General features: G+C 59.2%; 50 protein-coding genes and 1 pseudogene (2 of these 51 only partly in view). 29 read left to right on the top strand and 22 right to left on the bottom strand.

Translation table 11 applies throughout. The features are described from left to right. The 5 genes in view from ACZYSM_RS01235 to ACZYSM_RS01255 are tightly spaced (each overlapping or abutting the next) and all read left to right on the top strand, a layout consistent with a single transcriptional unit that may run on beyond the window. Nucleotides 1–304, top strand: the 3' portion of a protein-coding gene (locus ACZYSM_RS01235; protein ID WP_489068056.1) for a hypothetical protein. It extends 182 nt beyond the left edge of the window; 304 of the gene's 486 nt are visible here — the last part of the coding sequence; the start codon falls outside the window, past its left edge; the stop codon is at nt 302–304. Next, entirely contained in the window at nt 301–1,497 is a 1,197-nt protein-coding gene (locus tag ACZYSM_RS01240; RefSeq protein WP_489068058.1) for a beta-ketoacyl-[acyl-carrier-protein] synthase family protein, read from the top strand. The genes ACZYSM_RS01235 and ACZYSM_RS01240 overlap by 4 nt, the downstream gene beginning before the upstream one ends. Further along, nucleotides 1,494–1,967, top strand: a complete 474-nt coding sequence (locus ACZYSM_RS01245) for a hotdog family protein (protein WP_489068060.1) — start codon at nt 1,494–1,496, stop codon at nt 1,965–1,967. Before ACZYSM_RS01240 ends, ACZYSM_RS01245 begins: the two co-directional genes overlap by 4 nt. Beyond that, complete coding sequence (gene fabG / locus ACZYSM_RS01250) at nt 1,964–2,692, top strand: 3-oxoacyl-ACP reductase FabG (RefSeq protein ID WP_489068062.1); 729 nt, start codon at nt 1,964–1,966, stop codon at nt 2,690–2,692. The genes ACZYSM_RS01245 and fabG overlap by 4 nt, the downstream gene beginning before the upstream one ends. Continuing rightward, the gene (locus ACZYSM_RS01255; RefSeq protein WP_489068064.1) at nt 2,692–3,918 is read left to right on the top strand and encodes a beta-ketoacyl-ACP synthase; all 1,227 of its coding nucleotides are present in this window, start codon (nt 2,692–2,694) and stop codon (nt 3,916–3,918) included. The genes fabG and ACZYSM_RS01255 overlap by 1 nt, the downstream gene beginning before the upstream one ends. Before the next feature lie 203 nt (nt 3,919–4,121). Here the strand turns inward: ACZYSM_RS01255 and ACZYSM_RS01260 are convergent, their stop codons facing one another. After that, nucleotides 4,122–5,021 carry a LysR family transcriptional regulator gene (locus ACZYSM_RS01260; protein WP_489068066.1) on the bottom strand — a complete coding sequence of 300 codons (900 nt, stop codon included), beginning with the start codon at nt 5,019–5,021 and terminating at the stop codon, nt 4,122–4,124. Nucleotides 5,022–5,173: 152 nt separating this feature from the next. On the opposite strand from ACZYSM_RS01260, the gene ACZYSM_RS01265 reads away from it, so the two are divergent. Next, nucleotides 5,174–6,415 carry an MFS transporter gene (locus ACZYSM_RS01265; RefSeq protein WP_489068277.1) on the top strand — a complete coding sequence of 414 codons (1,242 nt, stop codon included), beginning with the start codon at nt 5,174–5,176 and terminating at the stop codon, nt 6,413–6,415. 174 nt (nt 6,416–6,589) lie between these two features. Here the strand turns inward: ACZYSM_RS01265 and hemE are convergent, their stop codons facing one another. From hemE to ACZYSM_RS01320, 11 genes are all read right to left on the bottom strand, one after another. Beyond that, complete coding sequence (gene hemE / locus ACZYSM_RS01270; protein WP_489068068.1) at nt 6,590–7,657, bottom strand: uroporphyrinogen decarboxylase; 1,068 nt, start codon at nt 7,655–7,657, stop codon at nt 6,590–6,592. 254 nt (nt 7,658–7,911) lie between these two features. Next, nucleotides 7,912–9,330 (bottom strand): FAD-dependent oxidoreductase, encoded by a 1,419-nt coding sequence (locus tag ACZYSM_RS01275; RefSeq protein ID WP_489068070.1) that lies wholly within the window; start codon nt 9,328–9,330, stop codon nt 7,912–7,914. Between the two features lie 32 nt (nt 9,331–9,362). Further along, on the bottom strand, nt 9,363–13,811 hold the full coding sequence (gene gltB / locus ACZYSM_RS01280) for a glutamate synthase large subunit (RefSeq protein ID WP_489068072.1): 4,449 nt from the start codon (nt 13,809–13,811) through the stop codon (nt 9,363–9,365). Nucleotides 13,812–14,160: 349 nt separating this feature from the next. After that, the gene (locus ACZYSM_RS01285) at nt 14,161–15,744 is read right to left on the bottom strand and encodes an SPOR domain-containing protein (RefSeq protein WP_489068074.1); all 1,584 of its coding nucleotides are present in this window, start codon (nt 15,742–15,744) and stop codon (nt 14,161–14,163) included. A gap of 10 nt (nt 15,745–15,754) precedes the next feature. Continuing rightward, nucleotides 15,755–16,855, bottom strand: a complete 1,101-nt coding sequence (gene aroB / locus ACZYSM_RS01290; protein ID WP_489068076.1) for a 3-dehydroquinate synthase — start codon at nt 16,853–16,855, stop codon at nt 15,755–15,757. A 147-nt stretch (nt 16,856–17,002) separates the two neighbouring features. After that, the gene (gene aroK / locus ACZYSM_RS01295; RefSeq protein ID WP_489068078.1) at nt 17,003–17,521 is read right to left on the bottom strand and encodes a shikimate kinase AroK; all 519 of its coding nucleotides are present in this window, start codon (nt 17,519–17,521) and stop codon (nt 17,003–17,005) included. Between the two features lie 4 nt (nt 17,522–17,525). Next, nucleotides 17,526–19,604, bottom strand: a complete 2,079-nt coding sequence (locus ACZYSM_RS01300; protein WP_489068080.1) for a type IV pilus secretin PilQ — start codon at nt 19,602–19,604, stop codon at nt 17,526–17,528. A 13-nt stretch (nt 19,605–19,617) separates the two neighbouring features. After that, on the bottom strand, nt 19,618–20,142 hold the full coding sequence (locus ACZYSM_RS01305; RefSeq protein ID WP_489068082.1) for a pilus assembly protein PilP: 525 nt from the start codon (nt 20,140–20,142) through the stop codon (nt 19,618–19,620). Next, the gene (gene pilO, locus ACZYSM_RS01310; RefSeq protein WP_489068084.1) at nt 20,139–20,762 is read right to left on the bottom strand and encodes a type 4a pilus biogenesis protein PilO; all 624 of its coding nucleotides are present in this window, start codon (nt 20,760–20,762) and stop codon (nt 20,139–20,141) included. Before pilO ends, ACZYSM_RS01305 begins: the two co-directional genes overlap by 4 nt. Beyond that, a complete protein-coding gene (locus ACZYSM_RS01315) occupies nt 20,759–21,325 on the bottom strand; it encodes a PilN domain-containing protein (RefSeq protein ID WP_489068086.1) in 567 nt (188 codons plus the stop codon). The genes pilO and ACZYSM_RS01315 overlap by 4 nt, the downstream gene beginning before the upstream one ends. Continuing rightward, nucleotides 21,325–22,389 (bottom strand): pilus assembly protein PilM, encoded by a 1,065-nt coding sequence (locus ACZYSM_RS01320; protein WP_489068088.1) that lies wholly within the window; start codon nt 22,387–22,389, stop codon nt 21,325–21,327. The genes ACZYSM_RS01315 and ACZYSM_RS01320 overlap by 1 nt, the downstream gene beginning before the upstream one ends. Before the next feature lie 218 nt (nt 22,390–22,607). On the opposite strand from ACZYSM_RS01320, the gene ACZYSM_RS01325 reads away from it, so the two are divergent. Continuing rightward, complete coding sequence (locus ACZYSM_RS01325) at nt 22,608–25,052, top strand: penicillin-binding protein 1A (protein ID WP_489068279.1); 2,445 nt, start codon at nt 22,608–22,610, stop codon at nt 25,050–25,052. 158 nt (nt 25,053–25,210) lie between these two features. On the opposite strand, the gene ACZYSM_RS01330 is transcribed toward ACZYSM_RS01325, so the two are convergent. The 3 genes from ACZYSM_RS01330 to rpmE form a co-directional block, all read right to left on the bottom strand. Further along, nucleotides 25,211–26,479 carry a malic enzyme-like NAD(P)-binding protein gene (locus ACZYSM_RS01330; protein WP_489068090.1) on the bottom strand — a complete coding sequence of 423 codons (1,269 nt, stop codon included), beginning with the start codon at nt 26,477–26,479 and terminating at the stop codon, nt 25,211–25,213. Nucleotides 26,480–26,661: 182 nt separating this feature from the next. Next, nucleotides 26,662–27,444, bottom strand: coding sequence for a thermonuclease family protein (locus ACZYSM_RS01335; protein ID WP_489068281.1), 783 nt, complete (start codon nt 27,442–27,444; stop codon nt 26,662–26,664). Between the two features lie 41 nt (nt 27,445–27,485). Next, nucleotides 27,486–27,719: a 50S ribosomal protein L31 gene (gene rpmE / locus ACZYSM_RS01340; protein WP_489068092.1), complete on the bottom strand. Its 234-nt coding sequence runs from the start codon at nt 27,717–27,719 to the stop codon at nt 27,486–27,488. Between the two features lie 169 nt (nt 27,720–27,888). Between rpmE and ACZYSM_RS01345 the strand changes: the two genes are divergently transcribed. The 10 genes from ACZYSM_RS01345 to ACZYSM_RS01390 all read left to right on the top strand — a co-directional run bounded on the left by ACZYSM_RS01345 (nt 27,889) and on the right by ACZYSM_RS01390 (nt 40,900). Beyond that, nucleotides 27,889–30,108: a primosomal protein N' gene (locus ACZYSM_RS01345; protein WP_489068094.1), complete on the top strand. Its 2,220-nt coding sequence runs from the start codon at nt 27,889–27,891 to the stop codon at nt 30,106–30,108. Nucleotides 30,109–30,347: 239 nt separating this feature from the next. Beyond that, nucleotides 30,348–32,084, top strand: coding sequence for an arginine--tRNA ligase (gene argS / locus ACZYSM_RS01350; RefSeq protein ID WP_489068096.1), 1,737 nt, complete (start codon nt 30,348–30,350; stop codon nt 32,082–32,084). Between the two features lies 1 nt (nt 32,085). Further along, on the top strand, nt 32,086–32,784 hold the full coding sequence (locus ACZYSM_RS01355) for an SPOR domain-containing protein (RefSeq protein ID WP_489068098.1): 699 nt from the start codon (nt 32,086–32,088) through the stop codon (nt 32,782–32,784). 224 nt (nt 32,785–33,008) lie between these two features. Continuing rightward, complete coding sequence (hslV, locus tag ACZYSM_RS01360) at nt 33,009–33,539, top strand: ATP-dependent protease subunit HslV (RefSeq protein ID WP_489068100.1); 531 nt, start codon at nt 33,009–33,011, stop codon at nt 33,537–33,539. A 57-nt stretch (nt 33,540–33,596) separates the two neighbouring features. Further along, nucleotides 33,597–34,934: an ATP-dependent protease ATPase subunit HslU gene (hslU, locus tag ACZYSM_RS01365; RefSeq protein WP_489068102.1), complete on the top strand. Its 1,338-nt coding sequence runs from the start codon at nt 33,597–33,599 to the stop codon at nt 34,932–34,934. A 179-nt stretch (nt 34,935–35,113) separates the two neighbouring features. Continuing rightward, the gene (locus ACZYSM_RS01370) at nt 35,114–35,491 is read left to right on the top strand and encodes a gamma-butyrobetaine hydroxylase family protein (RefSeq protein WP_489068104.1); all 378 of its coding nucleotides are present in this window, start codon (nt 35,114–35,116) and stop codon (nt 35,489–35,491) included. A gap of 257 nt (nt 35,492–35,748) precedes the next feature. Next, nucleotides 35,749–37,428 carry a class II poly(R)-hydroxyalkanoic acid synthase gene (gene phaC / locus ACZYSM_RS01375; RefSeq protein WP_489068106.1) on the top strand — a complete coding sequence of 560 codons (1,680 nt, stop codon included), beginning with the start codon at nt 35,749–35,751 and terminating at the stop codon, nt 37,426–37,428. A gap of 135 nt (nt 37,429–37,563) precedes the next feature. Continuing rightward, entirely contained in the window at nt 37,564–38,421 is an 858-nt protein-coding gene (gene phaZ / locus ACZYSM_RS01380) for a poly(3-hydroxyalkanoate) depolymerase (protein WP_489068108.1), read from the top strand. A gap of 113 nt (nt 38,422–38,534) precedes the next feature. Further along, nucleotides 38,535–40,217: a class II poly(R)-hydroxyalkanoic acid synthase gene (gene phaC / locus ACZYSM_RS01385; protein WP_489068110.1), complete on the top strand. Its 1,683-nt coding sequence runs from the start codon at nt 38,535–38,537 to the stop codon at nt 40,215–40,217. Between the two features lie 62 nt (nt 40,218–40,279). After that, nucleotides 40,280–40,900 (top strand): TetR/AcrR family transcriptional regulator, encoded by a 621-nt coding sequence (locus ACZYSM_RS01390; RefSeq protein WP_489068112.1) that lies wholly within the window; start codon nt 40,280–40,282, stop codon nt 40,898–40,900. Nucleotides 40,901–40,999: 99 nt separating this feature from the next. On the opposite strand, the gene ACZYSM_RS01395 is transcribed toward ACZYSM_RS01390, so the two are convergent. The 3 genes from ACZYSM_RS01395 to ACZYSM_RS01405 all read right to left on the bottom strand — a co-directional run bounded on the left by ACZYSM_RS01395 (nt 41,000) and on the right by ACZYSM_RS01405 (nt 42,721). After that, a complete protein-coding gene (locus ACZYSM_RS01395) occupies nt 41,000–41,788 on the bottom strand; it encodes a phasin family protein (protein ID WP_489068114.1) in 789 nt (262 codons plus the stop codon). Nucleotides 41,789–41,798: 10 nt separating this feature from the next. After that, nucleotides 41,799–42,221 (bottom strand): phasin family protein, encoded by a 423-nt coding sequence (locus ACZYSM_RS01400; protein WP_489068116.1) that lies wholly within the window; start codon nt 42,219–42,221, stop codon nt 41,799–41,801. 224 nt (nt 42,222–42,445) lie between these two features. After that, nucleotides 42,446–42,721 carry a polyhydroxyalkanoic acid system family protein gene (locus ACZYSM_RS01405; protein ID WP_489068118.1) on the bottom strand — a complete coding sequence of 92 codons (276 nt, stop codon included), beginning with the start codon at nt 42,719–42,721 and terminating at the stop codon, nt 42,446–42,448. Nucleotides 42,722–42,875: 154 nt separating this feature from the next. Between ACZYSM_RS01405 and ubiE the strand changes: the two genes are divergently transcribed. The 12 genes and pseudogenes from ubiE to ACZYSM_RS01465 all read left to right on the top strand — a co-directional run bounded on the left by ubiE (nt 42,876) and on the right by ACZYSM_RS01465 (nt 52,102). Continuing rightward, on the top strand, nt 42,876–43,646 hold the full coding sequence (gene ubiE / locus ACZYSM_RS01410) for a bifunctional demethylmenaquinone methyltransferase/2-methoxy-6-polyprenyl-1,4-benzoquinol methylase UbiE (protein WP_489068120.1): 771 nt from the start codon (nt 42,876–42,878) through the stop codon (nt 43,644–43,646). Then, the gene (locus ACZYSM_RS01415; RefSeq protein WP_489068122.1) at nt 43,646–44,269 is read left to right on the top strand and encodes a ubiquinone biosynthesis accessory factor UbiJ; all 624 of its coding nucleotides are present in this window, start codon (nt 43,646–43,648) and stop codon (nt 44,267–44,269) included. Before ubiE ends, ACZYSM_RS01415 begins: the two co-directional genes overlap by 1 nt. Beyond that, nucleotides 44,266–45,870, top strand: coding sequence for a ubiquinone biosynthesis regulatory protein kinase UbiB (gene ubiB / locus ACZYSM_RS01420; protein ID WP_489068124.1), 1,605 nt, complete (start codon nt 44,266–44,268; stop codon nt 45,868–45,870). Before ACZYSM_RS01415 ends, ubiB begins: the two co-directional genes overlap by 4 nt. Before the next feature lie 82 nt (nt 45,871–45,952). Next, on the top strand, nt 45,953–46,345 hold the full coding sequence (gene hisI, locus ACZYSM_RS01425; protein ID WP_419118680.1) for a phosphoribosyl-AMP cyclohydrolase: 393 nt from the start codon (nt 45,953–45,955) through the stop codon (nt 46,343–46,345). A gap of 1 nt (nt 46,346) precedes the next feature. Next, complete coding sequence (locus tag ACZYSM_RS01430; protein ID WP_419118681.1) at nt 46,347–46,679, top strand: phosphoribosyl-ATP diphosphatase; 333 nt, start codon at nt 46,347–46,349, stop codon at nt 46,677–46,679. Between the two features lie 28 nt (nt 46,680–46,707). Beyond that, nucleotides 46,708–46,983: a twin-arginine translocase TatA/TatE family subunit gene (locus ACZYSM_RS01435; protein WP_489068127.1), complete on the top strand. Its 276-nt coding sequence runs from the start codon at nt 46,708–46,710 to the stop codon at nt 46,981–46,983. A 10-nt stretch (nt 46,984–46,993) separates the two neighbouring features. Beyond that, complete coding sequence (gene tatB / locus ACZYSM_RS01440; RefSeq protein ID WP_489068129.1) at nt 46,994–47,452, top strand: Sec-independent protein translocase protein TatB; 459 nt, start codon at nt 46,994–46,996, stop codon at nt 47,450–47,452. Further along, nucleotides 47,449–48,249, top strand: coding sequence for a twin-arginine translocase subunit TatC (gene tatC, locus ACZYSM_RS01445; protein WP_489068131.1), 801 nt, complete (start codon nt 47,449–47,451; stop codon nt 48,247–48,249). The genes tatB and tatC overlap by 4 nt, the downstream gene beginning before the upstream one ends. Beyond that, complete coding sequence (locus ACZYSM_RS01450) at nt 48,246–48,953, top strand: 16S rRNA (uracil(1498)-N(3))-methyltransferase (RefSeq protein ID WP_489068133.1); 708 nt, start codon at nt 48,246–48,248, stop codon at nt 48,951–48,953. Before tatC ends, ACZYSM_RS01450 begins: the two co-directional genes overlap by 4 nt. A gap of 170 nt (nt 48,954–49,123) precedes the next feature. Continuing rightward, a pseudogene (locus ACZYSM_RS01455) lies at nt 49,124–50,182 on the top strand (methyl-accepting chemotaxis protein); the annotation flags it as partial. 144 nt (nt 50,183–50,326) lie between these two features. Then, nucleotides 50,327–51,040: a methyl-accepting chemotaxis protein gene (locus ACZYSM_RS01460; RefSeq protein ID WP_489068283.1), complete on the top strand. Its 714-nt coding sequence runs from the start codon at nt 50,327–50,329 to the stop codon at nt 51,038–51,040. A 102-nt stretch (nt 51,041–51,142) separates the two neighbouring features. After that, complete coding sequence (locus ACZYSM_RS01465) at nt 51,143–52,102, top strand: RHS repeat-associated core domain-containing protein (protein WP_489068135.1); 960 nt, start codon at nt 51,143–51,145, stop codon at nt 52,100–52,102. 62 nt (nt 52,103–52,164) lie between these two features. On the opposite strand, the gene ACZYSM_RS01470 is transcribed toward ACZYSM_RS01465, so the two are convergent. From ACZYSM_RS01470 to mdoH, 4 genes are all read right to left on the bottom strand, one after another. Continuing rightward, nucleotides 52,165–52,899 (bottom strand): amino acid ABC transporter ATP-binding protein, encoded by a 735-nt coding sequence (locus ACZYSM_RS01470; protein ID WP_489068137.1) that lies wholly within the window; start codon nt 52,897–52,899, stop codon nt 52,165–52,167. Next, a complete protein-coding gene (locus ACZYSM_RS01475) occupies nt 52,892–53,851 on the bottom strand; it encodes an amino acid ABC transporter permease (protein ID WP_489068139.1) in 960 nt (319 codons plus the stop codon). The genes ACZYSM_RS01470 and ACZYSM_RS01475 overlap by 8 nt, the downstream gene beginning before the upstream one ends. A gap of 177 nt (nt 53,852–54,028) precedes the next feature. Then, a complete protein-coding gene (locus ACZYSM_RS01480; RefSeq protein WP_489068141.1) occupies nt 54,029–54,826 on the bottom strand; it encodes a transporter substrate-binding domain-containing protein in 798 nt (265 codons plus the stop codon). A gap of 325 nt (nt 54,827–55,151) precedes the next feature. Beyond that, nucleotides 55,152–57,671, bottom strand: the 3' portion of a protein-coding gene (mdoH, locus tag ACZYSM_RS01485) for a glucans biosynthesis glucosyltransferase MdoH (RefSeq protein ID WP_489068143.1). It continues 51 nt past the right edge of the window; 2,520 of the gene's 2,571 nt are visible here — the last part of the coding sequence; its start codon lies off the right edge, out of view — the gene reads right to left on this strand; its stop codon occupies nt 55,152–55,154.

A 57,671-nucleotide genomic window follows, 5' to 3' on the forward strand; every position in this document is an offset into this window, starting at 1 on the left:
GTCATTGATGGACCCGCTGGGGATCCCACTGGCCCGTCAGCGGCTGATTGACGGCGCGTGGCAGGCCGATGGCTTGCTACCGCCCAACCCCGAAGCCCGCGAGCTGTTTGCCGCGCTGTTGTTCGCCTTGACGCCTGAGGGCGAACTGCCCGGTAACTATCCAACGGCGCAGCAACAAGGCTCGCATCGCTCCCTCGGCCCACGCTGGAAAATTCGCTATCAACAGCCTTTGGACTTTGAGCTGAACCTGCCTCAAAGCCTGCACTATCACATCACTCCACTGACCGCCGAGACCTCACCATGACGGCTTATTTGAATGCCCTTGGGCTGATCTGCGGTTTAGGCCGCAACAAGCACGAAGTCGCGCGCAATCTGTTTGCCGGAGATTGCTCAGGGATGCGCCTCGAAGCGGGCTGGGTGCCTGATCGTGCGTTGCCCGTGGCGGCGGTGCAGGGCGAACTGGCGAGCATTCCCACCGAACTGAACCAGCAAAGCAGCCGCAATAACCAATTGTTGCTGGAAGCCGCGCTGCAAATTCGTGATGACATCGACCAAGCGATTCAGGTCTACGGCCGCAGTCGCATCGGTGTCGTCCTCGGTACCAGCACCTCAGGTATCGATGAAGCCAGTCGCAGTATTGCCAGCTACATACGCGACGGGCAGTTCCCCGCCGACTACGACTATCAGCAACAGGAACTCAGCGCTCCGGCGAATTTCCTCGCAGACTGGCTGCAATTGAGCGGCCCGGCCTATGTGATTTCCACCGCCTGCACTTCCAGCGCCCGCGCCTTGATGAGTGCTCAACGGCTGTTGGACCTGGGCCTGTGCGACGCGGTGCTGTGCGGCGGTGCCGACAGTTTGTGCAAGCTGACCCTCAATGGTTTTTCGGCGCTGGAAGCGGTGTCCGAGCAGCGTTGCAATCCGTTTTCGGTCAATCGCAATGGCATCAATATCGGCGAAGCGGCGGTGCTGTTCCTGATGAGCAAAAGCGCCAACGGTAAGCAGCCGATTGCCTTGCTGGGCGGCGGCGCGAGTTCCGATGCCCACCATATTTCAGCACCAGAACCGAGTGGTCGCGGTGCACTGCAAGCCATGGACAAAGCCTTGAGCTGCGCACACTTGCAGCCCGAACAGATCGGTTACCTGAACCTGCACGGCACCGCGACGCAACACAACGACGCCATGGAAAGCCTGGCGGTCGCAACAATGTTTCCCGGCGGGGTGCTCTGCTCATCGACCAAACCCATGAGCGGCCACACCCTCGGCGCGGCCGGCGCGTTGGAAGCCGCCTTCTGCTGGCTGAGCCTGAGCGCCGACAACACCGAACACGCCTTGCCGCCGCATGTCTGGGACGGCCAGGCCGATCCCGAGTTACCGGCGCTGAGCTGGGTGACGGCCGCTGATCGCCTCGACCAAACTGCACCGCGCTGCCTGATGAGCAACTCCTTTGCCTTCGGTGGCAACAACGTCAGCCTGATTATCGGAGATGCCCCATGATTGATTGGCCGCTCGCCGAACTGATTCCCCACTCTGGCGACATGATCCTGATCGATCAGATCCTGTCGTTCGATGAAGAGCAGATCCACACCCGCCTAACCGTCAAACCCGGCGGTTTGTTCAACCAGGCAGACGGAAGCCTGCCAGCCTGGGTCGGTGTCGAGCTGATGGCACAGAGCGTCGCCGCCTATGCCGGTTGTCGTGCGCGACTGCTAGGCAATGCCGTCGAGTTGGGATTTCTGCTCGGTACGCGTAAATTTGTATGCAATGTGGAACATTTTCCCGTCGGCACCGAACTGACCATCCACGCCCTGCGCTCACTGGAAGTCGACAACGGCATGGGCGTATTCGAATGCCACATCAACGCACCCGGTATCCATGCCACGGCGCGCCTGAATGTGTTCTGCCCGCCTCAGCCGGCTCACTATCTTCATGAATCCCCTGCCTCTTCAACAGGAACCCAGCCATGACTGAATCCGTACTGGTCACCGGCTCCAGCCGTGGTATCGGCCGCGCCATTGCTTTGCGTCTGGCCCAGGCTGGCTTTGATTTGGTGCTGCATTGCCGCAGCGGCCGCAGCGATGCCCAAGCGGTTCAGGCCGAAGTCCAGGCGCTGGGGCGTAGCGCGCGCATCCTGCAATTCGACGTGTCCGATCGCGCCAGCTGCAAAGCCATTCTCGAAGCCGACGTCGACACCCATGGTGCCTATTACGGCGTGGTACTGAACGCCGGCCTGACCCGCGACGGCGCCTTTCCGGCGCTGAGCGAGGAAGACTGGGACGTGGTGATGCGCACCAACCTGGACGGTTTCTACAATGTGCTGCACCCGGTGATGATGCCGATGATCCGTCGTCGCGCCGCCGGACGAATTGTCTGCATCACCTCCGTTTCGGGGCTGATCGGCAATCGTGGGCAGGTCAACTACAGCGCCTCCAAGGCCGGATTGATCGGTGCCGCCAAGGCCTTGGCCATCGAACTGGGCAAACGCAAGATCACTGTCAACTGTGTGGCTCCGGGCTTGATTGACACGGCAATGCTCGACGAGAACGTCCCGGTGGAAGAATTGATGAAAATGATCCCTGCACAACGCATGGGCACGCCTGAAGAGGTCGCCAGCGCGGTGAATTTCCTGATGTCTGCTGAAGCGTCCTATATCACCCGGCAGGTTCTGGCCGTCAACGGAGGCCTGTGTTGATGAAACGCGTCGTCGTCACCGGCATGGCCGGCATCACCTCGCTGGGCAGCGATTGGGAAACCATCGCCGCCAACTTCCGCGCCAACCGCAGCGGCATTCGGCGCATGGATGAGTGGGACCGTTTCACTGAATTGAACACCCGACTGGCCGGGCCCATCGATGACTTCAAAGTGCCCGCGCATTGGACCCGCAAGCAATTGCGCAGCATGGGCCGGGTCTCGCGCCTGGCGGTTGGCGCCGCTGAGCAAGCCCTGGCAGACGCCGGATTGCTGGGCGATGCCTCGATCAAGGACGGCCGCATGGGCGTGTCCTGTGGCTCGTCCACCGGTAGCACCGACGAGATCAAAGCCTTCGGCAAGATGCTGCTGAACTCGGTCGCAGAAGGTCTGAACGCCAACTCCTACGTACGCATGATGCCGCACACCACCGCGGCAAATATCAGCATCTTCTTCGGCCTCACCGGCCGGTTGATCCCGACGTCCAGCGCCTGCACCAGCGGCAGCCAAGGCATCGGTTACGCCTATGAGTCGATCAAATTCGGCCGCCTGCCGCTGATGCTCGCAGGTGGTGCCGAAGAGCTGTGCCCGACCGAAGCCATGGTCTTCGACGCGCTGTACGCCACCAGCCTGAAAAACGATGCACCACAGACCAGCCCGCGTCCTTACGACAGCGGTCGCGACGGTTTGGTCATTGGTGAAGGCGGCGGCATGCTGGTGCTTGAAGAACTGGAACACGCACTGGCTCGCGGTGCGCATATTCATGCCGAGATCGTCGGTTTCGGCAGCAACGCTGACGGCCAGCACGCCACCCGCCCAGAACAAACCACCATGCGCCGGGCCATGGAGTTGGCACTGGAAGATGCCGGGCTGCAACCCTCCGACATCGGCTACGTCAACGGCCACGGCACCGCAACCGAGCAGGGCGACATCGCCGAAACCCACGCCACCAACAGCCTGTTCGGCAGCCGTATGCCCATCAGTTCGCAGAAGAGCTTCCTGGGCCACACCCTCGGTGCCTGTGGTGCGCTGGAGTCATGGTTCAGCATCGAGATGATGAACCGCGACCTGTACGTGCACACCCTCAACCTCGATGACATCGACCCGCGTTGCGGCGAACTGGACTACCTGCGCAGCGAATTCCGGCAGATGAGCAACCAATATGTGATGAACAACAACTTTGCCTTCGGGGGCGTCAACACCTCTCTGATCTTCCGCCGCTGGTCGTAAACGAGCCGCTAAGACGGCGTAGTGAACATCAAGATCAAAAGATCGCCGCCTGTGGCAGTCCTACGCTGACCGAGTACATCCGCAGCATTGCGGGTGTACGTCAATCCCCTGTAGGAGCTGCCGCGGGCGGCGATCTTTTAGGGCCAGCAAGGAAAATCTCTTTAACTAGCGGGACGTTTCCTGGCGAAGATACCTTTCCAGGCTCAACCGATAGGCTCGGCCTTGCGGGTCAACAACTCGACAAACGCCTTGGCCATCGGCGAGCTTTGATCCTTCCTCTGCACCAGCCACACCGCGGAAATCGCTTGCGGGTCGAGCAGCGGTCGATAGACCACTCCGTCGATGCGCATTCGTCGATAAGACGCTGGTAACACCGACACACCGAGCCCCGCTGCCACCAAACCGATGATGGTCATCGCCTCGCCGGCCTCTTGAGCGAAGTGTGGGCTGAAACCGGCATCACGCGCCAGGCTGAGCAGTTGCATATATAAACCGCTGCCATAGCTGCGCGGGAAAAACACAAAAGGCTCAAGGGCCAGTGCCGACAGGAACAAACCCTCCTCACTGCCGACCACCAGCGGATGCTTGGAGCTGAGCACCGCCACTAAAGGCTCGCGCATCAGCTCAACCATGCTCAACGAATCCGGCAGTGGCAGCGGTCGCATGATGCCGACCTGGATTGACTCATCGACCAGCGCATCTGCCACCCGCGTACTGCTCATTTCCCGCAGGTTCAGGTGCACCGCCGGGAAGCGCTGACGAAAAGCGAAAATCGCTTGTGGGATATTCGAGTTGAAGGGTGCCGACGAGGTGAAGCCGATCTTCAGTTCCCCCAGCTCTCCCAGTTGCGCGCGTCTGGCCACATCGGCGGCTTTGTCGACTTGCGCCAGCACCAGCCGCGCCTCTTCCAGAAACAGCCGCCCGGCTTCACTGAGCTCGACCCGACGATTGGTCCGTTCGAACAAGCGCGCGCCGACCTCTTGCTCCAGCGCCTGAATCTGCTGACTCAACGGCGGCTGGGAGATGCCCAGCACCTGCGCGGCGCGACCGAAATGCAGTTCTTCGGCGACGGCGATGAAGTAGCGCAGATGACGCAATTCCATGAAAACTCCATTAGGTCGTAAAACCTATCAAACAGGTCGAACAATATATTGGAAAGAATCATTAGCCAGCTATATGCTTTTTCCATTGCCTGACCGGCTGTGCCCCACCGAGGTCCCCCGTGAAAACTGCTGTTGCCCCGCTAGCCCACGATATGCCGCCTTCTGCGCGGGACGATGTGGTCGCTGAACTGAACGACATTTACATCGAAAAAGGCACGCCGATGTTCATGCGCACGGTGCTGGCGCTGTTTTCTGGCGGCTTTGCCACGTTCGCCTTGCTCTACTGCGTGCAGCCGATGATGCCGCTGCTGTCCCACGAGTTTTCCATCAACGCTGCGCAGAGCAGTTTGATCCTCTCGGTCGCCACCGGGATGCTCGCCATCGGCCTGCTGATCACCGGCCCGATTTCTGACCGCATCGGCCGCAAACCGGTGATGGTCGCGGCGCTGTTCGCCGCCGCGCTGTGCACAATTGCCAGCGCGATGATGCCCAGCTGGCAGGGCGTGTTGGTGATGCGCGCGCTGACCGGGTTGTCGTTGAGTGGACTGGCGGCGGTAGCCATGACGTACCTCAGTGAAGAAATTCATCCGCAGCACATCGGCCTGGCGATGGGTTTGTACATCGGTGGCAACGCGATTGGCGGGATGTGTGGACGCTTGATCACCGGCGTGTTGATCGACTTCGTCAGTTGGCACACTGCGATGCTGGTGATCGGTGGCCTGGCGCTGATAGCGGCAGCGGTGTTCTGGAAGATCTTGCCGGAATCGCGCAACTTCCGCGCCCGCTCGATGCACCCGCGCAGCCTGCTCGACGGCTTCACCATGCATTTTCGCGATGCCGGTTTGCCGTGGCTGTTCCTCGAAGGGTTCCTGCTGATGGGCGCCTTCGTGACGCTGTTCAACTACATCGGCTATCGCTTGCTGGCCGAGCCGTATCACATGAACCAGGCGTTCGTCGGTCTGCTCTCGGTGGTGTACCTGTCGGGGATCTACAGCTCAGCGAAAGTCGGTGCACTGGCCGACACATTCGGTCGTCGCAAAATGCTCTGGGGCACCATTGTGCTGATGTTGGTGGGCATTGCGCTGACCATGCTCACGCCCTTGCCGCTGGTGCTCATCGGCATGTTGCTGTTCACCTTCGGCTTCTTCGGCGCGCATTCGGTGGCCAGCAGCTGGATCGGCCGCCGCGCGACCACAGCCAAGGGCCAGGCCTCGTCGCTGTACCTGTTCAGCTACTACGCCGGGTCGAGCATCGCAGGGACCGCCGGGGGCCTGTTCTGGCATCTGGGCGGATGGAACGGGATCGGGTTGTTTATTGGTGGGTTGCTGGTGGTGGCGTTGCTGGTGGCGTTGAAACTGGCGAAGTTGCCGCCGCTCGGCGGTGTTAAGGCCTGATGCAAAACCCTGTGGGAGCGGGCTTGCTCGGGAAGGCGGTTGTACATTCAACATTGGTGTTGGCTGACCCACCGCTTTCGCGAGCAAGCCCGCTCCCATATTTTGACCGCGTACGATCTGATACCTCATACAAAAACGCCCGGCATTAGCCGGGCGTTTTTTATTGGGTCACGGTCACTCGTGATACTGCGCCGACAGCTCATGCACCGCGCGCAGGAAGGCGCCGGCGTGTTCCGGGTCGACTTCCGGGGTGATGCCGTGGCCGAGGTTAAACACGTGACCAGTGCCTTTGCCGTAGCTGGCGAGGATGCGACCGACTTCGGCGCGAATGGCTTCTGGTTTGGCGTAGAGCACGGTCGGGTCCATGTTGCCTTGCAGCGCGACTTTGCTGCCGACACGCTGGCGGGCTTCGCCGATGTCGCAGGTCCAGTCCAGGCCCAGAGCATCAGCGCCGACGTCGGCGATGCTTTCCAGCCACAGGCCGCCGTTTTTGGTGAAGAGGATCACCGGTACTTTGCGGCCCTCGTGTTCGCGGATCAGTCCACTGACGATTTTGCGCATGTAAGCCAGGGAGAATTCCTGGTACGCCGCGGCCGATAGATTGCCGCCCCAGGTGTCGAAGATCTGCACGGCTTGAGCGCCGGCCATGATCTGACCGTTGAGGTAAGACGTGACCGACTGCGCGAGCTTGTCCAGCAGCAGGTGCATGGCTTGCGGGTTGTCGTAGAGCATGGCTTTGGTCTTGCGGAAGTCTTTCGACGAGCCGCCTTCGACCATGTAGGTGGCCAGGGTCCAGGGACTGCCGGAGAAGCCGATCAAGGGCACGCGGCCGTTCAGTTCGCGGCGGATGGTGCTGACCGCGTCCATGACGTAGCCGAGGTCTTTGTGCGGATCCGGGATCGGCAGGGCCTCGATGTCGGCCAGGGTGCTGACGACTTTCTTGAAGCGCGGGCCTTCGCCGGTTTCGAAATACAGGCCTTGGCCCATGGCATCGGGAATGGTCAGGATGTCGGAGAAGAGGATTGCCGCATCCAGCTGTGGATAACGGTCGAGCGGCTGCATAGTGACTTCGCAGGCGAACTCCGGGTTCATGCACAGGCTCATGAAATCACCGGCCTTGGCGCGACTGGCGCGGTATTCAGGCAGGTAGCGACCGGCCTGACGCATCATCCACACGGGGGTGACGTCTACGGGTTGCTTGAGCAGGGCACGAAGGAAACGGTCGTTCTTCAGGGCAGTCATGTCGGCATCCGGAAAAAAAGTGCGGGCATTTTCTCAGAGCGCGACGCAAAAGGCACGGCAAGAGCCGTGCCTTTTGTCTATCGGGTCAATTTGTCGCGGTTGAATCACGGTTTTCGCAACACCCTGAAACCAATGTGGGAGCGAGCCTGCTCGCGAAGAGGCCGGCACATCCAACAGAGATGTTGGCTGGCAGACCGCTTTCGCGAGCAGGCTCGCTCCCACAGGGTTACTGCATTTCAGCTCAGGAGCGCGGATTAGACGCCCAGGTAATCCAGGATCCCTTCGGCGGCGTTTCTGCCTTCGAAGATTGCCGTCACCACCAAATCAGAACCGCGAACCATATCGCCACCGGCGAAGATTTTCGGATTGCTGGTCTGGTGTTTGAATTGGCCTTGTTCCGGGGCCACGACGCGGCCCTGGCTGTCGGTCTGGATGCTGAACTGCTCGAACCACTGCGCCGGGCTTGGACGGAAACCGAAAGCGATGACCACGGCATCAGCCGGGATGATCTCTTCGGAACCCGGAATCGGCTCAGGGGTACGGCGACCACGGGCGTCCGGTTCGCCGAGACGAGTCTCGACCACTTTCACGCCTTCGACCCGGTCTTCACCGACAATTGCAATTGGCTGGCGGTTGTAGAGGAATTTCACGCCCTCTTCCTTGGCGTTCTTCACCTCTTTGCGCGAACCCGGCATGTTCGCTTCGTCACGACGATAAGCACAGGTCACCGACTTGGAGCCCTGACGAATCGAAGTACGGTTACAGTCCATCGCCGTGTCACCGCCGCCGAGTACCACGACCTTCTTGCCTTTCATGTCGACGAAGTCTTCCGGCGACGTTTCAAAGCCCAGGTTGCGGTTGACGTTGGCAATCAGGTAGTCCAGCGCGTCGTACACGCCCGGCAAGTCTTCCCCGGCGAAGCCACCCTTCATGTAGGTATAGGTGCCCATGCCCATGAACACGGCATCGTACTCTTCGAGCAGGTGCTCGATGGTTACGTCTTTGCCGATTTCAGTGTTGAGGCGGAACTCGATGCCCATACCGGTGAAGACTTCGCGACGATTGCTCAGCACGGTCTTTTCCAGCTTGAATTCGGGGATGCCGAAAGTCAGCAAGCCACCGATTTCCGGGTTCTTGTCGAACACCACCGGGGTGACGCCGCCGCGCACCAGCACGTCGGCACAACCCAGACCCGCCGGGCCTGCACCGATTACCGCGACACGTTTGCCGGTCGGTTTGACCTTGGACATGTCCGGACGCCAGCCCATGGCGAACGCGGTGTCGGTGATGTACTTCTCCACCGAACCGATGGTCACCGCGCCGAAGCCGTCGTTGAGGGTGCAGGCACCCTCGCACAGACGATCCTGCGGACAGACCCGGCCGCAGACTTCCGGCAAGGTGTTGGTCTGGTGCGACAGCTCGGCGGCGGCGAGGATGTTGCCCTCGGCCACCAATTTGAGCCAGTTGGGAATGAAGTTGTGCACCGGGCACTTCCATTCACAGTACGGGTTACCACAACCCAGGCAGCGGTGGGCCTGATCGGCCGACTGCTGGGGTTTGAAGGGCTCATAGATTTCCACGAACTCTTTCTTGCGTTGACGCAACAGTTTCTTCTTCGGATCCTTGCGCCCGACCTCGATGAACTGGAAGTCATTATTCAGACGTTCAGCCATGTTAAAACCTCATCAAACTCTTCAGGCGCATATCACTGCGGGTTGGCACGGGTGCTGGAAAGCAACGATTTCAAATTGGCAGCCTTAGGCTTGACCAACCAGAACCGACGCAGATAGTCATCGAGGTTTTCGGCGAGGTTACGACCCCACTCGCTATTGGTTTCCTCGACGTATTCGTCCAGCACGCGTTGCAGGTGGCTGCGATAGGCTTCCATCGCTTCGCCGCTGATCCGCTGGATTTCCACCAGTTCGTGGTTGACCCGGTCAACGAAGGTGTTGTCCTGGTCCAGCACGTAGGCGAAACCGCCGGTCATGCCCGAGCCAAAGTTGTAGCCGGTCTTGCCCAGTACGCAGACGAAACCGCCGGTCATGTACTCGCAGCAGTGATCGCCAGTGCCTTCGACCACGGTGTGAGCACCGGAGTTACGCACCGCGAAACGCTCGCCCGCGGTACCGGCAGCGAACAGCTTGCCGCCAGTGGCGCCGTACAGGCAGGTGTTGCCGATAATGGCGCTGTCCTGAGTCTTGTAGGCGCTGCCGATCGGCGGAACGATGACCAGCTTGCCGCCCGTCATGCCTTTGCCGACGTAGTCGTTGGCGTCGCCTTCCAGGTACATGTTCAGACCACCAGCGTTCCACACCCCGAAGCTCTGACCGGCAGTGCCTTTGAAGCGGAAGGTGATCGGCGCCTTGGCCATACCCTGGTTGCCGTGGGCACGGGCGATTTCACCAGAGATCCGCGCGCCGATGGAACGGTCGCAGTTGCAGATATCCAGCGAGAAGTCAGCGCCACTCAGGTCGTTGATTGCCGAGGTGGCCATCTTGACCATTTGCTCGGCCAGCAGGCCTTTATCGAACGGAGGGTTACGCTCCACCTGGCAGAACTGTGGCTTGTCCGCCGGGATGTGATCGCTGCCCAGCAACGGAGTCAGGTCCAGATACTTCTGCTTGGTCGTCTGACCTTCGAGGATTTCCAGCAGATCGGTACGGCCGATCAGCTCTTCGAGGGAACGCACACCCAGCTTGGCCAGCCACTCACGGGTTTCTTCAGCGACGTAGGTGAAGAAGTTCACCACCATGTCGACGGTACCGATGTAGTGATCTTTGCGCAGTTTGTCGTTCTGAGTGGCTACGCCGGTGGCGCAGTTGTTCAGGTGGCAGATACGCAGGTATTTGCAGCCCAGCGCGATCATTGGTGCGGTGCCGAAGCCGAAGCTTTCAGCGCCGAGGATCGCCGCCTTGATCACGTCGAGGCCGGTTTTCAGGCCGCCATCAGTCTGCACCCGAACCTTGCCGCGCAGGTCGTTGCCGCGCAGGGTCTGGTGAGTTTCGGCCAGGCCGAGTTCCCACGGAGCGCCAGCGTATTTGATCGAAGTCAGCGGCGAAGCACCGGTGCCACCGTCATAGCCGGAGATGGTGATCAAGTCCGCGTAAGCCTTGGCCACACCGGCAGCGATGGTGCCGACGCCCGCTTCTGCTACCAGTTTCACCGAAACCAGCGCCTTGGGATTGACCTGTTTGAGGTCAAAAATCAGCTGCGACAAGTCTTCGATTGAATAGATGTCGTGGTGCGGCGGTGGCGAGATCAGGGTGACGCCAGGCACTGCATAACGCAGCTTGGCAATCAAACCGTTGACCTTGCCACCGGGCAGCTGGCCGCCTTCACCGGGCTTGGCGCCCTGAGCGACTTTGATCTGCAGCACTTCGGCGTTGACCAGGTATTCCGGAGTCACACCGAAGCGGCCGGTAGCCACTTGCTTGATTTTCGAGCTTTTGATGGTGCCGTAACGCGCAGGGTCTTCGCCGCCTTCACCGGAGTTGGAACGCGCACCCAGGCGGTTCATGGCTTCGGCCAGGGCTTCGTGAGCTTCCGGCGACAATGCGCCCAGGGAGATCCCGGCGGAGTCGAAACGCTTGAGAACCGATTCCAGCGGTTCGATTTCGCTGATATCCAGCGGCTGCTCAAGGGTTTTCACCTTGAACATGTCGCGGATCATCGAGATCGGACGGTTGTCCACCAGCGCGGTGTATTCCTTGAACTTGCTGTAGTCACCCTGCTGCACAGCGGCCTGCAAGGTGCTGACCACGTCCGGGTTGTAGGCGTGATATTCGCCGCCATGGACAAACTTCAGCAAACCACCCTGCTGGATTGGCTTGCGCGGGCTCCAGGCTTCTGCCGCCAGGGCTTTCTGCTCGGCTTCGAGGTCGACGAAACGCGCACCCTTGATGCGGCTCGGCACGCCACGGAAGCTCAGCTCGCACACTTCTTCGGACAGGCCGATGGCTTCGAACAGTTGAGCACCGCGGTACGAGGTGATGGTCGAGATACCCATCTTCGAGAGGATCTTGAGCAGACCTTTGGTGATGCCTTTGCGGTAGTTCTTGAACACCTCGTAGAGGTCGCCCAGCACTTCACCGGTACGAATCAAGTCGCCCAACACTTCGTAGGCCAGGAACGGATAGACCGCCGAGGCACCGAAGCCGATCAGCACGGCGAAATGGTGCGGATCGCGCGCGGTGGCGGTTTCGACCAGGATGTTGCTGTCGCAGCGCAGGCCTTTTTCGGTCAGGCGGTGGTGTACTGCGCCAGTAGCCAATGAAGCGTGCACCGGCAGTTTGCCCGGCGCGATATGGCGATCGGTCAGCACGATCTGGGTGCGACCGGTACGCACGGCTTCTTCAGCCTGGTCGGCGATATTGCGCACCGCCGCTTCAAGGCCGATGCTCTCGTCGTAATTGAGGTCAATGATCTGACGCTCGAAGCCCGGGCGATCCAGGTTCATCAACGAACGCCATTTGGCCGGGGAAATCACCGGCGAGCTGAGGATCACGCGCGAGGCATGCTCCGGCGACTCCTGGAAGATGTTGCGCTCGGCACCGAGGCAGATCTCCAGCGACATGACGATGGCTTCACGCAGCGGGTCGATCGGCGGGTTGGTGACCTGCGCGAACTGCTGACGGAAATAGTCGTACGGCGTACGTACACGCTGGGACAGCACAGCCATCGGCGTGTCGTCGCCCATGGAGCCGACCGCTTCGTAGCCTTGCTCACCCAATGGGCGCAATACCTGATCACGTTCTTCGAAGGTGACCTGGTACATCTTCATGTACTGCTTGAGCTGGTCAACGTCGTAGAAAGCCGAACCGTGGTCGTTGTCTTCCATAGTCGCCTGGATGCGCAGGGCATTCTTGCGCAACCATTGCTTGTACGGGTGACGGGACTTCAAACGGTTGTCGATGGAGTCGGTATCAAGGATCTGACCGGTCTCGGTATCCACCGCAAAGATTTGCCCCGGGCCTACACGGCCCTTGGCGATCACGTCTTCAGGCTGGTAGTTCCAGACGCCGATTTCCGAGGCCAGGGTGATGAAGCCATTTTTCGTGGTCACCCAGCGCGCCGGGCGCAGGCCGTTACGGTCGAGCAGGCAGACCGCGTAGCGGCCGTCGGTCATGACCACACCGGCCGGGCCATCCCACGGTTCCATGTGCATGGAGTTGTATTCGTAGAACGCGCGCAGATCGGCGTCCATGGTCTCGACGTTCTGCCACGCTGGCGGAATGATCATCCGCACGCCACGGAACAGGTCGATGCCGCCAGTGACCATCAGCTCGAGCATGTTGTCCATGCTCGAGGAGTCGGAACCGACACGGTTGACCAGCGGGCCGAGCTCTTCCAGATCGGGCATCAAATCGTTGGCGAACTTGGTGCGACGGGCCACGGCCCAGTTGCGGTTGCCGGTGATGGTGTTGATCTCGCCGTTGTGCGCGAGGAAGCGGAACGGCTGAGCCAGCGGCCATTTCGGCAGGGTGTTGGTGGAGAAGCGCTGGTGGAACACGCAGATCGCGGTTTGCAGGCGCTGGTCACTAAGGTCTGGATAGAAGGCGGTCAGATCCGCCGGCATCATCAGGCCTTTATAGATGATCGTCTTGTGGGAAAAGCTGCAGATGTAGTGATCGGTGTCTGCAGCGTTGGCCACGGACGAGCGACGACGGGAGCTGAACAGCTTGATGGCCATGTCCTGATCGCTCAGGCCAACACCGCCGATAAACACTTGCTCGATCTGCGGCAGACGCTCAAGGGCCAGACGGCCGAGTACGCTGGTATCGATTGGCACTTTGCGCCAGCCGACGAGCTGCAGGCCGGCGGCCAGGATCTCGCGGTTCATGTTCTCGCGAGCGGCTTCGGCGCGGACCGGGTCCTGATTGAAGAACACCATGCCCACAGCGTATTGCTTGGGCAGTTCGACGCCAAAGGTTTCCTGGGCGATGGCACGCAGGAACACATCCGGCTTTTGCATCAGCAGACCGCAACCGTCGCCGGTTTTGCCGTCAGCGTTGATCCCACCGCGGTGGGTCATGCAGGTCAGGGCCTCAATGGCCGTTTGCAACAGGGTATGACTGGGTTCGCCCTGCATATGGGCTATCAGGCCGAAACCGCAGTTATCCTTGAATTCATCTGGTTGGTACAGACCTGCTTTCATAGACACTTTCTCACCAGGCTGCCTCTTTTCGAGGCAAATTTCTTTTCAATTCAACCACTTACCATCCGCGCTGAACGTACGCCAGCTTTGCGGGGCAAAAGGGAGGTCATTGTACACACCGACACAGACGCTCACAAATTTGGCGACGAAATGTCGCAAATCTATGTCGCATTTATGAAAGGTTTAAAGCGATATGCTGTGCTAGTCAAAACTTTTTTAATTCTGACCGCTACGACTCAAAAACTACGGTGACGCAGACACCACAAAGCACGCGGCTTTGAAAGCAGCATGCGCCTGCGGAAAATTTTGAGGTGCCGGGAGAGGCGGCCTGGGTAAGGCCGCCGAATCTTCAGCGAGTTGTTGCCAGTTCCTGTTGGACGCTGGCGACAGAGCGAGGCCAAGGTTTACCAGCCTGAACCTTCGCTGGCAAGGCCTTGATAGCGGTAACGGCTGCATCGCGATTGGCAAAATTACCGTAAGTGATCACGTACAGCGGCTTGCCTTGCAGGGTTTTCTTGAAATAACGGTACTCGCCGCCCTGCTCTTTGACGAAATTTTGAGCAGTGGCTTCGGAGCTGGTGCCGAGGATCTGCACCACGAAGTTGCCTGGCGCTTGCCCGGCGTACCAGCTACCACCGGTAGCGGCTTTAGCCACGGCGACTGGCTTCTCGACAGGCTTGGTGACCGGGACTGGCTTGACCACGGGCGCCGGTGCAGGCTTGGCCACGGGCGCTGGCTTGGTGGTAGCGACCTGCGTCGGAGCAGGCGTTGGGCGTGTAGCCGGGGTCGGTGCCGGACCAGCCGAGAGGCCTGCAGGAGGCGCTGTGGTGGTCACAGTCGGGGGTGTTGCGCTAGAACCTGCAACCGGCACACCGTCGTCGCCTTCTTTGATGCGGCCAGTCGCTTCAGCCAATGGACCGCGCATGACCGGTTGCGACTGCCCAACCAACGGCAGAGGCATCGGCTGAGTATTACCGGCGAACTCGACTGCCGGGGCACCGCCGCTGTTCGGTTTTGGTGTTTGCCCCAATGGCAATTGCGCCTGTTCGTTGGCTGGCGCGCCAGTGGTCGGTGCTTTGCTACGACCTGGCATCAACCAGGCAGCTGCCACCGCCACCACGACGACGGCGGATATAGCCAATACGTGTTTCTTCGGCATATTGAACCCCATACTTGGACGCTTGACCGCTGAGCGGCTGGCAATCATGGCTTCGATCATTGCATCGCGAGCGACCTGGTTAATGGTGCCAGGCCACCCATCGGAGCTTTCATGAATATCAGAGATCTGATCCGCGGAGAAAAGTTCGATCCCCCGACCGGCGCCTTCGAGACGCTGAGCCAGATATTCGCGGGTTTCTTCTTCAGCGTAGGGCTGCAATTCGATGACGTGGAAACGTTCTTCCTCGGTGCTCAACTGCTCCAAACCTGCGATCAGCGAAGACTCGCCGAACAGGAACACATGCGGGCGACCTTCAGGAGCACCCGCGGCCAGCGCAAGCAGCGCCTCAAGCGCAGACTCGTCGAGTTGCTCGGCGTCATCCACCAGCAAATAGACTTCCTGGCCGGTCAGCGCGAGCTGCACCACCTGCGCCAGAATCGAGCCGATTTCAGCCTGGGCAACGTTCAGCGCCTGAGCTACCTGGCGCAGCACACCTGCCGCGTCGCCGGCGCCACGGGCGGAAACCACCACGCTTTGCACTGACTGTTTGTTGGTACTGGCCACCAACGCCTGACGCAGCAAGGTCTTACCACTGCCTTGCGGTCCGGTGACTACCAGTAGCAGCTGGCTGTAGCGGGCCAGGTGGTGCAATTGCCCCAACACCGGTTTGCGCTGGGCAGGGAAGAATTTGAAGCCAGGCACCCGTGGAGCGAAAGGGTCGTGACTCAACTGGTAATGGCCGAGGAAAGCCTCGTCGGCATGCAAACTAGTCATCGGGATCTTATTAACCTTTAAGCTGAGCCAAGGCGCGGTAATCCGCTCCCAGCGTGGCCTGTAAAACCTCTTTCGGATAATCGTCGGTCACTACGGCTTCGCCCATTCGGCGCAACAGCACCAGACGCATACGACCGTCGATCACTTTCTTGTCAATTGCCATGTGTTCGAGAAAATCTGCTTCGGTCATCTCCTCGGGAGGAATGACCGGTAACCCGGCACGCTGGAACAGGCGAATCCCGCGATCACGCTCTTGCGCGGTGATCCACCCCAGTCGCGTGGACATTTCCAGGGCCATCACGGTTCCGGCGGCGACCGCCTCACCATGCAGCCAGACACCATAGCCCATGTGAGTTTCGATGGCGTGGCCGAAGGTATGCCCCAAATTGAGGGTGGCGCGCACGCCGGTCTCACGTTCGTCAGCGCCAACCACAGCAGCCTTGGCCGCGCAGGAGCGTTCGATGGCAACGGTCAGGGCCACTTGGTCCAGAGCACGCAGTCGATCGACGTTTTCTTCGAGCCAGGTGAGGAAAGGTTCGTCGCAGATCAACCCGTATTTGATGACTTCCGCCAAGCCCGCAGACAGCTCGCGGGGAGGCAGTGTATTGAGCGTCGAGGTGTCAATCAGCACCACATTGGGCTGATAGAAAGCACCGACCATGTTCTTGCCCAGCGGATGATTGATCCCGGTTTTTCCACCCACTGACGAGTCGACTTGCGACAGCAGAGTGGTCGGCACCTGGATGAAATCGACGCCACGCTGATAGCAAGCGGCAGCAAAACCGGCCATGTCACCAACAACACCGCCGCCAAGGGCGATCACGGTGGTTCGGCGGTCATGCCGTGCGGTGAGCAAACCGTCGAAAATAGTCTGTAGGGTTTCCCAGTTCTTGAAGGCTTCGCCGTCGGGCAGCACCACGGAAATAACCGAAAACTGCGCGAGGCTGCGGGTCAGACGCTCGAGATAAAGCGGCGCAACGGTCTCGTTGGAGATAATTGCCACCTGCCGCCCGGCGATATGCGGTGCCAGCAGCTCAGGCTGGTCCAACAAACCTTCGCCAATATGAATCGGGTAGCTACGCTCGCCTAAATCGACCTTAAGTGTCTGCATGTGTCCCCACAGTGAAATGGAAGCTGGCGTCCCGCCCTGCATTAACGGCCGGCAACGCCTGGTTTTCTGACGCCCATCGATAGCCATGGGCCATGATTTATACCGTTCATGACCGGACGCCGAGGATAGCGCATTTCGCCTTGTGCATTAACGGGGAGGAAGCTGCTGCAAGCGTTCGAGAATATCCAGAACCACCATTCGCGGCGGCCGCTCATCGGTTTCCACCACCAGGTCGGCGATTTCCCTATAAAGCGGATCGCGAATCGCCAGCAGATCTCTGAGGGTTTTCGCCGGATCTGCGGTGCGCAATAGCGGACGGTTGCGATCGCGGGCGGTGCGACCGACCTGCTGCTCCACGGAGGCATGCAGATAAACCACCCGCCCACCGGCATGCAGCGCCTGACGATTGGCATCGCGCATCACTGCACCGCCGCCGGTCGCCAGCACTACCCCGTCAAAAGCGCAGAGCTCGGCAATCATCGCCTCTTCGCGATCACGAAAGCCTGGCTCTCCTTCTTTATCGAAGATCCACGGGATATTAGCGCCCGTGCGCAATTCAATTTCCTTATCGGAATCTTTGAACGGCAGGCGCAGCTCTTTGGCCAGCAAGCGACCAATGGTGCTTTTTCCAGCCCCCATTGGCCCAACAAGAATCAAATTTCGCACAGAATCAACGACTCACAGCAATCGCCTGGTTATTCATGATACGCGGAGTCAGGAATACCAGCAGCTCGGATTTTTTCTCCGAAACGACATCCCTTCGGAAAAGGCGGCCAAGATACGGCACATCTCCGAGAAATGGCACTTTATCTACAACCTTGCTTTGAGTATTTGAGAAAACGCCACCGATTACGATGGTCTCTCCGTCGTTGACCAGTACCTTGGCGTTGACTTCATTCTTCTTGATCGGCGGGACATCGTTGAGCTTGTTCAGATAGTCCGGCTCATCCTTGGTGACCTTGACCTCCATGATGATGCGATTGTCCGGAGTGATCTGTGGTGTCACTTCCAGCGACAACGACGCCTCCTTGAAGGACACCGAGGTTGCACCGCTGGAACTGGCTTCCTGATAAGGGATTTCCGTGCCTTTGAGGATCTTCGCGGTTTCCTTGTCGGAAGTGACCACTTTGGGCTGAGAGACAATTTCCCCGTTGCCGGTTTTCTCCATGGCCGTCAGCTCCAGGTCCAGCAACACGTTATCGGTAATGAAGGCGATGCCCAGTCCCGAGGTATTACCCACTGTGCCCATATCGACGAACGGCGAGTTGGTACTGGCGCTACCCGGCGTGCCAATGGTGGACGACGGAGTGGTTCCATTGCTGACGCCTGAAGTGTTCCAGTTGCCCTTGTTCTGGATCGAACCACCCCAACGCACACCGAGGCTTTTGTCGTAATCGACATTGGCTTCAACGATTCGCGCTTCGATCATCACCTGACGCACCGGGATATCTAGTTGGGCAACGATGCGACGCAACTCATCGAGGCGGTCCTGGGTCTGGTAGGCAATGATGTTGTTGGTCCGCTCATCAACGGTGATAGATCCACGCTCATCGATTTTCGCCTCGGCACTGGTGACCGACTGGAACAGCTTGGCGATGTCAGCGGCCTTGGCGTAGTTGACCTGCAATAGCTCACGCCGTAGTGGCGCCAGTTCGGCGATCTGCTTTTGCGACTCCAGCTCCTGGCGTTCGCGGGCGGCGATTTCATCCGCCGGAGCAATCAGCAGGACGTTGCCGATCTTGCGTTTGTCGAGACCTTTGGTTTTCAGCACCAGGTCCAGGGCCTGGTCCCATGGCACATTCTGCAAGCGTAAGGTGATACCGCCCTGCACCGTGTCACTGGCAACCAGATTAAGATTGGTGAAGTCGGCGATCAGTTGCAGCACCGAGCGCACATCGATGTCCTGAAAATTCAGCGACAGTTTTTCGCCGCTGTAGGCAAAGCGCTCGGCGTTACGCTTGTGCAAGTCATCGGTGGTCATCGGCCGAACACTGACGGTCAATTTGTTGTCGGTCTGATAAGTCGAGTAGTCGAAGGCACCACCGGGCTCGATGGTGATGCTGGCTTTATCGGAGGCAGCACTGGCGTTGACAAACTGCACCGGGGTGGCGAAATCCTTGACGTCCAGCCGGACTCGCAGCGGCTCGGGTAGTTGGGTTTTTGCGAAATTCAGGATGATCTTGCCATCGTGCTCCTGGATATCCGGGCTGATGCCAGGATCCGACAACTCAATGACGACGTTACCCTCTCCCAACTCTCCACGCTGGAAATCCACACCTCTGATGGCTTTACCCACTGGCGCAAACGCTTTGGCCCGTGCGGGCGTGGTCACTCGGGGCGCGCTCGACTGAGTCTTCTGCGCAACCGTCGCGCCCTGACCGACCACCACAAACAGATCGTGGCCCTCGACGCGCGTGCTATAGGGCGCCAGCGCCGTCAGATTGATGATCAGCCGAGTACGATCCTCGACCTCAACCACCGTCACGCTACGCGCATTGCCGGTGCCCACATCGCGATTCTTGCTCGCCAGTTGAGTGGTCACTCCCGGTAAGTCGAGGGCAATTCGTGCAGGTTGCTGGGTGGTATAGCCATGGGGGGCAGGAGGCGGCCCATCGAATGTCAACTTCAACTCGACGCGGTCCCCCGGCAGCGCGGCAACATCCAGCGCTTTGAGGTTGGCCGCTTGTACCATCGGTGACATCAGCGCTATCCATAGCGCAATACCGAGGGACGAAATAGTCCTGTTCATTTTTCGAGTTCCACTATGAGTGCACTTTCAAAGGGATGGTCCGCGGTCGCTCCAGCCAGGCACCCTCACCATCGGAAACGATTTCAACCACATCGACTTGCGAGTCACTGATGGCCACGATCCGGCCATCGTTGCGCCCCAGGTAATCGCCGACTTTCAACCGATGCACGCCGCCAGCACCTCGCAGCAAGGCGAAGGAGCCAGAGGCGTTGGAGATCGTGCCGACCATTTCAAACTGCTCGACATTGAAACCTTCGAGAAACTGCTTCGCCCGACTCAGGTCCGGCTTTACATTGCGCGATCCATGCTGTCGCCCCGCCAGATCTGCCCTGACCGGCGGTAAAAACGGGCTGCGCAAGGACGCGGCGCTGTACGTGAATGCTTGGTAAGACCTGAATGTCGGCGTAGGTTCAATCTTGCCGGGAGGTCGCAAACGCACCTCGTTCATATAGGCGTCCAGATCGCTGAAGTCGTAATCGCCGCCGCAGCCGGACAACCCAATCAGTACTACAACCATTGATATCCAGGCTGCTTTCATTTCTGCAGCCCCTTGTCGTTGTAGCGGTAGGTCTTGGCCAGGATGCTCATGCGCAGTTTCGAGCCAATGTCCGGCGTGACCGGTTTGATCTCGAAATCATGCAGGGTGACGATTCGCGGCAGGCCAGCCACGCCGCTGACGAAGGTCGCCAGATCATGGTAAGCACCGGTGACGGTGATCTGGATCGGTAACTCGATGTAGAACTGCTGAGCCACCTCAGGCAGCAGCTTGATCTCCTCGAACTCCAGCCCACTGCCCAACCCCGTGCGAGTGATGTCCTCCAACAGACCGGGCACCTCGGTATCACTGGGAAGCTGACGCAGCAGCATGCCGAAGGAGTTTTCCATGTCCTTCATCTGCTCGGTGTAACGCTCCAGATTCGCCGCCAAATGGGCCTTGCTCGCGAACTGCGCCTTCAAGGTGACTTCATCCGCACGCTGCTGATCGAACTTATCCTGAAGATCCTTGAGGTAGAAGCTGTAGCCCAGCGCCACTACCAAAACCATGAGCAAGGCGCCGACCATGGCTTTGACGGCAGCCGGCCATGCCCCCATGTTGTTCATGTCCAGATCGTTCAGATCGATCTTGCGCAGCCCCTCGAACCATTCAAGCGGAGTCATTTCGAGCCCTCCGCGGCGGCGGGCTGGGTCTGACGAACGGTCAACTGGAAGACGTTGGCCTGATCGACAGTACCCGCGGCATTTGCCTTGACCTCAGTCAGACTCGGCGCATCGAACCAGTCGGACGCGTCGAGGTTGCGCATCAAGTCTGAGACACGGTTGTTCGACGCAGCAGCTCCAGTGATGGAAAGGGTCTTGCCAGTCATATTCACTTCGGTGAAATACACCCCGTCCGGCAGCGTACGGGCCAGTTGGTCGAAGATTCGACCGCTGACCGGCCGATTGCCCTGCAAATCCTGGATGATCCTCATCCGCTCCACGAGTTGCTGGCGACGGGTCTTTAACTCACTGATCTGTTTGATCCGCTCATCAAGCAGAGCAATTTGCTGGCTGACATGGTTATTGCGGGCAGTTTGCCGGTCGATCTCGCCGCTGATGTATTGGTCAGTGATAAGCACCCCCCCTATCGCTGCCGCCAACACCCCCGCCAAGGCCATCAAAAATCGTTTGCGGCGTTCTTCGCGCAGCTCTTCGCGCCAAGGTAGAAGGTTAATTCGCGCCATCAGTCAAAACTCCTGAGAGCCAGACCGCAGGCAATCATCAAGGCTGGCGCATCGCTGGCCAACGCACCGGCGTTGACCTTGCTACCCAGCGTCATGTCGGCGAAAGGATTGGCCACCTGAGTGGGCGTACCGAGGCGCTGCTCGATCAGTCGATCCAGCCCCGTGATGGAAGCCGTACCGCCCGCCAACAGGATGTAATCGACCGAGCTGTACTGACCCGAAGCGAAGAAAAATTGCAGAGAGCGCGAGACCTGCTGGACCAGTGCGTCTTTGAATGGCTGCAGAACCTCACTGACGTAATCATCCGGCAAGCCTCCCTGTTTTTTTGCCAACCCCGCCTCTTCCATCGACAAGCCGTAGCGGCGCTGGATGTCCTCGGTCAATTGGCGCCCGCCGAATAGCTGCTCGCGGGTATAGATAATCCGCCCGTCATGCAGGACGCTCAGGGTGGTCATGGTTGCACCGATATCGACCACCGCCACCGTCAAACGGTCCTGAGGGCTGGCCAATTGCGCCGTGAGCAAACCGAACGAACGTTCCAGGGCATACGCCTCGACATCGACCACTCGGGCGGTCAGCCCGGCAAGGGCCAGGGCCGCTTCACGAACCTCGACGTTTTCCTTTCGGCAGGCCGCCAACAGCACTTCGACGCGCTCAGGATTGCGCGCAGAGTAACCCTGAACTTCAAAATCGATGGCGACTTCTTCGAGCGGGTAGGGAATGTACTGATCGGCTTCAATCTTCAGCTGGCTTTCCATGTCGTCATCAGAAAGCCCGGCGTCCATCTCGATGGTCTTGGTGATCACCGCCGACCCGGCGACCGCCACGGCCACGTTCCTGACACTGCTCTTAGCCTTGAGCAGCAGGCGTGACAACGCGTGCCCCACCCCTTCCAGATCGGCGATGTTCTTCTCGACCACGGCGTTTGCCGGCAGCGGTTCTACCGCGTACGCCTCCACCCGGTAGCGGTTTCCCGAGCGGCTTAGCTCGAGAAGCTTGACCGAGGTGGAGCTGATATCGATCCCCAGAAGCGTGTTGGCTTTTTTGTTGAAGAGTCCTAGCACTACCAATTCCCTATGACTATCCGTGAGTTACGGACTCTTTATTGTTCGATGCGTTCAATGACTGAGTCTTGACAGAAGCGCAAATGACGCTTGCTGCCGAAAAATGCTTATAATGCCCAGCGCTTTTTCGCTTTTTATCTCAATCGTGGGTTGATCCTGTTTACCGTGAATCTTCTGACGCCTAATTCATCCTCTTCTCTGGAAATCCAAAAGCCTTGATTCGTCTGCTGAAGTTTTTCGGGTGGTCTATCGTCGCTGTTTTCTGCGGACTGCTCCTCGGTCTGAGCGGCGCGTTTCTGTATCTTAGTCCTGGGTTGCCCTCGGTAGAGGCGCTGAGAAGTATCCAGTTGCAGATTCCTTTGCGGGTCTACAGCAGCGACGACAAGTTGATCGCAGAGTTCGGCGAAATGCGCCGCACACCGATCCGTTTCGCCGACATTCCCCCCAATTTCATTAATGCGTTACTTTCTGCTGAAGACGACAATTTCGCCAATCACTATGGCGTCGATCCCAGCAGCCTGATGCGTGCCGCCACTCAGCTGGTAAAAAGCGGACACATTCAGTCCGGCGGCAGCACCATCACCATGCAGGTCGCGAAGAACTTCTTCCTCTCCAGCGAACGCAGCTTCTCGCGCAAGACCACAGAAATCCTCCTGGCCTTGCAGATCGAACGTCAGTTGACCAAAGACGAGATCCTCGAGCTCTACGTCAACAAGATCTATTTGGGCAACCGCGCCTACGGGATCGAGGCGGCCTCGCAGGTCTATTACGGCAAGTCGATTCGTGACGCCAGCCTGGCACAAATGGCAATGATCGCCGGCCTGCCCAAGGCCCCTTCGCGCTTCAACCCCCTGGCCAACCCGGCACGCAGCAAGGAGCGTCGCGACTGGATTCTGGGGCGCATGTACAAGCTCGGAAAAATCGACGAGACGGCCTATCAGACGGCGCTGGCCGAACCACTCAACGCCAGCTACCACGTACCGACGCCAGAAGTTAATGCGCCGTACATCGCTGAAATGGCTCGAGCCGAAATGGTTGGCCGTTATGGCAGCGATGCCTACACCGAAGGCTTCCGCGTCACCACCACGGTGCCGAGCAACCTGCAGGAAATGGCCAACACTGCCGTCCATGAAGGCCTGATCACCTACGATCAACGCCACGGCTACCGCGGCCCCGAGTCCCGCCTGCCGGGCAAGACTCATGAAGCCTGGGTCCTGGAACTGACCAAGCAGCGTCCGATCAGCGGGCTTGATCCAGCCATCGTCACTCAAATCGAGAAGAACGGTGTGCAGGTCCTGACCCGCACTGGCGAAGAACATGTCAGTTGGGACAGCATGAAATGGGCCCGACCATACCTGAACACCAACAGCATGGGCCCCAATCCGAAGCAGCCGTCGGATGTTGCCCAGGTCGGCGACCTGATCCGCGTGCAACGTCAGGCGGACAACTCGCTGAAATTCAGCCAGATCCCGGTCGCCCAGGGTGCACTGGTCTCCCTTGATCCGCAGAACGGTGCAATCCGCTCGCTGGTTGGTGGCTTCGCTTTCGAGCAAAGCAACTACAACCGAGCGATGCAGGCCAAGCGCCAACCGGGCTCGAGCTTCAAGCCGTTCGTCTATAGCGCCGCGCTGGACAATGGTTACACCCCGGCGACCCTGGTGAATGACGCACCGATCGTGTTCGTCGATGAATACCTGGACAAGGTCTGGCGCCCGAAGAACGACACCAACACGTTCCTCGGTCCGATCCGTATGCGCGAAGCCTTATACAAGTCGCGCAACCTGGTTTCGATCCGTCTACTGCAAGCCCTGGGCGTCGACCGCACCATTGATTACATCAGCAAGTTCGGCTTCAACAAGCAGGACCTGCCGCGCAACCTGTCCCTGGCATTGGGCACTGCAACGCTGACACCGATGGAAATCGCCACGGGGTGGAGCACGTTCGCCAACGGCGGTTACAAGATCACTCCGTACATCATCGACAAGATCGATAGCCGCAACGGTGACAACCTGTTCACTGCCAACCCGCCAAGCGTACCGACTGGCAACGCTGCCAGCAGCGGGATTGCGGCTCCGGTAGCCGACACCTTTACCGTCAACCCAACGTCGACGTCCGGAGACGCTTCCGTAGCGCAAACAGCGGTGCAAACGCCAGCGGTAGCTGAACGCATTATCGACGGTCGCACTACCTACATCCTCAACAGCATGCTGGAAGACGTGATCAAGCTTGGCACCGGGCGTCGCGCCCTGGCACTGGGCCGCACCGATCTGGCCGGCAAGACCGGGACCACCAACGAATCCAAGGATGCCTGGTTCTCCGGCTACAACGCCGATTACGTGACCACGGTCTGGACCGGTTTCGATCAGCCGGAAAGCCTTGGCCGTCGTGAGTTCGGCGGTACCGTCGCACTGCCGATCTGGATGAGCTACATGGGCGCCGCCCTCAAGGGCAAACCGGCTCACACCCAGAGCGAGCCGGAAGGCATCCTCAGCCTGCGGGTCGACCCGATCAGCGGCCGTGCAGCCACACCGGGCACGCCGAATGCCTACTTCGAGCTATTCAAGAGCGAAGACACCCCACCTTCGGTCAACGAACTGGGTAACGGCAGGGCACCGGGCAGCCCATTGCCAGCGGATGAAGCAGCACCAATCGATTTGTTCTGAGCATTGCGGCCGCTGCGCGGCCTATCGCGAGCAAGCTCGCTCCTACAAGGATTGCGCTGAACCTGTAGGAGCGAGCTTGCTCGCGATGACGTCAGCCCAGACACACAAAAAAGCCCCGACTCTCACGAGCCAGGGCTTTTTTTTGAAGCTACAACGGCTTAGCCGTTGAACACGTCATCCACGCTTTTCAGCGGGTAGTTCTTCGGATACGGCAGGGTAGCCACGCCAGTCTCGATCGCGGCCTTGGCCACTGCATCGGAGATCACGGTGATCAGGCGTGCGTCCATTGGTTTCGGGATGATGTACTCACGACCGAATTCCAGCTTGATGCCACCGTAGGCGTCGCACACTTCCTGTGGTACCGGCAGCTTGGCCAGTTCGCGCAGGGCGTTGGCGGCAGCCACTTTCATCTCTTCGTTGATGCGTTTGGCGCGAACGTCCAGAGCACCACGGAAGATGAACGGGAAGCCCAGTACGTTGTTGACCTGGTTCGGGTAGTCCGAACGGCCGGTGGCCATGATCACGTCGTTACGGGTTGCGTGAGCCAGTTCCGGGGCGATTTCCGGATCCGGGTTCGAGCAAGCGAAGACGATCGGGTTAGCAGCCATCAGCAGCAGGTTTTCTGCGCTCAGCAGGTTCGGGCCGGACAAGCCGACGAACACGTCAGCGTCTTTCAGCGCGTCGGACAAGGTGCGCTTGTCGGTAGCGTGAGCGAAGACCGCTTTGTATTGGTTCAGGTCATCACGGCCGGAGTGGATCACGCCGGTACGGTCAACCATGAAGATGTTTTCGATATTGGCGCCCATGCTCACCAGCAATTTCATGCAGGAGATCGCGGCAGCACCAGCACCCAGGCAAACGATCTTCGCCTCAGGCAGGGTTTTACCTGCGATTTCCAGGGCATTGATCATGCCGGCCGCGGTAACGATCGCGGTGCCGTGCTGGTCATCGTGGAATACCGGAATGTCGCACTGCTCGATCAGAGCACGTTCGATTTCAAAGCACTCTGGCGCCTTGATGTCTTCCAGGTTGATGCCGCCGAAGGTGATGGAGATGCGCTTGACGGTGTCGATAAAGGCTTGCGGGCTTTCGGAGTCGACTTCGATGTCGAACACGTCGATGCCAGCGAAGCGCTTGAACAGCACGCCTTTACCTTCCATGACAGGCTTGGAAGCCAATGGACCAAGGTTACCCAGGCCGAGAATCGCGGTGCCATCAGAAATGACTGCAACCAGATTGCCCTTGCCGGTGTACTTGTAGGCGAGTTCAGGGTCGCGGGCAATTTCGCGGACTGGTTCGGCTACACCGGGGCTATAGGCCAGCGACAGGTCGCGGGCAGTAGCGGTGGCTTTGGTGAGCTCGACGCTCAGCTTCCCTGGACGAGGATGGGCATGATATTCGAGAGCGGCAGTTTTCAAATCAGACATGTGGGCATTCCGCTTTTTACTGTGGGACAGACGGACCGCCGAGGATACTCGTGTCGTAAAGTCCCTACAAGACTGACCAGTCACTGGTGTCAAGGGCCCTACCCTAAGACTTTGGACCAAGAGGCACGGAACACAAGGGGTAAACTGCTCACAATCAATAGAAAAAATGTCTACAATTTTTTCTATTGCGCCAGCTCAAGCATTCCCGGATGGGTCAATGGCAGCAACCAGCGCGCCTGACCGGATTTCAACCCGCCACGCCGAGAGCGATCGAGCACCCAGCCGCGCACTTCGATTTGCCGACCTTTGAGGCGCTGCAGCATCGAGACATCGAATTGGTCCAGCAGATTAGGCGCAATGCGCAATACAACCGAATCCTGCAACTCGATCCATAACCCGCCACGATTGCGCTGAACATTGCTCACACGACCACTCAGCACGGCGAAACCCGACGTGGTGATCTGATCCGCTTTCAGTACAGTTGATTGCCGCCAAAGCCCGAGACCGGCTTGGCGTGCACTGTGCTCTGCAGCTTGCTGACAGCCCACAAGATCGACGTTCGGCGCAATGGCCACTTGATAGCCAAGACCTTCAGCCAGCAGTAGAGCTTCAAGGTTCGCACCATTGGCGCCATATACATGGGCCAGCGTACGACCATAGCGATCCTTGCTCTCTTGCCCCAGAAGCAAGCCAACCCGCCCGTCACTTTCGCTCACCAGAGCCTCCAGGCGCTTGCGGGCTGCCACGGCGAAGGGCTCATCCGATCGACCCTTCTTGCCCAGCTCCGGGGTATTCAAGCCGATCATGCGCACGCTGCGGCCGTCACTCAGGCGTATGGTGTCGCCATCGACCACGCGCTGAACCTCGACGGTCATCAATGAGCTCGGTGCTGGACAGAAGGCCTGGGCGCTGGAGAACCAAATCGCAGACACAAAAAAGGCGCCCGCGAGGGGCGCCTTTTTCATCAGCAAGGAGAAGCCAGACAGGCTCTCCAAGACGACCAACCTTACTCTGCAGCAGCAGGAGCTTTGGTTGCGCCGAACGCACCGAAGCGCGACTTGAAGCGATCGACACGGCCGCCGATGTCCAGAGTCTTCTGCTTACCGGTGTAGAACGGGTGGCACTCGTTGCATACGTCAGTACCCAGTGGCTTGCACAGATTCGAGCGAGTCTGGAACTTGTTGCCGCAGCTGCAAGTTACGTCGATTACTTCGTATGCTGGATGGATATCGGCTTTCATGGTGTATTCCTCGGGCTAGCGTGCCGCCACCCAACACTATTGTTGAATACCGCACGTAATTAGGCCGCGGATTCTACCAGACCTTTGCAATCACGCAAGCTGTCCCTTACACCGACCGTCTGCTAGGCTCCGGGCCTTCTTCACCGCCCGTTTAATGAGAAACCCCCGCGTGCCCGACGCCATTCTGCGCCTCGCCCTGCCCTCGCCTCTGCGCCGCCTGTTCGATTACCGCGCCCCCGCGGGTGTCCTGCGTGCTCAGCTGCATCCGGGCATGCGCCTGCGTGTGCCGTTCGGCCGTCGCGAGATGATCGGCATTCTGGTGGAGGTCACCGACCACAGCGAAGTCCCGGCAGAAAAGCTCAAGCCTGCGCTGGCACTGCTCGACGCCACGCCGCCCTTGCCGCCGGCGCTGTTCAAGCTGTGCCTGTGGACGTCCCAGTATTACCAGCACAGCCTGGGCGATACCCTGAGCTGGGCGCTGCCGGTGTTGTTGCGCCAGGGCGAACTGGCCGAAGCTCGTCAGGAACGTTTTTGGTCGATCTCCCCTGACGCGCGGCTCGACGACCCGCGTATCAGCCGGGCGCCACGCCAACGCGAAGCCTTGGCCACACTGGCGCAGCATCCCCACGGCGTGGCCCATCAGTTGCTCAGCAAACTCATGCTAAGCAAAGACAGCCTTGACCTGCTGCTGGCCAAAGAACTGGTGCAGGTAGAAATCCGCAAACACGCTCCCGGCGAACGCCATGAGCACTGGCTGGCGCAACCGGAATTACCCCTCAACCCGGAGCAGCGCGCCGCCTATGAAGCCATTCGTTCAGGTTTCGACAGTTTCCATGCATTTTTGCTGGCCGGGGTCACCGGCAGCGGCAAGACCGAAGTCTATTTGCAGTTGATTCGCGAAACCCTCCAGGCCGGCAAGCAGGCGCTGGTACTGATTCCCGAGATCAACCTCGGACCGCAAACCCTGGCGCGCTTCGAACAGCGCTTCAACGCCCGTATCGCGCTGGTGCACTCGGCAGTCAATGACCGCGAACGGCTGGAAGCGTGGCTGGCGGCCCGAGATGGAGACGCCGACATAATTATCGGCACTCGCTCGGCACTGTTCACACCGATGAAAAACCCTGGCCTGATCATCATCGATGAAGAACACGACGGCTCCTATAAACAGCAAGAAGGCCTGCGCTATCACGCCCGTGATCTGGCGCTGGTGCGCGCACGCCAGGAAAACATCCCGATCGTGCTCGGCTCGGCCACGCCGTCGCTGGAAAGTCTGCACAACGCCTACACCGGTCGGTACGGCTTGCTGCGCCTGAACCAACGGGCCGGCGGTGCGCAACAACCACGTTTCCTACGCCTGGACGTTAAAAGCCGCCCGCTGGACAGCGGCATTTCCGGGCCGATGCAACAAGCCATCGGCCAGACCCTTGCGGCCGGTCAGCAAGTGCTGGTGTTCCTCAACCGCCGCGGTTTCGCGCCGACGCTGCTGTGCCACGACTGCGGCTGGATGTCCGAGTGCAGCCGCTGCGATGCGCGGATGACGGTGCATCAGCGCTCCGGTGAACTGCGTTGCCACCACTGCGGCTATGTCGAGCGCGTACCGCGTCACTGCCCGCAATGCGGCAAGGTTGATTTGCGTCCCGTCGGCGCGGGCACTGAACGCGCCGAGGAACGGCTGGGGATTCTGTTCCCGGATTACCCGGTGCTGCGAGTAGACCGCGACAGTACCTCGCGCAAGGACGCGATGAATCAGCTGTTCGCCACCATTCAGAAAGGTCAGCCGTGCATTCTGGTGGGTACGCAAATGCTCGCTAAAGGGCATCATTTCCCGCGGGTGACCCTGGTGTCGATTCTGGATGCCGATGGCGGACTGTTTTCCGGTGACTTCCGCGCCAGTGAACGCATGGCCCAGTTGATCGTCCAGGTCGCCGGGCGTGCAGGCCGCGCCGAAGAGCCGGGCAAAGTGATTATCCAGACCCATTTGGCCGATCATCCGCTGTTGGTGCAGTTGACCGAACAAGGTTATTTCGCCTTTGCCGAACAGGCCCTGAGCGAACGCCGCGCTGCTGGTCTGCCACCCTTCGCGCATTTGGCGCTGTTGCGGGCTGAAGCGCACAAACCAGGGCAGGCCGAAGGCTTTCTCGATGAGGCCTGTAGTGAGGCCGAACGCTTGCTGGGCGAACAGAATCTGACCGGCATCGAGCTGCTCGGCCCGGTCCCGGCCCCCATGGAGCGCCGCGCAGGACGCTATCGCGCGCAACTCTTGTTGCAAGCCAGCGCCCGCGCACCGCTACATCGGCTGCTGAACAGTTGGCTGCTGGCGCTGGAACAAATGCCCAGCGGGCGACAGGTGCGTTGGTCTTTGGATGTTGATCCGGTGGATTTATATTGATTCGACGATTGCCATCGCGAGCAAGCTCGCTCCCACAGGGAGTTGGTGGTAAACACAAAATGCATGAACAGCCGGGATCCACTGTGGGAGCGAGCTTGCTCGCGATGACGGCCGAATAGTCACCACATATCCATAACCGGCCTGCTAAGGTTGGCAAGCCTGCCTTCGCAACGGATAATGCCCAGTTTTTCCACCTGCGCATCGAAGCGCCGCCGCGCCTGCGGTCGAAAGAGAAGACCATGAAAGACACCATTCGCCAGCTGATCCTGCAAGCCATCACCCAACTCGTCAACGAAGGTGTGTTGCCTGAAGGCCTGACGCCGGCGATTCAGGTGGAGAATTCCCGCGACAAGACCCACGGCGACTTCGCCAGCAACATCGCCATGATGCTGGCCAAGCCTGCGGGTATGAAGCCACGTGATCTGGCAGAAAAAATCATCGCCGCACTGCCGGTTGACGAAAACGTCACCAAGACCGAAATCGCCGGCCCGGGCTTCCTGAACTTCTTCCAGAACACTCAAGCCCTGGCCACCCGCCTGGACGCCGCACTGGCCGACGACCACGTCGGCGTGCGCAAGGCCGGCCCAGTGCAGCGCACCGTGGTCGACTTGTCGGCCCCGAACCTGGCCAAAGAGATGCACGTCGGCCACTTGCGTTCGACCATCATCGGCGACGGCGTGGCACGCGTGCTGGAGTTCCTCGGCGACACTGTGATCCGTCAGAACCACGTTGGCGACTGGGGTACCCAGTTCGGCATGCTGATGGCTTACTTGCAGGAAAACCCGATCACCAGCGACGAACTGTCGGACCTGGAAAACTTTTACCGTGCCGCCAAGCAACGCTTCGACGAGTCCGAAGAGTTCGCTGACCGCGCCCGTGGCCTGGTGGTGAAACTGCAAGCCGGTGACCCGGAATGCCTGGCACTGTGGTCGCGATTCAGGGATATCTCGCTGTCCCACTGCCAAGCCATCTACGAACTGCTGAACGTCAAGCTGACCATGGCCGACGTCATGGGTGAAAGTGCCTACAACGATGACCTGATCAACGTGGTCAACGACCTCAAGGCCAAAGGCCTGCTGGTGGAAAGCAACGGCGCCCAGTGCGTGTTCCTCGACGAATTCAAGAACGCCGACGGCGATCCGCTACCGGTGATCATCGTCAAGGCCGATGGCGGCTACCTCTACGCCACCACCGACCTGGCTGCCGTGCGCTACCGCAGCGGCAAACTCAAGGCTGATCGCGCGCTGTACTTCGTCGACCAGCGTCAGGCCCTGCACTTCCAGCAGGTGTTCGAAGTGGCCCGTCTCGCCGGTTTCGTGACCCATCCGATGGAAATGGAGCACATGGGTTTCGGCACCATGAACGGCGCCGACGGCCGTCCATTCAAGACCCGCGACGGCGGCACCGTGAAGCTGATTGATCTGCTGAACGAAGCTAAAGAACGCGCCTACACGCTGGTGAAGGAAAAGAACCCTACACTTGCCGAAGCCGATCTACGCAACATCGCCAAGGTCGTGGGCATTGGCGCAGTGAAGTACGCCGACCTGTCCAAGCATCGCACCAGCGACTACAGCTTCAACTTCGACCTGATGCTCAACTTTGAAGGCAACACCGCGCCTTACCTGTTGTACGCCTACACCCGTGTAGCCGGCGTATTCCGTAAACTCGGCAAGGACTTCAGCGAAGTTGAAGGGCAAATCGTACTTGAGGCGGCTCACGAACATGAGCTGGCCGCCAAACTGGCGCAATTCGGCGAAGTGCTGAATAACGTCAGCGATAAGGGCACACCGCACATCCTCTGCACCTACCTGTATGACGTCGCCGGCCTGTTCTCCAGTTTCTACGAGAATTGCCCGATCCTCACTGCGCAAACTCCGGCACAAATGCAGAGCCGCTTGCGTCTCGCGGCGTTGACCGGTCGCACACTCAAGCAAGGCCTGGAACTGTTGGGCCTGGAAACTCTGGAGCGTATGTAAGTTGGCTGCCAAGAAAAAACCTGCACCAAAGCGTGGCGCCAGCCGTTACCAAGCTCCTGCAAAGAAACCTATCCCGGGTTGGTTGTGGATGGCCATCGGTCTCACCGTGGGCGCGTTTATCGTCTTTTTGATGAAGCTCGAACCGGGCAAGGGCGATGACGTCAAACGGGTCAAGCAAGAGCAGCAGAAAGCCACCAAGATCGCCGAAGCGAACAAGACGCCTCCGAGCCCACAGCAACCGGTGAAGCCGAAATACGACTTCTACACGTTGCTGCCGGAATCCGAGGTCATCGTGCCGCCGGAGGCCGTGCCTGAGAAAACCCTGCCGACTCCGCAGCCCGTCCCCGTGGCTCCGGTGACCCCGGCCCAGGCGGCGAAGATCGACACTGCTCGGGCCCAGGCGGCACTCAGCGGCATTACCCCGCCGCCAGCGCCTCCGGTTTCTAAAGCAGCGCCAGTAACCAAATTCTTCCTCCAGGCAGGCTCGTTCCGTAAAGAAGCCGATGCCGACAAGGTTCGCGCGCAGATCATCCTGCTCGGGCAGGCGGTTGCCGTTGAGTCGGGGACCGTTAAGGATGAGACCTGGTATCGGGTGTTAGTCGGGCCGTTCAGCAATCGTGAACAGCTGACCACGGCGCAGAAACAATTGGCCGGCAGTGGTTTTAGCAATCTGTTGTTACAACAACGCCAGAGCCGCTAATTCCAACCGCTTCGCGGTTAATCGCGGGCAAGCCTCGCTCCTACAGGTTCAGCGCAATCCTTGTAGGAGCGAGGCTTGCCCGCGAAGGCTTTAGCCCAGACGACACAACCTTCACCCGCAAACACCGCTCATCTCCCAACCCCTCTCACGGTTGAAAAATTCCCCGCCACCCCCATATGAGTTTCCATCAGGGCATTTTCGCCCCGCTGCGTGGAGACTCTCCCTTGACCACCATCGTTTCAGTTCGCCGCCACGGCAAAGTCGTCATGGGCGGCGACGGCCAGGTTTCTCTCGGCAATACCGTGATGAAAGGCAACGCGAAAAAAGTTCGCCGCCTGTATCACGGTCAAGTCATCGCCGGTTTTGCCGGGGCCACTGCTGACGCCTTCACTCTGTTCGAGCGTTTCGAAGGCCAGCTCGAGAAGCATCAAGGTCACCTGGTTCGCGCTGCCGTAGAACTCGCCAAAGAATGGCGCACCGATCGCTCCCTAAGCCGCCTGGAAGCCATGCTGGCAGTTGCCAACAAAGACGCGTCCTTGATCATCACCGGTAATGGCGATGTGGTTGAGCCTGAAGACGGCCTGATCGCCATGGGCTCCGGTGGCGGTTATGCCCAGGCCGCTGCTCGCGCGCTGCTGATGAAGACCGATCTGTCGGCCCGGGAAATCACCGAGACCGCTCTGGGCATTGCCGGCGACATCTGTGTATTCACCAACCATACCTTCACCATTGAGGAGCAGGATCTCGCGGAATAAGTCTGTTTCGGCCATCGTGCCACGGCTTTCATTCTTGCTTGAGGACCGCCAAATATTATGTCCATGACTCCCCGCGAAATCGTCCACGAACTCAACCGCCATATCATCGGCCAGGACGATGCCAAACGCGCCGTCGCCATCGCGCTGCGTAACCGCTGGCGCCGGATGCAACTGCCTGAAGAACTGCGCGTCGAGGTAACGCCCAAGAACATCCTGATGATCGGCCCGACCGGTGTCGGTAAAACCGAAATCGCCCGGCGCCTGGCCAAACTGGTCAACGCTCCGTTCATCAAGGTCGAGGCGACCAAGTTCACCGAGGTCGGCTATGTCGGTCGCGACGTCGAGTCGATTATTCGCGATCTGGCCGATGCGGCAATCAAGCTGCTGCGCGAACAGGAAATGACCAAGGTTCGTTATCGCGCCGAAGAAGCCGCCGAAGAGCGCATCCTCGACGCCCTGCTGCCACCGGCACGCATGGGCTTCAACGAAGACGCTGCACCGAGCCAGGATTCCAATACCCGTCAGCTGTTTCGCAAACGCCTGCGCGAAGGCCAGCTGGATGACAAAGAAATTGAAATCGAAGTAGCCGAATCGGCCGGCGTCGACATCTCTGCGCCTCCGGGCATGGAAGAAATGACCAACCAGCTGCAAAGCCTGTTCGCCAACATGGGCAAGGGCAAGCGCAAGAACCGCAAGCTCAAGGTCAAGGAAGCGCTGAAGCTGGTACGCGACGAAGAAGCCGGTCGCCTGGTCAATGAAGAAGAACTGAAAGCCAAAGCGCTGGAAGCGGTCGAGCAGCACGGCATCGTGTTCATCGACGAAATCGACAAGGTCGCCAAACGTGGCAACTCCGGTGGCATCGACGTGTCCCGCGAAGGCGTACAGCGCGACTTGTTGCCGCTGATCGAAGGTTGCACGGTCAACACCAAGCTGGGCATGGTCAAAACCGACCATATCCTGTTCATCGCTTCCGGCGCGTTCCACCTGAGCAAGCCGAGCGATCTGGTGCCGGAGCTGCAAGGCCGTTTGCCGATCCGCGTCGAGCTCAAGGCGCTTACACCTGAAGACTTCGAACGCATCCTCAGCGAACCCCATGCCTCGCTCACCGAGCAATACCGCGAGCTGTTGAAAACCGAAGGCCTGGTCATCGAGTTCTTGCCCGACGGCATCAAGCGTCTGGCCGAGATCGCCTGGCAAGTCAACGAGAAGACCGAGAACATCGGCGCCCGTCGCCTGCACACATTGCTCGAGCGTCTGCTTGAGGAGGTGTCGTTCAGTGCCGGCGATCTGGCCAGCGCCCATGACGGCAAAGCGATCCTGATCGACGCCGACTACGTCAACAGCCACCTCGGCGAATTGGCGCAGAACGAAGACCTCTCCCGTTATATCCTGTAAGCCATACTTACAGCGCTAGCGGACCTGTGGGAGCGGGCTTGCTCGCGAAAGCGGTCTGACATTCAACGTTGATGCTGAATGTTATGACCCCTTCGCGAGCAAGCCCGCTCCCACATTTGAACTGTGGTGTTTTACAGATCAAATTCCGACAGGTCTCTCATACAGACGGACGACAGGTCATGACCAAACTCCCCACCGATATCGAACTGCACAAAGCCTCGAAAACCCTGACGCTGAAATACGCGCCGGATGAGGTGTATCACCTGCCCGCCGAATTCCTTCGCGTGCACTCTCCTTCCGCCGAAGTCCAGGGCCACGGCAAACCTATCCTGCAATTTGGCAAGATCGGCGTAGGCCTGAGCAAGGTCGAACCGGCCGGTCAGTACGCACTGAAATTGACCTTCGACGACGGCCACGACAGCGGCCTGTTCACTTGGGATTATCTGTACCAACTGGCACAACGTCAGGAAGCACTTTGGGCGGATTATCTTGCAGAGCTCAAAGCCGCCGGAAAGTCCCGCGACCCGAGCGAGTCCATCGTCAAGCTGATGCTCTAAATCAGGCTTCTTGCTGTTTAGAGGGCATTTTCTAATTTCATCTGTTTGAATGCTCTGCTGTGCGGCCAGCGATTGGCCTGCTTGCGAAAAAAATTAAACTCGGGTAACCAATGGAGCTGGCAAGTTCCGTGCAGAGCTCTCTGAATTAGAACGCAGCAGTGCGCAATTAACGGTCACCCGAGCAGTAGTACCTGGCATTTGCTGTGTGACTACACAGCTGGTCCCGGTACTCGTCTCAGGACAATGGAGCGTCGTAGATGAGTAACAAGAATAGCGATGACCTGAAACGTCAAGCCTCGGAAAACACTCTGGGACTTAATCCTGTCATCGGTTTGCGTAGAAAAGATCTGCTTACTTCTGCTCGGATGGTCTTAACCCAGGCCATCAAACAACCCATTCACAGCGTCAAGCACGTCGCGCATTTTGGCGTCGAGCTGAAGAATGTGATATTCGGCAAATCGACGCTGCAACCGGAAGGCGATGACCGTCGCTTCAACGACCCGGCCTGGAGCCAGAACCCGCTTTACAAACGCTATTTGCAAACCTATCTGGCGTGGCGCAAGGAGCTCCACGACTGGATCGGCAACAGCAATCTGTCCGAACAGGACATCGGCCGTGCCCACTTCGTGATCAACCTGATGACCGAAGCCATGGCCCCGACCAACAGTGCGGCCAACCCGGCGGCGGTCAAACGGTTCTTCGAGACCGGCGGCAAAAGCCTGCTCGACGGCCTCTCGAATCTGGCCAAAGACCTGGTACACAACGGCGGCATGCCGAGCCAGGTAGACATGGGCGCCTTCGAAGTCGGCAAGAGCCTGGGGACGACTGAAGGTGCGGTAGTTTTCCGCAACGACGTACTCGAATTGATCCAGTACCGGCCTATCACTGAACAGGTTCATGAGCGCCCGCTGCTGGTGGTCCCGCCGCAGATCAATAAGTTCTATGTGTTCGACCTGAGCCCGGACAAAAGCCTGGCGCGTTTCTGCCTGCGCAACAACCAGCAAACCTTTATCGTCAGCTGGCGCAACCCGACCAAGGCCCAGCGTGAGTGGGGTCTGTCGACTTACATCGATGCACTGAAAGAAGCCGTCGACGTAGTCTCTGCCATCACCGGCAGCAAAGACATCAACATGCTCGGCGCCTGCTCCGGCGGCATCACCTGCACCGCGCTCCTGGGCCATTACGCCGCCCTCGGCGAGAAAAAGGTCAATGCCCTGACCCTTTTGGTCAGCGTGCTCGACACCACTCTCGATTCCCAGGTTGCACTGTTCATCGACGAACAGACCCTGGAAGCCGCCAAGCGCCACTCGTATCAGGCAGGCGTGCTGGAAGGCCGCGACATGGCCAAGGTCTTTGCGTGGATGCGCCCCAACGATCTGATCTGGAACTACTGGGTCAACAACTACCTGCTGGGCAATGAGCCTCCGGTCTTCGACATCCTGTTCTGGAACAACGACACCACAAGGTTGCCTGCTGCGTTCCACGGCGACCTGATCGAAATGTTCAAAAATAACCCACTGATCCGCGCCAATGCACTGGAAGTGAGCGGCACTCCGATCGATCTCAAACAGGTCACCGCCGACATCTACTCTCTGGCTGGCACCAACGATCACATCACGCCCTGGAAGTCTTGCTACAAGTCGGCGCAACTGTTCGGTGGCAAGGTCGAGTTCGTGCTGTCCAGCAGCGGGCATATCCAGAGCATTCTGAACCCGCCGGGCAATCCGAAATCACGTTACATGACCAGCACCGACATGCCGGTGAGCGCCAACGACTGGCAAGAAAACTCAACCAAACACACCGACTCCTGGTGGCTGCACTGGCAGGCCTGGCAGGCCGAACGCTCGGGCAAACTGAAAAAATCACCGACCGGCCTGGGCAACAAGGCCTATCCGTCAGGGGAAGCCGCACCGGGCACGTATGTGCATGAACGTTAAGTTGTAGCCCGTCGAGAAGTCCGCGGCACTCGGAAGTGCCGCGAGCCCTACCCATACAGCCGAGGCCAGGCCTCGAATAATCTGAAGCACGCTCAGGACGGCGTGCCCGGCGATTTAACCCACAGGGCTTCTGAGATGCCGCAACCGTTCATATTCCGTACTGTCGACCTGGATGGCCAAACCATCCGCACCGCGGTACGCCCCGGCAAGTCTCATATGACGCCCTTGCTGATTTTCAATGGCATCGGCGCCAACCTGGAGCTGGTGTTTCCGTTCATCCAGGCGCTTGACCCGGACCTGGAGGTGATTGCCTTCGACGTTCCCGGTGTCGGCGGTTCGTCGACCCCCGGCAGGCCCTACCGCTTCCCGGGGCTGGCCAAACTGACCGCGCGCATGCTCGACTACCTGGACTATGGGCAAGTCAACGTCGTGGGCGTGTCCTGGGGTGGGGCGCTGGCCCAGCAGTTTGCCTATGACTATCCAGAGCGCTGCAAAAAACTAGTGCTCGCGGCAACCGCAGCAGGCGCCTTTATGGTGCCGGGCAAGCCGAAAGTGTTATGGATGATGGCAAGTCCACGGCGCTACATTCAGCCTTCCCATGTGATTCGCATCGCTCCGCTGATCTATGGCGGTTCCTTTCGGCGCGACCCCAATCTGGCCGCAGAACACGCCAGCAAAGTGCGTTCTGCCGGCAAGCTGGGTTACTACTGGCAACTGTTCGCTGGCCTGGGCTGGACCAGCATTCACTGGCTGCACAAGATTCATCAGCCCACCCTGGTGCTGGCCGGTGACGACGATCCGCTGATCCCGCTGATCAATATGCGCATACTGGCCTGGCGGATTCCCAACACCCAGCTACACATAATCGACGACGGTCACTTGTTCCTGATCACCCGTGCCGAAGCCGTCGCGCCGATTATCATGAGGTTTCTTCAGGAGGAGCGTCAGCGGGCAGTGATGCATCCGCACCCGACGCCGCTCGGCAGAACGTAGAGTCTCGTGCATGTTGAAAGGACCTTCGCCTGCGCAAGAACGGGCTGGACCGACTATGGTGTCTGTCTTGAATTGATGTGCTTGTTGATGGCTTGACGAAGGAGTGTTGACTCATGAGAGAGAAACCAACGCCGGGCTTGTTGCCCACACCGGCCACGTTCATCAACGCTCAGAGTGCGATTACCGGTCTGCGCGGCCGGGATCTGTTCTCGACCTTGCGCAGCCTGGCCGCCCACAGCTTGCGCCACCCGGTGCACAGCGCCCGTCATGCGCTGGCCCTGGGAGGCCAGCTGGGCCGCGTGCTGCTGGGCGAAACGCTGCACACGCCGAACCCGCAGGACAACCGCTTTGCGGACCCGACCTGGAGACTGAATCCGTTTTATCGTCGCAGCCTGCAGGCCTACCTGAGTTGGCAGAAGCAGGTCAAAAGCTGGATCGATGAAAGCGGTATGAGCGCCGATGACCGCGCCCGCGCGCATTTCGCCTTCGCGCTGCTCAATGACGCTGTGTCCCCCTCCAATACCCTGCTTAACCCGCTGGCGATCAAGGAGCTGTTCAACTCTGGCGGTAACAGCGTGGTCCGCGGCCTCAGCCATTTATTCGACGACCTGATGCACAACAACGGGCTGCCCAGCCAGGTCACCAAACACGCCTTCGAGGTCGGCAAGTCCGTGGCAACCACCGCAGGTTCGGTGGTGTTTCGCAACGAACTGCTTGAGCTGATGCAATACAAGCCGATGAGCGAAAAGCAGTACGCCAAGCCGTTGCTGATCGTGCCACCGCAGATCAACAAGTACTACATTTTCGACCTCAGCCCGGGTAACAGCTTCGTCCAGTACGCGTTGAAGAATGGCCTGCAAGTGTTCGTGGTCAGCTGGCGTAACCCGGATGTTCGCCACCGCGAATGGGGCCTGTCCAGTTACGTTGAGGCTCTGGAGGAAGCACTGAATGTTTGCCGCGCCATCACCGCCGCGCGCGAAGTCAATCTGATGGGCGCCTGTGCCGGCGGCCTGACCATCGCCGCGCTGCAAGGCCACCTGCAAGCCAAGCGGCAACTGCGGCGGGTCTCCAGCGCCAGCTACCTGGTCAGTCTGCTGGATAGCCAGCTGGACAGCCCGGCCACGTTGTTCGCCGACGAGCAGACCCTGGAAGCAGCCAAGCGCCGCTCCTACCAACACGGCGTGCTCGAAGGCCGGGACATGGCGAAAGTTTTCGCCTGGATGCGCCCCAATGACCTGATCTGGAACTACTGGGTCAACAACTACCTGCTGGGCAAGGAACCACCGGCCTTCGACATTCTGTACTGGAACAATGACAACACACGCCTGCCAGCGGCATTCCATGGCGACCTGCTGGACTTCTTCAAGCACAACCCGCTGAGCCATCCCGGTGGGCTGGAGGTCTGCGGTACGCCTATCGATTTGCAGAAGGTCAACGTAGACAGCTTCAGCGTGGCCGGCATCAACGACCACATCACCCCGTGGGACGCGGTGTACCGCTCGACCCTGCTGCTGGGTGGCAACCGGCGCTTCGTACTGTCCAACAGCGGGCACATTCAGAGCATCCTCAATCCGCCGGGCAACCCCAAGGCCAACTACATCGAAAACCCCAAGCTCAGTGGCGATCCACGCGCCTGGTATTACGACGGCACCCATGTCGAAGGCAGCTGGTGGCCACAGTGGCTGAGCTGGATTCAGGAGCGCTCCGGTACCCAACGGGAAACCCTGATGGCCCTCGGCAACCAGAACTATCCACCGATGGAGGCGGCGCCAGGTACCTATGTGCGCGTGCGCTGAACTCTCTCTACGCCACGGTCGGGCTTTTGGCCGTGGCATGACTCAATAACCAAGAAGACTGGATGAAAACCCGCGACCGGATCCTCGAATGTGCCCTGCAACTGTTCAACCAAAAGGGCGAACCGAATGTCTCCACCATGGAGGTTGCTAATGAGATGGGCATCAGCCCTGGCAACCTCTACTACCATTTCCATGGCAAGGAACCACTAATCCTTGGTTTGTTCGAGCGTTTCCAGAGCGAACTGACCCCGCTGCTAGATCCGCCGGCGGATGCACAACTGGCCGCTGAAGATTACTGGCTGTTCCTGCACCTGATCGTCGAACGCCTGGCGCACTACCGCTTTCTGTTCCAGGACCTGTCCAACCTCGCCGGACGCTTGCCAAAGCTGGCCAAAGGTATTCGCAATCTGCTCAACGCTTTGAAGCGAACCCTGGCATCTCTATTGGCGCGTTTGAAAGCACAAGGGCAGTTGGTCAGCGACACACAGGCGTTGGGGCAACTGGTCGAGCAGATCACCATGACGCTGCTGTTTTCCCTCGACTATCAACGGATCCTTGATCGCGAGGGTGAGGTGCGGGTCGTGGTGTACCAGATCATGATGCTGGTAGCGCCGCACTTGCTGGCACCGGTGAAGTTGGCGACGGAACAAATGGCGTTGCGGTATCTGGAAGAGCATGAGTGAGAGGATGCTGCTACAGGGTCACGTCTGGCTTTTTGCGCTTCTCCCAAACAAAAACGCCCTACTTATGCAGGCCGGGCGTTTTTGTGAGTCCCGAAAAAATCAGGACTGACTGGTTGGCGTCGGTGAAGCCGGCGCAACAGTCGGGGTGACCGCAGGGGTCGGTGCAGTAGCGGAGTTCGCTGAGCTGACCGCAACTGCGGGCTTGGCAGCAGCAACTGCAGGCTTGGGTGCAGCAGCCTTCGGTGCTGCTGGCTTTTTGGCAACCGGCTTCTTCGCCGCAGCAGGTTTTGCTGCAACCGGTTTAGCGGCCGGTTTGGCCACTGCAGGTTTAGCTGCGGCGGTTTTAGCGGCAGGTTTTGCTGCTGCTTTAGCCGCCGGCTTGGCTGCAGGTTTAGCTGCTGCTTTTACCAGTGGTTTAGCTGCAGTTTTTGCTGCCGGTTTGGCCGCAGCAGTTTTGGCCGCGACTGGCTTGACCGAAGCACCCGTCAGGCGCTCGATTTGCTTGGTCAGGGTATCGACCTTGCTGTGCAGCGCTTTCACTTCATTGCGGCTCGGTACGCCCAGACGCGAAATGGCACTGTTCAGACGCTTGTCGAAAGCCTCTTCCAGCTCGCCCCATTTGCCCAGCGCGCGATCTTTGACATCACCAACACGGGACTTGGCCGATTGGGCGGAGTCCTTGGCGGCGTCGACTTTTTTGCTGACGACGCTTTTGGTGAGCTTCTCGGCCCTCTCGCCATCTTTGACCAGCGTATCGAAGAGTTTGCTGCCGTCAGAATCAATCTTCGAGTACACGCCTAAACCAGCAAGCCAGATTTTGCGGGAGTAGTCTTCGACTTTCCCGATCCACGAGCTGCCTTCTTTTTCAGTATTCTTTTTACCAGCCATCCCGTTCTCCTTAATGTTTACGCGCGACACGTTCAAGCAATGCCGTCAGCCCATCGAGCTTAGCAGAGAGTGTCTCAACATCATGTTTAGACGCAATGCCAAAGCGATTCAAGGCACTGGCGACGCGCGTGTCAAAAGCCTTCTCGACTTTATCCAGCTGCACTTCGACTTTGCCCTTGAAGCTGGTGACGTCGCTCTTGACGTTATCGATCTGACTGTTGGCGGCTTCAAGTTGTTCAGTCACAACTTTTTTGCCTTTTTTTTCAACAGTTTGACCAGCCTTGATCAATTCCTGAAAGTACTCGCTGCCTTCCTGACCGACCTTGGCGTAGGCACCCAGGCCAGCTAGCCAGATCTTGCGGGCATAGACTTTTACTTCGCCCAGAGTGGTTGGCTGAACGTCGACTTTTTTCTTCAGACTAACTTTGGCCATGGTGCACCTCACGCGCAAAAGGTTTGAGGAACTGCCCGCAGAAAATGGGGCTCAGGCACAAAGTAGTGAGAAAAATTAGAAACGGCACCCTAAGAAATGACACAAACCTGTAGGAGCAGCCGGTCGACGCTCGATTGCTCGCGATGCAGGCATCGTGGTCTTTCTGATCCAGCGCGGTGATGCTATCGCGAGCAAGCTCGGCTCCTACAGAAACAAAAGCACGATTACGCGAAGGCTTTATCCAGCGCTTTTTCGATTTCCGATTTGATGGTGCCACTCATGGCTGACATCAACAGGCCCAGTTCGACATTCACCTTGATCGACTTTTCACCCACCTCGACCGCGCCATTCACACCGGAGCGCTTGAGTTTTACGGTATCGCCGGACCATTGGGGCACGAGCCCATATTGATCGGCCAGTTTTTGCACCAGGGTTTCGGCCTTTTCGCGGGCAGCTTCAAGGCCCAGGCCATGGGCACGTTCAACACTTATACGGGCCATTGAATGACTCCTGTTTTATCGGGGCTTATCTGGAGCATCTTGACCCAAGTGCGTCAAAACGTCCCAACGGTTGCCTATCTTACATTCAGCCTTGCCAAGACAAAGATCGCCACCGGGATTAGAATGTCCCGCATTCTCTTTTGGTGACAGCGATATGACTGATCAGCGCAAAGGCAGCGATGCCGAACCCACCACTCACTTCGGCTTCAAAAACGTCCCGGAAAGCCAAAAGGCGGAAAAAGTCGCTGAGGTTTTCCACTCGGTAGCCGCCAAGTACGACCTGATGAACGACCTGCTGTCGGGTGGTATGCACCGGCTATGGAAGCGTTTCGCAATCGAACTGTCCGGAGTCCGCACCGGCAATCGCGTGCTGGACATCGCTGGTGGTACGGGCGACCTGACCAGAAAATTCTCGCACCTGGTGGGCCCAACCGGCCAGGTAGTACTGGCTGACATCAACGCGTCCATGCTAAAGGTCGGTCGCGATCGTTTGCTGGATCTGGGTGTGGCCGGCAACGTCGAGTTCGTCCAGGCCGACGCAGAAAAACTGCCGTTCCCGGACAACCATTTCGACTGCGTGACCATCGCTTTCGGCCTGCGCAACGTGACGCACAAGGAAGATGCTCTGCGTTCCATGCTGCGCGTACTCAAACCCGGCGGCCGTCTGCTGGTGCTGGAGTTCTCCAAGCCAACCAACGCACTCATGTCCAAAGCCTACGACGCCTATTCGTTCGCCTTCATGCCGCTGATGGGCAAGCTGATCACCAATGACTCGGAAAGCTATCGCTACCTGGCCGAGTCGATCCGCATGCACCCGAATCAGGAAACCCTGAAATCGATGATGGTCGACGCTGGTTTCGACCGCGTGACCTACCACAACATGACCGCAGGCATCGTCGCCCTGCATCGCGGCATCAAACCCTGATGTTGCTCAGCGGCCTGCTCGCCGGCGTCGAACATGGCCTCAACCGCGTGTTGCGTCTCGACAGCACGGCCCTGCCGCGCTTGCAGCACCTGAGCGGCAAGGTGATTGCTGTCGATTGCCGCAGCCCGGCGTTGCAGCTGTTCATCATGCCCAGCGATGAAGGCCTGATGCTGGCCGCACATTGGGCCGCCGATGCCGATTGCACCTTGCGCGCTCCGGCGTCGAGCTTGCTGAGCCTGGCGCTGAGCAAAGACAAGACGTCGATCCTCCACAGCCCCGAAGTCGAGCTTGAAGGTGACAGCGCGGTACTGCTGGAGCTCGCCACGATACTGCAAGACCTTGAGCTGGACTGGGAGTACGAACTCTCGCGCGGGCTCGGCCCGGTCGCCACGCAACTGATCAGCGGCCACCTTCGCAGCCGTGCACGCTGGTATCGACAGGGTTTCGCCAGCCTGAACCAGAACCTTGCCGAATACCTCAGCGAAGAGTCGCGCGCCCTGGTAGGCCAACACGAAGCCGAAGCCCGTTTTAGTGAATTGGACCAGATCAAGCTCGATCTGGAACGTCTTGAGGCGCGTTTCGAGCGTCTTTCCCGATCCCTTGATTCAAGCGATAACGCATGAAGCTGCTTGCCGTCCGCCGTTTGTTGCGCATCCAGCGCGTCGTAATCCGCTACCGCCTCGATGACCTGCTGTTCGCCCTGCCGCTGCCCTGGTTTCTCCTGGCGCTGCGCTATGCCTTGCCGTGGCGCTGGTTTCCGCGCAAGACACTGACGCTTACCCGCGGTGCGCGCCTGCGCCTGGCGTTGCAGGATCTAGGGCCGATTTTCATCAAGTTCGGCCAGATTCTGTCCACTCGCCGTGACCTGTTGCCCGAAGACATCGCCGACGAGCTGATGCTGTTACAAGACCGCGTTCCGCCGTTTGATTCTCAAGTGGCGGTGGATCTGATCGAAAGCCAGCTTGGCAAGAAAATCAGCGAAGTCTTCAGCCGTTTCGACTTCGAACCGCTGGCCTCGGCCTCGGTAGCCCAGGTTCACGCCGCGCAACTGAAAAGCGGCGAAGAAGTGGTGGTCAAGGTCATACGCCCAGGCCTCAAGCCAATCATCGCCCAGGATTTGGCCTGGCTATTCATCCTCGCTCGCGCTGCCGAAAAGCTCTCCGCTGATGCCCGTTTGCTGCACCCGGTGGACGTGGTTCAGGACTACGAGAAAACCATCTACGACGAACTCGACCTGTTGCGCGAGGCGGCGAACGCCAGCCAGCTGAAACGTAACTTCGAAGGTTCGCCGATGCTCTACGTGCCGCAGGTTTACTGGGACTGGTGCCGGCCAAAAGTGTTGGTAATGGAGCGCATCTACGGCATTCAGGTCACCGATCTGGCAACCCTGGCCGACCAGCGCACCGATATGAAAATGCTCGCCGAACGCGGCGTGGAGATCTTCTTCACCCAGGTGTTCCGCGACAGTTTCTTCCACGCCGACATGCACCCCGGCAACATTTTCGTCAGCACCGTGCAACCGTGGAGCCCGCAGTACATTGCGATCGACTGCGGCATCGTCGGCAGCCTGACCCCGGAAGACCAGGACTATCTGGCGCGCAACCTGTTCGCCTTTTTCAAGCGCGACTACCGCCGCGTCGCTCAGCTGCACATCGATTCGGGCTGGGTGCCGGCGCAAACCAAGCTCAATGAATTCGAAGCGGCGATCCGTACCGTTTGCGAGCCGATTTTCGAAAAACCATTAAAAGACATCTCCTTCGGTCAGGTGCTGATGCGCCTGTTCCAGACCGCACGACGCTTCAACATGGAAGTGCAACCGCAGCTGGTGCTGTTGCAGAAAACCTTGCTGAACATCGAAGGCCTGGGCCGTCAGCTGTACCCGGACCTGGACCTGTGGAACACCGCCCAGCCGTTCCTCGAACGCTGGATGCGCGAGCGCGTCAGCCCGAAAACACTGCTGGGCAACCTGCACAATCAGGTCGAGCAACTGCCACACCTGGCCAACATGACCCGCGACCTGCTCGAACGCATGTCGCAACCCCCTGTGTCCAATTCGCCGCCACAGTGGCACAAACGCAAGGACGACGTATTCCTGCGCCTGCTCGGTACTGCACATCTGGCCGGCGGTACGATACTCGCTGCCGGTGGGCCGTTGAATGAATTAGGGCATTGGCCGGCCGGAATCATGATTGCCGTCGGTTTGTATCTGGTCGTGCGCCGATAGCCAGTGGCGTAAGGTGCTGGCACACTGTTCCACATCGCCGAGGCGCAGCAACGAGCGCTGAGCCCGGTTGTCGGAGTCGAAGATGAAAGAATGGCTGGATGAGATCAAATGGGACAGCGACGGCCTGGTGCCGGCAATTGCCCAGGATCACAAAACCGGGCGTGTGCTGATGATGGCCTGGATGAACCGCGAAGCACTGGAGCTGACCGCCGCTGAGAACCGCGCCATCTATTGGTCGCGTTCCCGTGGCAAACTCTGGCGTAAAGGCGAAGAGTCCGGGCATGTGCAAACACTGCACGAGATGCGCCTGGACTGCGACGCCGATGTGATCATCCTGATGGTCGAACAAATCGGCGACATCGCCTGTCACACCGGCCGTCAAAGCTGCTTCTACCGCGTCTATGAAAACGGTGACTGGAAAACCGTCGACCCGGTGCTCAAAGACCCGCACGCCATCTATTCGGCAGGACACTGAAATGACTGACACCCTGACCCGTCTGGCACAAGTGCTGGAAGAGCGCAAAGGCGCAGCGGCCGACAGCTCCTATGTCGCCAGCCTGTACCACAAGGGCTTGAACAAGATTCTGGAAAAAGTCGGCGAGGAATCGGTGGAAACCATCATCGCCGCCAAGGACGCCGCCATCAGCGGTGACTGCAGTGATGTGATCTACGAAACCGCCGATTTATGGTTCCACAGTCTGGTCATGCTCGCCCAACTGGGGCAGCATCCACAGGCTGTGCTGGACGAGCTGGAGCGGCGCATCGGTACATCCGGGCACGTCGAGAAGGCTTCGCGTCCGTCCGCTTGAATAACACTTATAAGAGAGGAGTTGCAGCATGGGCATTTTTGACTGGAAACACTGGATCGTCATCCTGGTTGTCGTGGTGCTGGTGTTCGGCACCAAGAAACTTAAAAACCTCGGCACTGACGTCGGCGAGTCGATCAAGGGCTTTCGCAAGGCCATGAACGACGAGGAAAAACCGGCTGATCCGAGCGCGACACCGGCCCAACCGGTACCGCCGGTGCAGCCACAGGCTTCGCCACTGAACGAGCCGCACACCATTGATGTGCAGGCGCATAAAGTCGAAGAGCCGATCCGCAAAGACTCGTGAGCACTGACTAATGTTTGGTATCAGCTTCTCTGAACTGCTGCTCGTCGGTCTCGTTGCCCTGTTGGTGCTCGGCCCCGAGCGTCTGCCGGGTGCTGCGCGCACGGCCGGCCTGTGGATAGGCCGCCTGAAGCGCAGTTTCAACGCGATCAAACAGGAAGTTGAACGTGAAATCGGTGCCGACGAGATTCGTCGGCAACTGCACAACGAACACATTTTGTCGCTGGAGCAGGAAGCGCGGAAGATCCTCGCGCCGCAACAACAGACGCCGACAACCTTCGAGCCGGTGGCTGAGCAGACGGTTCGAGCGCCTGCACCGATTACGGCTGCCGTCGAGCCAACGCCTGCGATTACAGCCGTCAGCCCTGCCGAACCTGTTGTCACGCCAACATCGATAGAACCAGCTTCTCCTGCGGCGGTACCCAGTACGCCAGCCCCCCACGACCCAACTTTGCCGCCGCGAGCCCCATGAGCGCTGATAAACCGGAAAACGACCAGCACATGCCGCTGGTTTCGCACCTCACCGAGTTGCGCACCCGCCTGCTGCGCTGTGTCGCGGCGATCTTCGTGATCTTCGCCGGGCTGTTCGCCTTCACCCAGCAGATCTACACCTTCGTCTCCATACCACTGCGCCAGTACCTGCCGGCGGGCGCGACGATGATCGCCACCGACGTGTCCTCGCCGTTCCTCACCCCGCTCAAGCTGACGATGATGGTCTCGCTGTTTTTGGCGATCCCGGTGATCCTGCACCAGATCTGGGGCTTTATTGCGCCAGGCCTGTACAAGCACGAAAAACGCATCGCGGTGCCATTGCTGGTCTCAAGCATTGTGCTGTTCTACACAGGGATGGCTTTCGCCTACTTCCTGGTGTTCCCGTTGATCTTCAAGTTCTTCGCCGCCGCCACCCCGGCCGGCGTGGAAATGATGACCGACATCACCAGTTACCTCGATTTCGTCATGACGCTGTTCTTCGCCTTCGGTGTAGCGTTCGAAATCCCGGTGGCGGTGGTGCTACTGGTGTGGATCGGTGTGGTCGACGTCAAATACCTGAAGAAAATCCGCCCGTATGTGGTCATCGGCTGCTTCGTGGTCGGCATGATCCTCACCCCGCCGGACATCTTCTCGCAGACGTTGCTGGCGGTGCCGATGTGGCTACTGTTCGAAATCGGCATCCTCTTCGGCAGCCTGATCAGCAAGCGCGGCGAGCATCCGGACGACCAGCCCGCCGACAGCGACCATAACGACCAGCCGCCAGCGACCCAGCCGTGAACCTGCTGCTCCTCTTCGAAGCCGACTTCATTGCGGCCGACCGAGTGATCCTGCGCGATCGGCGCCTGACTCACATGCAGGAAGTCCATCGCTCCGTCGTCGGTGACAGCTTGCGGGTCGGGCATATTGGCGGATTGATGGGTTCGGCCGAGTTGCTGCGCTTGGAAGCTCACGAAGCAGAGTTGCAGGTCAGCCTCGACCAGCCGCCTCCGGCCAAGCTGCCATTGACGCTGCTGCTGGCCCTGCCACGGCCGAAGATGCTCCGCCGCGTGCTGCAAACCGTCGCTGCGATGGGCGTGCCGCGCGTGGTGCTGGTCAACAGTTACCGGGTCGAAAAAAGCTTCTGGCAAACACCGTTTCTTGAACCCGGAGCGGTTCGCGAGCAACTGATCCTCGGCCTGGAACAGGCGCGCGACACTGTGCTGCCGGAAATCGTCATCGAGAAACGCTTCAAACCGTTCGTTGAAGATCGTCTGCCGGCCATTACCGAAGGCACCCTCGGCCTGGTAGGTCATCCCGGCAACTACCCGCCCTGCCCGCGTGGACTGGATGAGCCGGTGACCCTGGCCATCGGTCCCGAAGGCGGATGGATCCCTTACGAAATCGACCTGCTGGGCAAGGCCGGCCTGCAACCGGTACAGCTCGGCGAGCGTATCCTGCGGGTCGAGACAGCCGTGACCGCCCTCCTTTCCCGACTGTTCTAATCGATCGCGGCGCCCACCCACCCGTAGGAGCAGAGCTTGCTCGCGATCGGAGCACCGCGGTGTGTCAGAAATACCGCCTCGCAGGCAAGCCTCGCTCCTATCTACAGATATCCTCCAGCCTGCCGATACACTCCCAATAGACCCATTCATGCTCTAAGGGAGTGAATAGCATGTACCGTTGGTTAGCCCAGAACCTTGGAAATGTGAGCGTCAATCGCAAGCTCGGCGCAGGCTTCGGCCTGGTATTGCTCTTGACCCTGCTGATTACCTTCACCGGCTGGACGGGCCTGAGTAGCGTGACCGAGCGCGGCGACAAACTGGGCTACATCGCCACGCTAAACGACCTGACCAAAGACCTGCGAATCGCCCGTCTGGACTACGAAATGCACAAAGGCGAGCAAGGCCCGGCGGCGGTCAGCGATCTGCTGAACCAGCTCGACGAGGACCTGCAAATAGTGCGCAAACGGCTTGAGCAGCCCGACAGCATTGCCATGCTCGACCGACAACTGGCCGCCGTGAACGAATACAAACGCGCCTTCGCTGACATGACTCAGGTAACGGCCAACCGCGAAGCCGCCCGCGCCAAACTCGGCGCCACTGCCGACAATGCCGTGGCCCGCGTCGCGGAAGTCGAGAAATCCCTGCTGCAAGGTGACAGCGTCGCGCAGTTCAACAGCGTGATCGACCTGAGCAAACTGATCCAGCAAGCGCGCTTCCAGGTCCGCGGCTACACCTACAGCGGCAAGGCCGAGGCTGAGCAACCGGCGCTGGACGCCGTCGACAACGCCCTGAAGAACCTCGAGAGCCTGCCAGGCAAACTGCCGGAGCAGCACATCGCCAACCTGCAGCAAGCCACTGAATCGCTCAAAGGCTATCGAGCAGCGGTCAGCCAATTCGCCGATTCCCAAGTGGCCAGCGCCGCCGCTCTCAAACGCATGGCAGACCAGGGCAACGTCTTGCTCGACATGAGCAAGCAGCTGACCACCTCGCAAACCGCCAAGCGTGACAGCGACGCGGCGCAAGCAAAAAACACCCTGACCCTCGTTACTGTGCTGGCGCTGGTGTTCGGTCTGATTGCAGCCTGGGCGATCACCCGGCAAATCGTCATCCCCCTGAATCAGACCCTAAAAGTGGCCGAGTGGGTTGCCGCAGGCGATCTGACCCACAACCTCACGTCCGAACGTCGCGACGAACTGGGTCAGCTGCAACGCGCCATGCAGAGCATGACCCTGGGCCTGCGTGAACTGATCAGCGGTATCAGCGACGGCGTCACTCAAATCGCCAGCGCCGCCGAGCAACTGTCAGCCGTGACCGAGCAGACCAGCGCCGGGGTCAACAACCAGAAAGTCGAAACCGACCAGGTCGCTACCGCCATGCATGAAATGACCGCCACCGTGCAGGAAGTCGCGCGCAACGCCGAAGAAGCCTCCGAAGCCGCCGTCGCTGCCGACCAGCAGGCCCGCGAAGGCGACAAAGTGGTGGGCGAGGCGATCGCACAGATCGAACGCCTGGCCACTGAGGTCGGCAACTCCACCGAAGCCATGAGCCACCTCAAGCGCGAAAGCGACAAAATCGGCAGTGTGCTCGACGTGATCAAATCCGTGGCACAACAGACCAACCTGCTGGCCCTCAACGCCGCCATCGAAGCCGCCCGTGCTGGTGAGGCCGGACGCGGTTTCGCGGTGGTCGCCGATGAAGTGCGCAGCCTCGCCCAGCGCACCCAGAAGTCCACCGAAGAAATCGAAGAACTGATCGCTGGCCTGCAAAGCGGCACCCAGCAAGTCGCCAACATCATGGACAACAGCCGCAGCCTGACCGACAGCAGCGTCGAACTGACCCGACGTGCGGGTAGTTCGTTGACAAACATCACCCGCACCGTGTCAGCGATTCAGGCGATGAACCAACAAATCGCTGCCGCCGCAGAGCAGCAGAGCGCCGTGGCCGAAGAGATCAACCGCAGCGTGCTGAATGTGCGCGATGTGTCCGAGCAGACCTCGGCAGCGAGTGAAGAAACGGCAGCCTCCAGCGTCGAGCTGGCGCGACTGGGCACTCATCTGCAGATGCTGGTCGGCCGGTTCAGGACCTGAAGAGCGAGCGACTGTCACAACTACCTAGCAGTTCTGCTAGGTAGACATCGTTTTCACGCCGGTAGAAGCTGGATCAATCGCCTAGCCGCCTGAAGATGATCAATGTCCAACACACGTGACAGCTTATTAATCCGCTACCAATACGATGCGCTTGATCGGTTGGTCAGTTGCACACTCAGCGGTCGGTCTCGTGTAGATCGCCTCTATCAAAAAGACCGATTGACTACGGAAATTCAAGGTTCCGTACAACGTCAGATATTTCAATGCGCAGACATGTTATTGGCGGAACTGCAGCAGGAGGAAACCAGGCGCACTTCGTTACTAATGACCGATAAACAACGTTCGGTATTACAAACTACCGATGGCGAATCGGCCTATACGCCTTACGGTCATCGTCCGGTTGACGGGGGATTAGCCAGCCTTCTGGGCTTCAACGGTGAACGTCCCGACCCTATCACCGGCCATTACTTATTGGGGAACGGACACCGGGCCTTCAATCCGGTACTTATGCGCTTCAACAACCCGGATAGCTTGAGTCCTTTTGGAAAAGGCGGCTTGAATGGCTATGCGTATTGCCAGGGAGATCCCGTTAATCGTAGCGACCCCACAGGAAAATCCTGGAGCCCTTGGGGATGGTTCGGGATGGCCGTGTCAGGCGTTACAGAATTACTGGTTACCGCTCTCCCCAAAAGCGTTAAATCCCGGATGCTTGTGCCTATAGCTGGGCACCCTACCTTTGGGAAGGCAGCCTTGACCTTATCAAAAGCGAGCGCGGGCGGTGGGGCTGTACTTTTTCTAACCACGTCCACCATTGATCTCATAGACTCTGAATCTCCAGCGTATCAACCACTCTTTATCCTTAGCTTGGCGCTCGCCGGAGTGTCTTTACTCAGCACTACTGCTCTCGTCCTGCATAAAGTCAATCGACCCCATGTCAAACCTGTTGCTTTATCTGGTTTCAGAATGCCTGGTTTTGATGTGGATGTAGTCACGCCTGGATCGACTAGAGCTTCACGCGACGATATTCGACGAAGCCCCCGACTACAAACCACCCAACTCTGAGGGAGAGATTCATATTCAGCCTGAATCGGATGGCCACCATGTGGCTGGGGCCTCAACGCCATTTACAACACCTGCCTTAAAAACGCCTGAGCCCGTAGATCCTTCGGCGAGGCAAAGAACTCGTCGGGCGGAGAGTCTTCCAGCAGTTTGCCGTGGTCGAAGAACAGCACCCGATCCGCCACTTCCCGGGCGAAGCCCATTTCGTGGGTGACGCAGACCATGGTCATGCCTTCCAGAGCCAGGGTTTTCATCACATCCAGCACTTCGCCGACCATTTCCGGGTCGAGCGCCGAGGTTGGCTCATCGAACAGCATGACCTTCGGCTCCATGGCCAGCGCCCGGGCTATCGCCACGCGCTGTTGCTGGCCGCCGGAGAGGCGTGACGGGAACTCATTGGCTTTCTGCGCGATGCCAACCTTTTCCAGCAACGCCCGGGCCTTGGCCTCGCGCTCCTGCTTACCGCGTTTGCGCACGACTTTCTGCGCCAGGCAAAGGTTTTCCAGCACGGTCATGTGCGGGAACAGGTTGAAATGCTGGAAGACCATGCCGACTTCACGCCGGTAGGCGTTGACGTCGGTTTTCGGGTCGGCCAGCTCCAGGCCGTCGATACTGACGGAGCCAGAGTCGAACGCTTCCAGGCCATTGAGGCAGCGCAGGAAGGTCGACTTGCCGGAGCCGGATGGACCGATCACCACCAGCACTTCGCCCTTGGCCACTTGAGTGGTGACGTTATCCACCGCACGGACCACTTGCCCACGGGTGTCGAAGACTTTTACCAGATCGCGGACTTCAATCACTTTGCGCGAGCCTCCGCTCAAGCCGGCTGGCGATTTTCGACAGCGGCAGGTTGATCAACAAATACAGGCCCGCCACGCAGAACAGAATTTCGAATGGCGAAAACGAGGTGGTGATGACTTCCCGGCCGCTTTTAAGCAGCTCGGTAATGGCGATTACCGACACCAGCGAGGTGTCTTTCACCAGACTGATGAACTGCCCGGCCAGGGGCGGTAGAACGCGCTTGAAGGCCTGTGGCAGGACCACATGGCGCATAGATTGGCCAGCACTCAAACCGAGCGAACGTGCGGCTTCATTCTGGCCACGGGCAATCGACTGCACGCCCGAACGGATGATTTCCGCCACATAGGCACCAGTGAACAGCGACAGCGCGGCAACCCCGGCGAACTCGCGGGAGAGGTTTAGCACCGTGCCGATAAAGAAGTAGAAGATGAATATCTGCACCAGCAACGGCGTGCCGCGCACCAGTTCGACATAGATCGTCGACAGGTCGCGCAGGGTCGGGTTGTTCGACAGCCGGCACAAGCCGGTAGCCAGCCCGATCAGCAACCCGAGCACACCAGAGACCACTGACAGCCATAATGTGGTCCATAAGCCCCACAGCAGAGGCCCAGCCGCCCAATGACGGGTGACACCAACCACATCGCCTTCGGCCACCTCATCGCCACGGGCGACTTGCAGACTGTTGTCGTCGACAGTCAGGTGCTGCTCGTCACCGGCGTCGTTGCGCAGGGTGACTTCGGCCTGATCACCTTTGCGCACCAGTTCGCTGACGATGGAGATATCCGCCGCTCGCTGGGATTCTTCGGCATGGTAGGCGAAGTATTGCGGCACGCGGTTCCAGCGCCATTCGTAGGACATCAGCGAGGTAGCGTAATACAACGCGCCGGCCAGACCGATCAGCACCAGCACGGTCAACACGTGCCAGGGCCATTGGGCTTTTTTCTGTTTCATTGGGTTTGCAGTTCCGAATTCTGTGTCGCCTGGGAGGCCGTTTTCGCGAGCAAGCTCGCTCCTACAGGGGATCTGCTTCAAGCACACATTTTGTGTGCACCGGAGATCAATTGTGGGAGCGAGCTTGCTCGCGATGGAGGCGACGCGGTCTAACTGACCGAGCGTCGCTTGTCAGCCTTACTCCATATCCTTGAGCCAGGCGCTCTCTTTGAACCACTTGTCATGGATGCGATCGTAGGTGCCGTCTTCGTGGATCTGGTGCAGGAAGTTGTTGATGAAGTTGATGCTGTCGTAGTCACCCTTCTTCAGACCAAAGGCCAGCGGCTCGTAGGTGAACGGCTTGTCGAGGAACACCAGCTTGCCGTTACCCACCTTGTTCACCGCCACGACGTTGTATGGCGCGTCGTAGATGAAGGCGTCAGCCTTGCCGTTGACCACGTCGAGCACCGCTTCTTGCTCGTTATCGTAGCCGTGGTATTTGGCTTTGGAGATCAGCTTTCTGGCGACCATTTCGCCGGTGGTACCCAGTTTGGAGGTGATGCGGTAGTCGGCGGTATTCAAGTCTTTATAGGACTTGATGGTGCCTTCCAGTTCTTTACGGATCAGCAGGGTCTGGCCAACCACGATGAAAGGTTCGCTGAAGTTCAGGCGCAGGTTGCGTTCCTGGGTCAGGGTCATGCCGCTGCCGATCATGTCGAACTTGTCGGTCATCAGGGCCGGGATAATGCCGTCATAACCGGTGGAAACCATTTCCAGTTTGACGCCCATGGCCTTGGCCATGGCTTTGAGCAGGTCGACTTCGAAGCCAATGATCTCGCCGCGCTTGTTGGTCATTTCAAACGGCATGTAAGTCGGGTCCATGCCGACTTTCAGCGTACCGCGCTTGACCGCGTCATCAATGGCGCCGGCCTGAGCGGTGTTGACTGCAACCAATGCCGTGACGCCAAGCAACAGCATCGAGAGATACTTCTTCATCATCAAGTCCCCTGAACCTACTTTTTTGAGGCGCGCAAAAAGCAGGTTTTCTTTTGAAAACCAGCAGATACGAACAATAAGTTGTCCGGGCGCACCAATTCGGGGAGCGATGCTAACTCACTCGTTTGTTTGCACAAGGGTTTAAGGAAGATTTGTTATTGCGAGGAGTTGGAACGCTCAACAAAAAAGATCGCAGCCTCCGGCAGCTCCTACACCAACCGCGTATACCCGTGAATTATCGGATATACACAAATCCTGTAGGAGCTGCCGCTAGGCTGCGATCTTTTGGCAGCTCCCGTTCCCTGGCCGGGAACGAGGGGTTTCATCACGCCGGCTGTACTTCAGCAGACAGCGGCTTTAACGGCAGCAGCGGTGCATGCGGATCGTCTTTGATCGACTGGCGCCAGGCACCGAGCCACTCGGCGTGGGCTTCGCTCCAGACCTGGTCATGCAAGCGAGCCAACGCAACCGGGTCGCTGAGCAGTGCCAGACGCTCATTGTTGTCGAGCCCCGCAGGGCCAACTTTCAGCGCGTGACGCACCCGCTCGATACGCAACCACTCGATCGGCTCGGCCTGGCCGTGACGGGCCGTGGCCAGGGCGCAAGCCAGGGCGTTCTGCTGTGGATCGACCACTGCCCGCACGAAGCCTTCTTTCAGCGCATGCCAACGGTTTTCGTGGGTGTATTGATCGGTCGCCAGCAAGGCCTGTGGCGGTGCGTATTCCTCAGGGATCAGGAACAGGCTTTCGTCTCGAGACTTAAGGCCCAACTTGACCCGACTGGAGATCACCGACACAGGGATCGACAACATCAGCGAACCGACGATCGGCACCAGCCACCACAGGAAGCTCGGGTTCAGCCAGATCACCAGCAAGGCCCAGAGAAAGCCCAGCAAGGTTTGCGGGCCATGGCGACGCACAGCTTCACTCCACGGCGTGGAGTCGTCGTCACGTTGCGGCGAGTTCCAGGTCGCGGCCCAGCCGAGGAACGCGGCGAGCACGAAACGGGTGTGGAAAATCATCCGCACCGGTGCCAACAGCATAGAGAACAACATCTCCAGCAACATCGACAGGGTGACCTTGAACTTGCCACCGAACTCTTTCGCGCCCTTGGCCCAGATCAGGATGATGCTCAGCAATTTCGGCAGGAATAGCAGCACGATGGTCGTCGAGAACAGCGCGACAGCCTTGTCCGGGTGCCATTGCGGCCACAGCGGATAGAGCTGTCGAGGCTCCATGAAGTACTGCGGTTCCATCAGCGTGTTGACCGCCAGCAGGGCTGTCGACAGCACCAGGAAGAAGAACCACAACGGTGCCGACAGGTACGACATCACGCCGGTCAGGAACACTGCGCGGTGCACCGGGTGCATGCCCTTGACCAGGAACAGCCGGAAGTTCATCAGGTTACCGTGGCACCAGCGACGGTCACGCTTGAGTTCGTCCAGCAGGTTCGGCGGCAGCTCTTCGTAGCTGCCGGGCAAGTCGTAGGCAATCCACACGCCCCAGCCGGCACGGCGCATCAGCGCAGCTTCGACGAAGTCGTGAGAAAGGATCGCACCCGCGAACGCACCTTTACCGGGCAATGGCGCCAAGGCGCAATGCTCGATAAACGGCTTCATGCGGATGATCGCGTTGTGACCCCAATAGTGGGATTCGCCCAACTGCCAAAAGTGCAGGCCAGCGGTGAACAGCGGGCCATAAACGCGGGTCGCGAACTGCTGCATGCGCGCATACAGCGTGTCCATGCCCGAAGCACGCGGCGCGGTCTGAATGATCCCTGCGTCCGGCGTGGCTTCCATCAAGCGCACCAGACTGGTCAGGCATTCGCCGCTCATTACGCTGTCAGCGTCGAGCACCACCATGTACTTGTAATCACCGCCCCAGCGACGGCAGAAGTCGTCGAGGTTGCCGCTCTTGCGTTTGACCCGACGGCGACGGCGGCGATAGAAGATCCGCCCGAAGCCTTTGGCTTCGCGGCAGACGTCCAGCCAGGCCTGCTGTTCGGCAACGCAGATATCGCTGTCGTTACTGTCGCTGAGGACGAAGAAGTCGAAGCGATCCATGTCACCGGTCGCCGCGACCGACTCGAAGGTCGCTCGCAAACCCGCGAATACGCGCGGCACGTCTTCGTTGCAGATCGGCATGACCAGCGCGGTGCGGGCTTCTTTGGGAATCGGCTCGTCACCGGCACTGGCGCCGGAAATACGGTATTTGTCATGCCCGGTAAGCAACTCGAGGAAGCCCATCAGAGCAGTCCAGAAGCCTGCCGATACCCAGCAGAACAAAATCCCGAACAGAATCAGGATGCTGGTTTGCAGCGCGTACGGCAGCACTTGCGTGGCAGTTTGGGTAAACGGCTGATGCAGGACTTCGTTCAGGTCGACGAAGGACCAGCCCTGGTACGGCATGATGCCTTTCATGTACCAGCCGGCGACGATGGTCTGGCCGAGCATCAGTGTCAGCAAGATGTAGCGACGGATCGAACCCACCGTGCGCCAGCGGGCAGCCGGCAGCACGCGCTCGTCGATCTTCGGTGCTGGCGGGTTGGTACGCCCGGTCAGACGACGCCAGCCGCGCACCAGAATATTGGTGCGCCACGGCTCCGGTACAACCTTGGTCCGGCGAATCGGCGGGGTCGCTTTGAGGCAGACCCGGCCGCTGGCGTCGACCGCCAACATCTCGGCCTCCTCCAGCTCTTGCGCGGAGTTCAAGACCAGACGGCGGCCTACTGAGGCTTGTGCAGCTTCGGCAGACGCGTCGAATGTCGAGGACGACAGACGTTCATGCAACTCGCTGAACGATTTGCAGCCCGTCAGTTCCGTGCGCTGCGCATCGCTCATCGGCAA

It is taken from the genome of Pseudomonas sp. F220, from assembly GCF_057813935.1.

Coding starts and splice junctions, on each gene's coding strand:
- ACZYSM_RS01240 (WP_489068058.1), top strand. CDS start 301: ATGACGGCTTATTTGAATGCCCTTGGGCTGATCTGCGGTTTAGGCCGC.
- ACZYSM_RS01245 (WP_489068060.1), top strand. CDS start 1,494: ATGATTGATTGGCCGCTCGCCGAACTGATTCCCCACTCTGGCGACATG.
- fabG (WP_489068062.1), top strand. CDS start 1,964: ATGACTGAATCCGTACTGGTCACCGGCTCCAGCCGTGGTATCGGCCGC.
- ACZYSM_RS01255 (WP_489068064.1), top strand. CDS start 2,692: ATGAAACGCGTCGTCGTCACCGGCATGGCCGGCATCACCTCGCTGGGC.
- ACZYSM_RS01260 (WP_489068066.1), bottom strand. CDS start 5,021: ATGGAATTGCGTCATCTGCGCTACTTCATCGCCGTCGCCGAAGAACTG.
- ACZYSM_RS01265 (WP_489068277.1), top strand. CDS start 5,174: ATGCCGCCTTCTGCGCGGGACGATGTGGTCGCTGAACTGAACGACATT.
- hemE (WP_489068068.1), bottom strand. CDS start 7,657: ATGACTGCCCTGAAGAACGACCGTTTCCTTCGTGCCCTGCTCAAGCAA.
- ACZYSM_RS01275 (WP_489068070.1), bottom strand. CDS start 9,330: ATGGCTGAACGTCTGAATAATGACTTCCAGTTCATCGAGGTCGGGCGC.
- gltB (WP_489068072.1), bottom strand. CDS start 13,811: ATGAAAGCAGGTCTGTACCAACCAGATGAATTCAAGGATAACTGCGGT.
- ACZYSM_RS01285 (WP_489068074.1), bottom strand. CDS start 15,744: ATGACTAGTTTGCATGCCGACGAGGCTTTCCTCGGCCATTACCAGTTG.
- aroB (WP_489068076.1), bottom strand. CDS start 16,855: ATGCAGACACTTAAGGTCGATTTAGGCGAGCGTAGCTACCCGATTCAT.
- ACZYSM_RS01300 (WP_489068080.1), bottom strand. CDS start 19,604: ATGAACAGGACTATTTCGTCCCTCGGTATTGCGCTATGGATAGCGCTG.
- ACZYSM_RS01305 (WP_489068082.1), bottom strand. CDS start 20,142: ATGAAAGCAGCCTGGATATCAATGGTTGTAGTACTGATTGGGTTGTCC.
- pilO (WP_489068084.1), bottom strand. CDS start 20,762: ATGACTCCGCTTGAATGGTTCGAGGGGCTGCGCAAGATCGATCTGAAC.
- ACZYSM_RS01315 (WP_489068086.1), bottom strand. CDS start 21,325: ATGGCGCGAATTAACCTTCTACCTTGGCGCGAAGAGCTGCGCGAAGAA.
- ACZYSM_RS01330 (WP_489068090.1), bottom strand. CDS start 26,479: ATGTCTGATTTGAAAACTGCCGCTCTCGAATATCATGCCCATCCTCGT.
- ACZYSM_RS01335 (WP_489068281.1), bottom strand. CDS start 27,444: ATGAAAAAGGCGCCCCTCGCGGGCGCCTTTTTTGTGTCTGCGATTTGG.
- rpmE (WP_489068092.1), bottom strand. CDS start 27,719: ATGAAAGCCGATATCCATCCAGCATACGAAGTAATCGACGTAACTTGC.
- argS (WP_489068096.1), top strand. CDS start 30,348: ATGAAAGACACCATTCGCCAGCTGATCCTGCAAGCCATCACCCAACTC.
- hslU (WP_489068102.1), top strand. CDS start 33,597: ATGTCCATGACTCCCCGCGAAATCGTCCACGAACTCAACCGCCATATC.
- ACZYSM_RS01370 (WP_489068104.1), top strand. CDS start 35,114: ATGACCAAACTCCCCACCGATATCGAACTGCACAAAGCCTCGAAAACC.
- phaC (WP_489068106.1), top strand. CDS start 35,749: ATGAGTAACAAGAATAGCGATGACCTGAAACGTCAAGCCTCGGAAAAC.
- phaZ (WP_489068108.1), top strand. CDS start 37,564: ATGCCGCAACCGTTCATATTCCGTACTGTCGACCTGGATGGCCAAACC.
- phaC (WP_489068110.1), top strand. CDS start 38,535: ATGAGAGAGAAACCAACGCCGGGCTTGTTGCCCACACCGGCCACGTTC.
- ACZYSM_RS01390 (WP_489068112.1), top strand. CDS start 40,280: ATGAAAACCCGCGACCGGATCCTCGAATGTGCCCTGCAACTGTTCAAC.
- ACZYSM_RS01395 (WP_489068114.1), bottom strand. CDS start 41,788: ATGGCTGGTAAAAAGAATACTGAAAAAGAAGGCAGCTCGTGGATCGGG.
- ACZYSM_RS01400 (WP_489068116.1), bottom strand. CDS start 42,221: ATGGCCAAAGTTAGTCTGAAGAAAAAAGTCGACGTTCAGCCAACCACT.
- ACZYSM_RS01405 (WP_489068118.1), bottom strand. CDS start 42,721: ATGGCCCGTATAAGTGTTGAACGTGCCCATGGCCTGGGCCTTGAAGCT.
- ubiE (WP_489068120.1), top strand. CDS start 42,876: ATGACTGATCAGCGCAAAGGCAGCGATGCCGAACCCACCACTCACTTC.
- ACZYSM_RS01415 (WP_489068122.1), top strand. CDS start 43,646: ATGTTGCTCAGCGGCCTGCTCGCCGGCGTCGAACATGGCCTCAACCGC.
- ubiB (WP_489068124.1), top strand. CDS start 44,266: ATGAAGCTGCTTGCCGTCCGCCGTTTGTTGCGCATCCAGCGCGTCGTA.
- hisI (WP_419118680.1), top strand. CDS start 45,953: ATGAAAGAATGGCTGGATGAGATCAAATGGGACAGCGACGGCCTGGTG.
- ACZYSM_RS01430 (WP_419118681.1), top strand. CDS start 46,347: ATGACTGACACCCTGACCCGTCTGGCACAAGTGCTGGAAGAGCGCAAA.
- ACZYSM_RS01435 (WP_489068127.1), top strand. CDS start 46,708: ATGGGCATTTTTGACTGGAAACACTGGATCGTCATCCTGGTTGTCGTG.
- tatB (WP_489068129.1), top strand. CDS start 46,994: ATGTTTGGTATCAGCTTCTCTGAACTGCTGCTCGTCGGTCTCGTTGCC.
- tatC (WP_489068131.1), top strand. CDS start 47,449: ATGAGCGCTGATAAACCGGAAAACGACCAGCACATGCCGCTGGTTTCG.
- ACZYSM_RS01460 (WP_489068283.1), top strand. CDS start 50,327: ATGCATGAAATGACCGCCACCGTGCAGGAAGTCGCGCGCAACGCCGAA.
- ACZYSM_RS01465 (WP_489068135.1), top strand. CDS start 51,143: ATGTCCAACACACGTGACAGCTTATTAATCCGCTACCAATACGATGCG.
- ACZYSM_RS01475 (WP_489068139.1), bottom strand. CDS start 53,851: ATGAAACAGAAAAAAGCCCAATGGCCCTGGCACGTGTTGACCGTGCTG.
- ACZYSM_RS01480 (WP_489068141.1), bottom strand. CDS start 54,826: ATGAAGAAGTATCTCTCGATGCTGTTGCTTGGCGTCACGGCATTGGTT.